The following is a 55,281-nucleotide window of genomic DNA, read 5'->3' on the forward strand; positions in this document are numbered from 1 at the left end:
CACCGGCATGGCGTTTTCGAAGTTGCGCACGCCGCCATGCGAATTGGTGGTGGCACCGGCCGGATAGAGCTTGACGGCCTTGATCAGGCCGCTGGCATGACCGGCCTCGACGTCATCCGGGTGGGTACCCTCGGTGAGATAAAGGGTCATCAGCGGCTCGAAACGATCGCCCTTCGGCAATGCGGCCATGATGCGCTCGCGATAGGCGGTCGCATCGGCAGTCGTCACCACCGGCGGCACGAGATTGGGCATGATGATGGCGCGGGCGAAGTGGCGGCTGGTATCGCCGATGACGCCCTTGAGCATACCGCCATCGCGCAGATGCAGATGCCAGTCGTCGGGACGGCGGATCGTCAGTTCGGTGACGGGCTGTGGGCTCATGACGGATTCTCCAGACGCAATCTTTTCGCGGACAGCTTCCGGCAACAGGGGGCTCGGAGCCTGCGCTGACCGAAGGCTCCGATAGCATCATTGTGTGGCGGAAAACAATGATCGATTGCCCGGCATCAGGCCGTTTCGAAAAACTCGATGGCGATATCGGCGGCACGCGAATTGTCGATGATCCGTTTGCCGTTGGGCAGATCGTTTCCATAGAGCTTCCATTCGATGCCGGCGGCATCCAGCCCATAGTGGACCCAGCGCTGCCGCAGCCGATCTTCCAGAACCGCATAAGGTGGGCCGACGAAGATCGACAGATCGAACATGCCGTCGAGCCGCGACCAGGGTACCTCGTCGAGCAACAGGTAGTTGCCCTCCGCCAGAATGATCCGTGTTTCAGGCGATACCGGCCTGGCCGACGCGATGGCGATTTCGCGGGCGCGGTCGAACACCGGGACGAGAACCTCCTCATCCGTCCTGCGCACCGCCGAAACGATATCGATAAAGGCGCGGACGTCGAAAGTCTCCGGCGCGCCCTTGCGTTTCAACAGACCACGCTCTTCGAGAATGCCGTTGTCCATGTGAAAGCCATCCATCGGCAGCACGGCGGACTTTTCGCCGCGACGCGTCAACTCTTCCTGCAGCGCATCGGCAAGCGTGGACTTGCCGGCCCCGGGGGGGCCGGCAATGGCGACGATGAAGCGGGGCGACGTGCCTGCCTTTTCGACAATGCTATCCGCGATGGCGGCAAGCGTCATGGTCATGCGGCGGCGGCCTCAGGCGGCACCTTGGCGCCGGTCATGAAGGCGACGGCATCCGACATCGTATAGTCCTTCGGATTGATAACGCAGAGGCGCTTTCCAAGCCGATGGATATGGATGCGGTCGGCCACCTCGAACACATGCGGCATGTTGTGCGAGATCAGCACGATCGGCAGGCCGCGGGAGCGCACGTCGAGGATGAGTTCGAGAACCTTGCGCGATTCCTTGACCCCGAGGGCTGCCGTCGGCTCGTCAAGAATGATCATCTTGGAGCCGAACGCCGCAGCACGTGCAACCGCAACGCCCTGGCGCTGGCCGCCGGACAGCGTCTCCACCGCCTGGTTGATGTTCTGGATCGTCATCAGCCCGAGCTCGGAAAGCTTGTCACGGGCGATCTTGGCCATCTTCGGCCGGTCGAGCATGCGGAAGATCGACCCCATCGGTCCGGATTTGCGGATCTCGCGGCCGAGAAACATGTTGTCGGCGATCGACAGCGCCGGCGAAAGCGCCAGGTTCTGGTAGACGGTTTCGATGCCGGCTTCGCGTGCCTCCAGCGGAGACCGGAAGTTGACGACCTTGCCATCAAGCCGGATTTCGCCTTCGTCCGGATGGACCGCCCCCGAGATCGCCTTGATCAGCGAGGATTTGCCGGCACCGTTGTCGCCGATGACGGCGAGGATTTCGCCGGGATAGAGGTCGAAATCGGACTGGTCCAGCGCGGTGACGCGGCCATAGCGCTTGACGATACCCCTTGCCGTCAAGAGGGGTGCGGTGAGAAGAGGTTCCATCAGCCTGCTACCTTTCTGATCCACTGGTCGACGCCGACAGCCGTAATGATGAGGACACCGGTCAACAGGACTTTCCACTGCGGATCGGCGCCAAGCATGTTGAGGCCCATCGACACCACGCCGACGATGAGCGCGCCGAAGAGAGTGCCAAGGATCGAGCCGCGTCCGCCGAACAGCGAGATGCCGCCGATCACCGCTGCCGTAATGGCCTGCAGATTGTAATCCGTGACCGCCCAGGACGGCGAGATCGAGCCGTTGCGGCCAATCGAGACCCAGGCAGCAAGAGCTGCAATCGCCCCGGCAAGGCCGTAGACGCCGAGAAGCACGCCCTTGACCCGGATACCCGACAGTTCCGCCGCTTCCGGATCGTCACCGACCGCATAGACGTGGCGTCCCCAGGCGGTGTGGTTGAGCGCATACCAGAGTGCCACCACGGTGATCACCATCATGATCACGCCCAGCGTGAAGACGGCCGAACCGATCTTGAAGCTGGCGCCGAACAGACCCAGCAGCGGTGCAGCGGTTTCGATGTCGGCACGGCGAATGGTCTCGTTGGCCGAGTAGATATAGTTGATCGCCGCGATAATGTTCCAGGTGCCCAGCGTGACGATGAAGGGCGGTAACTTCATTCGTGAGACCAGGAAACCGTTGGTCATGCCGCAGACGGTGCCGGTGACGAAACCCGCCAGAATGGCCAATGGTGCCGGCAGGCCGTAGGTCACGGCGCAATTGCCCATGACCACCGCCGAAAGCACCATGATCACGCCGATCGACAGGTCGATACCCGCCGTCAGGATGATCAGCGTCTGTGCCGCGCCGAGAATACCGACGACGGCGATCTGCTGCAGGATCAACGTCAAGGTGCCGGCCGTAAAGAACCGCTCACCTTTCAGGACGCCGAACACGATAATGGAAAATATCAGCACGATCGCCGGAATGGCGGCCGGTGTCGAATGCAGAAAATGCTGAATGCGCCGTAGCGGCGAACGATCTTCGAATGAAGCGACCGACTTGTCGCTTTGATCGAGTGTTTTTTCGAATTCCTGGACGCTTGTCATGACAACGCCTCCCTCCCAAGAGCCCGGCCTACCAACCGGTTGTTGAAAAGGGCGGCCCTGAAACCGCCCTTCCATATTCATTCTGTGCTCAAAGCCCTAGAGCATCAACCCCAGCACTTGTCCGTGCCGGCCTTGACGTCGATCGACTCGACGCCCTTGGCAGGCTTGTCGGTGACGAGAGCAACGCCGGTGTCGAAGAAGTCCTTGCCAGCAGTCGGCTTCGGCTTGGTGCCGTCCTTGGCGTACTGGGCAATGGCTTCGATGCCGAGCGAGGCCATCAGCAGCGGATATTGCTGCGATGTCGCGCCGATAACGCCTTCAGCCACCGACTTCACGCCGGGGCAACCGCCGTCAACGGAAACGATCAGGACGTCCTTTTCCTTGCCGACGGCCTTCAGCGCTTCATAGGCGCCAACTGCGGCCGGTTCGTTGATCGTGTGGATGACGTTGATGTCCGGATCCTTCTGGAGAAGGTTTTCCATGGCGGTGCGGCCGCCTTCTTCATTGCCGTTGGTCACGTCATGGCCGACGATGCGCGCATCGTCTTCGTCGCCGATCTTCGCCGGATCCTTCGGATCGATGCCGAAGCCGATCATGAAGCCCTGGTCGCGCAGAACGTCGACAGTCGGCTGCGACGGAACGAGATCGAGGAAGCCGATCTTGGCATCCTTGGCCTTGTCACCGAGGGTCGCGGCGGCCCAGGCGCCGATCAGCTTGCCGGCCTGCAGGTTGTCCGTCGCAAAGGTCGCGTCGGCAGCGGTGGCCGGATCGAGCGGGGTGTCGAGCGCGATGACCAGAAGACCGGCGTCCTGCGCCTTCTTGACCTGATCGACGATGGCCTTGGTGTCGGAAGCAGCAATCAGGATACCCTTGGCGCCATCGGCGATGCAGGACTCGATGGCTGCAACCTGGCTGTCATGGTCGCCGTCGACCTTGCCGGCGTAGGACTTCAGGTCAACGCCGAGCTCCTTGGCCTTGGCTTCGGCGCCTTCCTTCATCTTGACGAAGAAGGGGTTGGTATCGGTCTTGGTGATCAGGCAGGCCGAAACATCGGCGGCCTGGGCAGGGGCTGAAAATACGACGCCGAGCGCCAGGGCGCCAAGAGCGGCGGAAACAATAGTCTTCTTCATGAAATCCTCCCAAGGATTGAAAAATGGCACCGGCGAACCGGCCCGTCGGGCTTCGCCCACCGCATCATCTCCTCTGAGCGGGTGGCGCTTCCGGACACAAAACAAACATCAAAACAAAATCCTGTCAATAAATAAATCAAATTGAATTATTAAAAATCTGTGCCATTCTCTGCGCAGAAAATGTGCATGCGCCTCTCGTGGTTGCAATGCACCCAAGAAACAAAGTGAAAGGCGTGACCAGGAGGCCAGTCCGGAACAACCCAGTCCGGATAGGAGATCGCGCTTTAGGAGGAAACGGGCATGACATCACAAGCCGGTTCCGGCGGTGCATCGACCGTTCCGGACGTCTTCGACCCGGGGGGCGGCGCCAATCTCACCCGCGTGCGCGCCTATAATGAGCGGCTGGTCATGTCGCTGGTGCGCCGCCACGGCAGCCTCTCGAAAGCCGATATCGCCCGGCGTTCCGGCCTGTCGGCGCAAACTGTTACCGTCATCATGCGGGCGCTTGAGAAAGACGACCTGCTCATTCGCGGCGAGCCGGTGCGCGGCCGCGTCGGCCAGCCTTCCATCCCGATGCGGCTCAACCCGGATGCGGTCTATTCCTACGGCGTCAAGATCGGCCGGCGCAGTTGCGATCTCGTGCTGATGGATTTCGTCGGCAATATCCGCCTGCAGTTGCATCAGACGCACGCCTACCCGATGCCGGACGATATTCTATCTTTCATCGTCGAGGGCATACCGAAACTTGAAAAAATGCTGACCGGGGAGCAGCGCGCGCGCATCGCCGGCGTCGGCATCGCCACTCCCTTCCAGCTGTGGAGCTGGGCCGAGGAGACCGGCGCTCCGCGTGAAGCGATGAACAGCTGGCGCGGTTTTGACCTGCGCGACGAGGTGGCGGCACGCACCCATCACCCGGTGCTGATGCAGAACGACGCCACCAGCGCCTGCGGCGCCGAGCTTATCTTCGGGGTCGGTTCTTCCTATCCGGATTTCATCTATTTTTATATCGGCTCGTTCATCGGCGGTGGCATCGTGCTCAACTCGGCGCTGTTTTCCGGCCGCTCCGGAACGGCCGGCGCCGTCGGCCCGCTGCAGGTGTCCGACAAGAACGGCAAGCCGCAGCAGCTGTTGAAGATCGCCTCGATCTTCGTACTCGAAAATCTGCTGCGGGAGAAAGGTATCGATCCCAAACCGCTCTGGTATTCGGCCGATGAATGGATCGATTTCGGCGAGCCGCTGGAAACCTGGATCCAGCTGACCGCAGCGGCGCTGGCGCAGGCCATCGTCTCCTCCGCCTCGATCATCGATTTCGGCGCCGCCGTCATCGACGGCGGTTTTCCCGGCTGGGTGCGCGAGCGCATCGTCGCGGCAATCCGCAACGCGGCCGGCGACCTTGATCTCGAGGGCGTCATCCTGCCAGATATCATCGAGGGGGCGGTCGGCGCCCAGGCCCGCGCCATCGGCGGCGCCAGCCTGCCGCTGTTCTCGCGTTACCTCATCGATACCAACGTTCTTTTCAAGGAAACTGCCTGATGCTGAAAGGTCTAAACCCGCTCCTGAGCCCCGAGCTTCTGGCGACACTGCGCGCCATGGGCCACGGCGATGAAATTGCTTTGGTCGATGGCAACTATCCCGGGCAGGAACACGGCCGCCGCCTGATCCGGCTCGACGGGCATCATCTGATCCCGGTTCTCGATGCGATCCTCAGCCTGCTGCCGATCGACGATTTCGTGCCGTCGGCCATTTTCCGCGCCACCGTGAAGCAGGACCGCGATGCGCTCGACCCGGTGCATCGGGACATTATCGCCTGCTGCGCCAAATACGAACCGGACAGGGCGGTCGCGCCGCTGCTGGGGCCGGAATTCTATCCGCGGGTCCGCGCCGCCCATACCGTCGTCCAGACCAGCGAACCGCGGCTTTATGGCAATGTCATCCTGCGCAAGGGCGTCATCTACTCCTGACTGCCTTGAACGACAGACACGAAAAAGCCCGCCGATTTCGTCGATCGGCGGGCTTTTTATCGACTAATCAGCAATCAGGCGCGCTTGGCATCGACCGAGAGAGCACCGGCACCGAACGTGGCGACGAACAGGAAGCCGCCTGCCATGGCAAGGTTCTTCATGAAGTGGATGTCGTTGCCGGCAACCGAGAAATCACCATGACCGATAAACGCCGTGGCAACGCAAAAGAGCGCCAGGATGTAGGCGGCCGGACGGGTGAAAAGGCCAAGGAGGATGGCGAGGCCGCCGAGCAATTCGACAGCGGTGACGATGATGGCCGTGACCATCGGGAGCGGCAGGCCCATGCTGCCGAAATAGCCGGCGGTGCCGCCGAGCGCGGTGAGCTTGCCGTAACCGGCGACGATGAAGAGGATGGACAGAAGGATACGTGCGACGAGGAGGACTGCATTCTGCGGCATTGGAAGAGACTCCGGTTTGGGTTCATTGTTGCCGACAGATTTATCAGCAATTCCAAATTCATCCAGCCCATGGGCCGGAGACAGATCGTTCACAATAAGTAGACGACCCACATAGATCGTCAACCGAGTAAACGGTCACGCAGGTAGAGCAGCATTGCGACGGCGAATCCACTCGACTATCGCCAGCATATCCCCGGACATTGCGGTTTCGATCGTATTTTTTGTTGCAACGCCTTGAAGACTGCGAGAAGAATTTCGGCGGGGAAGCAATGCATTGGCGGACGGGGAAGCAAATGAGCGAGATCAACAAGAGTCCGGCCTTCTGGCGTTCCTTTCCGATTTTCGAGGAATTCGACAAGGAGACGATTTCTGCGATCGCAGCACTTGCGATCTATCGTAAATGGACACCGGGAACGGTGATTTTTCAACGCGGCGATGAAGGCAATTACATGATTGCCGTTTTGTCCGGACGCATCAAGCTGTCGCTCATCACGCCCCAGGGCCGCGAATTGCTGCTGCGCCATATCGAGGCGGGCGCGCTCTTCGGCGAAATGGCTATTCTCGACAACCAGCCCCGCTCCGCCGATGCGACCGCGATCACCGCAACCGAAGGCTATGTCATCAGCAAGAAATCCTTCCTCGACTTCATCACCCATACACCGAACGCCGCCGCGTCGATCATCCGCTATCTCTGCCTGCAGCTGCGCGAAACGACGGACCGGCTGGAAACCATCGCGCTCTACGATCTGCACGCCCGCGTGGCACGGTTCTTCCTGGCGACGCTGAAGCAGATTCACGGCAACGAGCTACCCGAAAGCGCCAATCTGCGCATCACGCTCAGCCAATCCGATATTGCCGGCATACTTGGCGCCAGCCGTCCCAAGGTGAACCGGGCCATTCTGGCGCTGGAGGAAAGTGCTGCGATCAAGCGGCTCGATGGTGTCATCAGTTGCCATATCGGCCGCCTGCAGAAGATCGCAGAACCGGAAGAGGAATAACCCGTTGAAAAGTTTCCGCCTGTCCCGGATCAGGCCGCTTTTTGCGGGTGCAGCCGCAAGCCTTCTCGGCGCATTGCTGCTGTTCTTCTACGGTGGACCGGCGTTGGAAACGCAGCGGGAACAGTTTTTCGATTCCCTCACCCAATGGGTCCCCGCACCACAATCCGGAGAGATCGTCGTCATCGACGTCGACCGTAAATCGATGCAGCAGTCGACGGACAAGACCTGGGGCCGGGCCGAGACGGCCGATCTGCTGTCGAGACTGTCCAAGGCCGGAGCCAGGGCCGTTGCCATCGACTTCATCTTCAGCACGGCCTGCGATCCGGCGGAACCATCCAATATCGCGCTGGCACAGGCGATTTCCGGCGTGCCGGTCATTCTCGGTTTCCTGATCGCCGATGGCGGACCTGAACACCCCGCGCCGGTGCCGCCGGTTGCCGTCCGCAAACCGGTCACTATTCCCGATCTCTGGTTCATCAACGCCGCGGAAGCCTCCTGCAGCTTCCTGCAGACGGCGTCGCACTCGGCAGCGGCCGCGTTTCTGGTCGGCGACGAGGATGCCCGCATCCGCCGTGTCCAGGCCTTCTCGATCATCGGCAACGACGCCTATCCGGCGTTGGGACTTGAAGCCGCGCGCCTGGCTGAGGGTGGACACACGCCGATCCTCGGCGGACAACCCGCGTGGCTGAAGCTTGAGAGCCGGCTGATCGAACTGGATGAGGACGGTAGCCTGCGTTTTGCCGCGAGCCCCATTGCAGCCATCGAGGCACGCACGGTGTCGGCAGGCGATGTTTTGAGCGGCGGCGTTGCGGACGCGCGCTTCAAGGACAAGACGGTGTTGATCGGCAGCAGCCTGCCCAATCTCGGCGGGTTGCGCTCCACCGCCTCCATGCCGCTGGAACCATCGGTGCAGATCCATGCCGACATCGCCAATGCGGTGCTGACCGGTTTCATCCCGGAAAGGCAGGCAAAGCTTGCTTTGTTCGAAGCGGCACTGGCCCTGATCGGCGGGCTGTTGGTGGCCTTCGTCGCCACGCGTCTGCGGCCGGTCACCTCCGTTGCCCTCGGCATTCTGGCAATCTCGGCCACGATCGCTGCTGCTGCGGCGATCTATGCAGGGTCCGCGCTGCTGGTCGATGCCGTCGGCATCAGCCTTGCTCTGATCTTCGTACTTGTCGTGACCAGCACGCTGCAATTCGCCCGCGTCCGGCGGGCGGAATCGACAGCGCGCAGCAAATTCTCGCAGTACCTGCCGCAATCCGTCGTCGCCCGCTATATCGACAATCCGGATGACGACCGGGTGGCAGGAGAAGAACGCCCGGTGACTGCGCTGTTTACCGATATCGAAGGCTTTTCGACGCTATCCCAGAAATTGGCGCCGCGCGATCTCGTCACCCTGCTCGATATCTACTATGCCGAGGTCAACGGCCTGGTGGCGCGCTATGGGGGCATGGTCGACAAGGTGGTGGGCGATGCCGTGCATGCCTTCTTCAATGCGCCGGAGGATCTGAACGATCACGTCAACAAGGCGATCGACTGCGCCGAGGCGATCCGGGCTCTGACGGAGGAAATGCGGCAGCGTCCGGGTTTTGCCGAGCACCAGTTCGGCCGCACCCGGATTGGCATCGAAACGGGGATTGCCGTGCTTGGCGAGGTCGGCGCCGGCGGCAAGCTGGATTACACGGCTCATGGCGACTGCATCAATCTTGCAGCCCGGCTTCAGGAGGCCAACAAGTTCCTCGGCACCGCCATCTGCATCGGCCCGCAGGCCGCCGTCGAGAGCGGCCGCACCCTGCGCTCGGTCGGCATGCACGAAATCCGCGGTTTTGGCGAGATGGAACTGTTCACCAGCCAGGCCTGACTGCTGTCAGCGCTTCAGGCCGACACTGGCATAGGCCTCGACGATCCGGGCTTCCTTCCACTTCACGGTCTTGTTCGGCGCATCGCCGGGCTTGGCGATCTCGATGCCTTCACCGGCACCGACCAGCCGCCGGACGCCGCCGGCATCGACCGCCACCTGGCCATGTTCGACGAAAACGGCAAAGACGCCGCGATTGGGGCCTGCGAAAAACTTCGTACCCCGCACGCCGATCATGCCGAACGTGGTGCGCAGCGCCAGATCGATTTTCGGCAGGCCTTCCGGCCGGTCGAACACCATCTGGCCCATGCCGAGTTCCATTGTGCCGCCCTGACCGGCGATAAAGCTGTCGAGCAGAAGCTCCGTCTCGCTGCCGAGCAGAATGCGCGTGTCGCCGACCAGCGCCAGGTCGGCGAAACTGTCGCTGCCGGTGGCGACAAAATCATTGTCCATGATCTGCCCGCCTGTCGCCAACCCTTCCTGTTTTTCCGCTCGCTTGAGATTGACCTTGCCACGCACGTCCGATGCCTTGCCGATCACCGTGCTTGCCTGGGTCGGTATGGCAGCAAGACCGCCTGCGACCAGCGCGCAACCGGCAATGAATGCCCGCCGCCCGATCAGGCTTTGCCGCAGCACTTGAATGTCTGGCGTCATGTCCTTGCTCCTTGACCAAAACAATCCGGTTTTCCGGCGAAAACCCCGCTTCCTCGATTGAGACGTCTGACGTCCCCTCGGATTTCGCTCTTGCCCGGCGTCATCCCCATCCTCCTGCCCGGCGGCTCCAGGCGCTGTTTCCCGGGGAACAGCGCCGGCCCGGCCCGCGCCATAGGGTGACACAAACGCCAAGGAGAACGCCATGAAAAACGGACCCAGCAAGCGCATTTCGGCCGTCAATGCCATCCTGCTCACCGTCGTGAGCCTGGTTTCGATCGCAGCGATCGCCATTCCCCCCGCCCGCGCCGCCCCGGCATTGCTGCCGGCAGACCAATGCGACGCGGAAGCCGGCAGCGAACATGACCTGCAACGCAACCTGGCCTTTCGTCCCGTGGCGACCGAGGATATCCGCATCGGCATCGCCCTTTCGGCTTGCCGCGAAGCCTACAACCAGGGCAGCGGGCCGCGCCAGACCTTTGAGCTTGCCCGCGTGCTCCATGCCGCCGGCCAGCGCGGGCAGGCCGTGGCGATGCTGGAAAAGGCGGCCGAAGGCAACCATGCGGTTGCGATGGTGAACTATGCCGTGATGCTCGGCGAACGCGGCGACCACGCAACCGAGTTCGCGCTCTACCAGAAGGCGGCTGCCACCGGAAACATCCTCGCCGCCTATAATCTCGGCGTAGCCTACCGCGACGGCATCGGCACCTCGGCCAGCGGTGCGCTCGCCGCGCAATGGTTCGAGCGGGCGTCTATCGCCAAGGACAATCTGGGCGCCTTCAACCTCGCCGTCATGCTGGACGAAGGCACGCAAATCCCGGAGGACAACGGCAAGGCCGCGCAGTTCTACAAGCTGGCCGCAGATCGCGGCAATGTCGATGCGATGGTCAATCTCGGCCTGATGCTGGAGAGCGGCGAAGGCATGCCAGCGAATGCCTCTGCTGCGACCGCGATGTTCGGCCGGGCTGCGGAAAAGGGCGATGCGTTCGCACAGGGCAAGATCGCCCAGCCGGCGATTGATACCGCCATCACGAGCAGCGTCGAACTGAGCGAACAGGCAAGTCTGGCCATGCCGAAGACTGACCGTGTGAAGTGAGGCCGCCCTACCCCAGAAAGAGGCCCCGGCCTGCTCACGCCGGAGAACCCAGCGCCGTCCGTTGGGGCGGATTGAATTACCCGTCCCAACGGACAGTCAAACAGCAAACCGTAAGCGCAAACTAACCTTTTCGCTTAGCGAATTTCGCCCGCCTGCGGCCCCCAGGTGTCGGTGAGTGCAAAGCCATCGGCCATCGGATCGAACGGGTCGAGTGCGACCTGATGCAGGCCGAAGGTCCAGCCGCGTCCCGAAATGGTCGGGATGATCGCCGGACGCCCGGCCACTTCCGTGACGCTTTCGAGACCAACCTCGAATTCGGACCCGATGATCGAGCGCGACTTGAAGACATCGCCGACCTTTGCCAGCCCACGGGCGTGCAACGTTGCCAGATTGGCCGAGCTGCCGGTGCCGCAGGGGGAACGATCGACGCGGCCCGGCCACATCGTCGTGCAGGTGCGCACCGTACCATCAGCCTCGGTATCGCGAAACATCACATAGGCGACGCCCTTGATCTCGGGGATTTCCGGATGGACGACGGGAATGGTGCGGTTGACCAGATCCTTCAGGATCATGCCGGCCTCGACAATCTTGCGGGCATTGGCCTTTTCGATCGTGGTGCCGATCTGCGCCACATCGACCAGCGCATAGAAGATGCCGCCATAACAAATGTCCATCTTGATGCGGCCCCAATCCGGGGTGTCGATCTCGACATCCAGCTCATGCACGAAGGACGGCACCATGGTGAGCTTGACGCGCTCGCATCGGCCGTCCCGGCAGGTGGCCGTCGCCTTGACGAGACCGGCCGCAGTATCGAGCATGACGACCGTTTCCGGCTCCTTCATTTCGACAATGCCGGATTCCAGAAGCGCCGTGGTGACGCAGATCGAGTTGGAGCCGGACATCGCATGCGCCTGATCGGCCTGCAGGATGATAAAGCCGGCATCCGCCTCCGGCCGCTTCGGCGGCACCAGCAGATTGACAGACCCGATCGACGCAGCGCGAGGTTCCAGGCAAAGGAACCGGCGCAGGCTGTCATCGACGGTGTTGATGTGATGCAACTGTTCGGCAATGGTGTTGCCCGGTATTTTCGGCACGCCGCCGATTGCGACCTTGCCGATTTCACCTTCGCAATGAACATCCAGCAACTGGATCGTGCGCTTCCATCTCATCCCATCGCTCCTTGCATCCTCGACCCGGGAGAACCAACGCCCGTCACATCGAAAAACCGACCTGAATCTGTGATATATCAGCCAGCCCACTTTGCCTAGACGCTATCGGACTGGCCCCGGAAAAACCCTGCAATCTCGGATCGAAGCCGGGACCGTCAACGACGTTGCGACATTATGGCGTCCATCGGGACAACGGTATCGGATATGGGAATGCGCCATTTGAAGCCCGCGCTGATTTGAATCCTCCCAAATATGTTGCTTGACGCACGCGCCATCCACCGACAGCGTGTCGACATTAATTAGAGTTTTCTTTTTTAATCGGATTTCTGCAAAATGACGAAGCTGATCATCTTTACCGACCTCCACATGGTACCGGAAGGGCAGTCGATCATCGGTCTTGATCCTTTCAAACGGCTTGCCGCCGGCGTCGAGCATGTCAACCGCCACCATGCCGATGCGGAGCGGGTGATCATCATGGGCGACCTGACCCACCGCGCCGACCGGCCCTCCTACGAGCGGCTGAAGACCTTGCTGGACCAGTTCATCCCGCCGCTCGCCATCACCGTCGGCAACCATGACCACCGGGAAACGTTCACTGATGTGTTTCCGGACGTTGCCACGGACGAGGATGGCTTCGTCCAGCGCGTCATCGACTTTCCGGATTGCCGCGCCGTGATCCTCGATACGCTGTTTGCGCCGCCCTACGATTATCCGCGCAGCCATGCCGGTTTCCTCTGCACCAAACGCCTCGCCTGGCTAGACCGTCAGCTGGAAACCGCCGGCGACTTGCCGGTGCTGCTGTTCATGCACCACCCGCCGCACGCCACCGGGTTTACCGGCATCGACCTGATGCGGTTGATCAACGAGGTGGATTTCTACGACGTGGTGAAGCGCCGGGGCAATGTCCTGCATATCTTCGCCGGCCATGTTCACCGGACCATCTCCGGTTCCAGCCGGGGCATTCTGTTCTCGGTGTTCAAGAGCCCGGTCCACCAGCAGCCGATGCCTTTCGACGCCCCCGACGCCTCGCTCTCCGTCGACGAACCCGCCGCCTACGGCATCGCCGTCATGACGGACACGGGCATTCTGGTGCATACGGAGGATTACGAGATCGCCGTCCGGGAAGCGACCGTGGCTTAGTTTTTCTCTTCTCCCCTCGGGGAGAAGTGCCGAACGCAGTGAGGCGATGAGGGGGCGGTTCGACGCACTTTGAGTATGCCGTTCCCCCTCATCCGCCCTTCGGGCACCTTCTCCCCGCCGGGGAGAAGAGGAAGCCACAGCCTTCCACCCCTCCTCAATTTCATGCTACCCTGCCCGCATGACCCTTGCCGTTCCCGCTGATGATTTCGACTGCCAGAGCTGTGGCGCCTGCTGCAGCTATTCCGAAGACTGGCCGCGTTTTTCGCTGGAAACAGACGAGGAGCTGGACCTTATCCCCGCTGAATATGTTTCTGCCGATCTCGGCGGCATGCGCTGCGAGGACAATCGCTGTTCGGCGCTCGATGGCAAGCTCGGCATCCATGTCGGTTGCAAGATTTATGCGGTGCGCCCGATCGTCTGCCGCACCTGCATGCCGGGTGACGACGAATGCCTGATGGCGCGCCATAAATTATCCCAGAAAGTCTTGCTCTGACGCGGGATCGTCCGGTTCGATTTCGATATGACCGCATAGTGTACGGTTTTTTGGATTTAATTCGGGGAAATGTCCGGCATTAGGCTTGTTTTACCGGATAGCCATCCTGAGACCCCTGCCCTATTTTGCGCCCATGAATTCCGGGCCACGCCGCGTGTGCCTGACAGCTTCGAAAAGGGACGATTTCGATGAGCCAGCCGCAGCCACAAAACACCACCGATACCCCAACCGCTCCCTTTTCTAATTTTGCCCCGCCGATTGCCGAGCAGACGGCTCTGCGCCAGGCGATCACCGCCGCCTACCGCCGCCCTGAAAGCGAATGCCTGCCGCCGCTGGTGACGGCTGCCACCCTGCCCGACGATGTCCGCGCCCACGCCAAAAACACCGCCCGCAAGCTGATCACGGCGCTGCGCGCCAAGCACAAGGGCTCCGGCGTCGAAGGTCTGGTGCATGAATATTCGCTGTCGAGCCAGGAAGGCGTGGCGCTGATGTGCCTCGCCGAAGCCCTGCTGCGCATTCCCGATACCGCCACCCGCGACGCGCTGATCCGCGACAAGATCGCCGATGGCGACTGGCGCTCACATATCGGCGGAGGCCGTTCCCTGTTCGTCAATGCCGCCACCTGGGGCCTCGTCGTTACCGGCAAGCTGACCTCCACCGTCAACGACCGCAGCCTGTCGGCTGCGCTCACCCGCCTGATCGCGCGGGCCGGCGAGCCGGTGATCCGCCGTGGCGTCGATATGGCGATGCGGATGATGGGCGAGCAGTTCGTCACCGGCGAGACAATCGACGAGGCACTGAAACGCTCGCGCGCGCTGGAAGCCAGGGGGTTCCGCTATTCCTACGACATGCTGGGCGAAGCTGCGACCACGGCCGCCGACGCCAAGCGCTATTATGCCGATTACGAAAACGCCATCCACGCGATCGGCAAGGCCTCTGCGGGCCGCGGTATCTATGAAGGCCCCGGCATTTCGATCAAGCTTTCGGCGCTGCACCCGCGCTACGTCCGCGCCCAGTCGGCCCGCGTCATGGCCGAGCTGTTGCCGAAGGTGAAGGCGTTGGCGCTGATCGCCAAAAGCTATGACATCGGCCTCAACATCGATGCCGAAGAAGCCGACCGGCTGGAACTGTCGCTCGACCTGCTCGAAGCGCTGCGCCTCGATCCGGCCCTCTCCGGCTGGAACGGCATGGGCTTCGTCGTCCAGGCCTACGGCAAGCGTTGCCCGTTCGTGCTCGATTTCATCATCGATCTCGCCCGCCGCTCCGGCCACCGGATGATGGTGCGTCTGGTCAAGGGCGCCTACTGGGATGCCGAGATCAAGCGCGCCCAGATCGACGGCCTCGACGGTTTCCCGGTCTATAGCCGCAAGATCTATACCGACATTTCCTATATCGCCTGCGCCCGCAAGCTGCTGGATGCGACCGACGTGATCTTCCCGCAGTTCGCCACCCACAACGCCCAGTCTCTGGCGACGATCTACGAAATGGCCGGTCCCGATTTCAAGGTCGGCAAATACGAGTTCCAGTGCCTGCATGGCATGGGCGAGCCGCTCTATGACGAAGTGGTCGGCAAGGCCAATCTCGACCGTCCCTGCCGCATCTATGCGCCTGTCGGGACGCATGAGACGCTGCTTGCCTATCTCGTCCGCCGGCTGTTGGAAAACGGCGCCAACTCCTCCTTCGTCAACCGCATCGCAGATCCGGCCGTCTCGATCGACGAGCTGATCGCCGATCCCGTCGATACCGTCCGCGCCATGCCGGTGATGGGCGCCCAGCACGAGCAGATCAAGGCACCCGCCGATCTCTATGCCGGACGCAGCAATTCCGCCGGTCTCGATCTCTCCAATGAAGCCTCGCTGTCGTTGCTGTCGGAGGCATTGAAGGCCAGCGCTGCGATCGACTGGACCGCTGCCCCGCATCTCTGCGCCGAGACACTGCGTGGTGAAAGCCGTCCGGTGCTCAATCCCGGCGATCACCGCGATATCGTTGGCTCCGTCGTCGAGACCGCCGAAGACGATGCCCGCCGGGCCGTCGAGATCGCGCTTGCCGAAGGTGCCAAGTGGAGCGCCGTCTCCCCCACCGAGCGCGCCCAATGCCTGGTGCGCGCCGCCGATCTGATGCAGGCCCGCATGCCGACACTGCTCGGCCTAATCGTCCGCGAGGCCGGAAAATCGCTGCCGAATGCCATCGCCGAAGTGCGCGAAGCCATCGATTTCCTGCGCTATTATGCCGAACAGGCGACCCGCACGCTCGGCCCGGCGCATCAGGCGCTCGGCCCGATCGTCTGCATCAGCCCGTGGAATTTTCCGCTTGCCATCTTCTCCGGGCAGATCGCCGCAGCGCTGGTCGCCGGTAATCCGGTGCTGGCCAAGCCCGCCGAAGAAACCCCGCTGATCGCCGCGGAAGGCGTTCGTATCCTGCATGAGGCGGGCATCCCGGCCGAAGCTTTGCAGCTGCTGCCCGGCGACGGCCGCGTTGGTGCTGCCCTTGTCGGCGCGCCCGACATTGCCGGCGTGATGTTCACCGGCTCGACGGAAGTCGCCCGGTTGATCCAGGCCCAGCTTGCCGACCGGCTGTCCGCCTCCGGCAAACCGATCCCGCTGATTGCCGAAACCGGCGGCCAGAATGCCATGATCGTTGATTCATCCGCCCTTGCCGAACAGGTGGTCGGCGACGTCATCGCCTCTGCCTTCGACAGCGCCGGTCAGCGCTGCTCGGCGCTGCGCGTACTCTGCCTGCAGGACGATGTTGCCGACCGCGTGCTGACCATGCTGAAGGGCGCCCTGCATGAACTCGATATCGGCCGCACCGACCGTCTCGCCGTCGATGTTGGCCCGGTCATATCAGCGGAAGCCAAGGGCATTATCGAAAAGCATGTCGAAGCCATGCGCGGCATCGGCGCCAAGGTCGAGCAGATCGCGCTGCCGCCGGCAACGGCTGAAGGCACGTTCGTGCCGCCAACAATCATCGAGCTGAAACAGCTCTCCGACCTCAAGCGCGAAGTGTTTGGCCCCGTCCTGCACGTGCTGCGCTACGAGCGCGACGATCTCGACAGGCTGATCGACGATATCAACGCCACCGGCTATGGCCTGACCTTTGGCCTGCACACGCGTCTTGACGAAACCATTGCCCATGTCACCAGCCGCGTGAAAGCCGGCAATCTCTACGTCAACCGCAACATCATCGGCGCCGTCGTCGGCGTCCAGCCGTTTGGCGGACGTGGCCTGTCGGGCACCGGCCCGAAAGCCGGCGGCCCGCTTTATCTCGGCCGCCTCGTCACGACGCCGCCGGTGCCGCCGCAGCACAGCTCGGTCCATACCGATCCGGTCCTGCTCGATTTTGCCAAGTGGCTGGACAGCAAGGGCCTGAGAACCCAGGCGCAGGACGCTCGCGAAACCGGCAGCCAGTCGGCGCTCGGCCTCACCACCGAGCTTGCCGGCCCGGTCGGCGAACTCAACCTCTACGCCCTGCATGCGCGCGGAAAAATCCTGCTGGTGCCGCAGACTGCCGATGGCCTCTACCGCCAGCTTGCCGCCGTCTTTGCAACCGGCAATACCGCCGTGGTCGATACGGCATCCGGCCTCAAGGAAGCGCTGGCATCGCTGCCCACCACGGTCGCCGCCCGCGTGTCCTTCACCGCCGATTGGCGCATGGACGTACCCTTTGCCGGCGCCCTGATCGAAGGTGAGGCAGAGCGTATCCGCGCCGTCAACAAGCAGATCGCCACCCTTCCCGGCCCACTGGTCCTGGTCCAGGCAGCGTCGACGGCAGAGCTTTCGAAAAACCCCGATGCCTATTGCCTCAACTGGCTGCTCGAAGAAGTCTCCACCAGCGTCAATACGGCGGCTGCCGGCGGCAATGCAAGCCTGATGTCGATCGGGTGAGGATACTTGCCGCCCGGATGAAAGCTCGCAAAGCTTCCCCTCCCCGATAGCCCGGTTTGGTTTGGCGAGCCGCCCTCACTCCCCGTCATTCTCGCCCTTGTGACGGGAATCCAGTGGCGCCGCGTCTGCGGCGCCAAAAGACTCTTGTTCTCTCTATAAGGCATTTCTCCCACCGCGCCGACGCGCGGTGACTGGATGCCCGCCACAAGGGCGAGCATGACGGAGAGTGGGGTCGCCACCCCACTGCACCCCCCGAAAAATGGCATCCCTTGGCACCACACCACCCGATGCGCTATCACCGCGCAAACGGGCCGGCCAATGTTCACGCTTCAACGCATCGAAACCTACACTCAGGACATCAAGAAGAGCCGGTTTCTCGCGGTCTGCGGCCCCGTGCCCAGCGAGCAGGCAGCAAAAGACTTCATTGCCGAACATTCCGACCTGACGGCGAACCACAATTGCTGGGCCTTCCGCATCGGCCAGACCTACCGGTTCAACGATGACGGCGAGCCGAGCGGCACGGCGGGAAAGCCGATCCTGCAGGCCATTGATGGCCAGTCGCTCGACCATATCGCCATTGTCGTCATCCGCTGGTTCGGCGGCACGCTGCTGGGCAGCGGCGGCCTGATCCGCGCCTATGGCGGCACGGCGGCGATCTGCCTGCGTGCTGCGGAGAAGATAGAGGTCATCGAGACGATCGAGGCCACCGTCGATTGCGACTTTTCCGATCTGGCCCTGATCAAGGCGCGGCTCGCCGGGCTGGGCGCGGTGATCAGCGCGGAAGCTTTTACCGGTACAGGCGCCAGCCTTACCCTGCAAATCCCAAAGGGCGCGGCTCAGGCAGCCGCTGCGATGATCCTTGATCTCAGCCGTGGCCGCGCAGTCCTCACCCTGGAAGATTGACCGAACCAATGCGCAGCACTTTCGATAACGCGTTGAAAACAAGAATTATTTTTCCTCCCATCCCATCTTGCCGAAAGATTGGCTGCTGGCCAGCCTGTCATATTCGGAATAGAAACAGCGGGTAAACAGAGTTTTCCCGCCCGGATGGGGCGGGATTGACGGGGCGGCGTGCTCCGTCCGGCGAGGATGAAATCATGAAAAACAGAATTTTGGGGCGCACCGGCGCGACCATTTCCGAAATCGGCTTCGGCGCCTGGCAGATCGGCGGCGCCTGGGGCGATGTTTCCGAGGAAGACGGCAAGCGCGCGCTGAATGCGGCTCTCGATGCCGGCGTCACCTTTGTCGATACCGCCGATGTCTATGGCGACGGCCGTTCGGAAAAGATCATTGCGGCAGTCCTCAAGGAACGTGGCGGCGAAAAGCCGTTCGTTGCCACCAAGGCCGGCCGCCGGCTGAACCCGCATGTGGCCGAGGGGTACACTGCTGCCAATATCGAAGCCTTTATCGACCGAAGCCTTGCCAATCTCGGCGTCGAGACCCTCGACCTCGTGCAGCTTCATTGCCCGCCGACCGAAGTGTTCTACCGGCCGGACATGTTCGGCGCGCTGGACGATCTCACCGTCAAGGGCAAGATCCGCAACTACGGCGTCTCGGTATCGAATGTCGAGGAAGCCCTGAAGGCGATCGAATATCCGGGCGTCGCGACCATCCAGATCATCTACAACATTTTCCGCCAGCGCCCGCATGACCTGTTCTTCGAGCAGGCGCAAAAGAAGAATGTCGGTATCATCGTCCGCGTGCCGCTGGCGTCCGGCCTCCTGTCCGGCAAGATCACCGCCGATACCAAGTTTGCCGATGACGACCATCGCAAGTTCAACCGCAACGGCGAATTCTTCGATGTCGGCGAGACCTTTGCCGGCGTGCCGCTGGATGTAGCGCTCGAGGCCGTCGAGCAGGTGCGCCCTCTCGTGCCACAGGGCGCGTCGATGGCGCAGTTCGCGCTGACCTGGATCCTTCAGAGCCCGGCCGTCTCCGTCGTCATCCCAGGCGCCCGCAACGAGGCGCAGGCCAAGGCCAATGCCGCCGCCAGCGAACTGCCCGCGATCCCTGCCGAAACGCTGGCAGCCCTTGCCGATGTCTACGAGCGGCTGATCAAGGTTCACGTTCACCAGAAATGGTAAAAGACATAGGCCGCGCCGGTTCTCCCGGCGCGGCTATACCGGGTTCGTCGCGCGATCGCTGCATTGCACATGAACGACCGCATGCGAGACGAAACAGTTTTTTCCAGCTATAGCGACGAGGCCGGGGCGTTTCGTCGCCGGTCGAACAATGACCCAATTGCCGGAGAAGACCATGGCTTTCGATCCCATCAAAGCGCTCACCAACTATTCGGACGCGGAGTGCACGGTGCAGTTCATGATTGCCGGAAGTACGGCTTCGGTCTTCCCGTCACTGGAAGCAGCCACGATCTTTGCCCGCGAAAACGGCGCTGGCTGGAAGGACGTCGAGATCACCGTGCATCTCGATCGCGAAGACATCGTCTACGCCACCGGAAAAACCCGCACCCTCATCGAAGCCTTGCGAAAGAAGAAATAGTCCGGATTGAGAGGGCGCGCTGGCGTGGCCACACGCTACTGCGGCGTTTCGCCCGTGGGCGAAAGCCATCTTATCTTACCGCTAAGTCATTGAAAGAAATGGTGCACCCGGAACGATTCGAACGTCCGACCCTCAGATTCGTAGTCTGATGCTCTATCCAGCTGAGCTACGGGTGCTTCCTGCTGCGGCGTTAACCGCTTGCGTGGCGATCCTCTAAAACGTCCAACAGGGGAATGCAAGCGAATTTCGGCAGAAAAATTCTTTTTTGATGAAACTGCCCGCTTATATCCTTGAAACTGTGGATGGATTTCAGCCACAAAGCCTTTTCACAGCACCGTTTCACGCGTTTTGGCGCGTGATTTAAAAATCTGCAGTCAGCGCCTGGCCTTCGAGCGGAAAGCATCGAGGGGGACGGGACGGTCGGGCAATTCGATTCTGAACAGCGTGCCCGGCGTCGGCTTTTCCACCAGCGCGATGGTGCCGCCATGGGCGAGCACCAGTTCGCGGGCGATGGCAAGCCCGAGACCCGTGCCGCCGGAACGGGCGGAGCCCCTGAAGGCCGCAAACAGGTTCTCGCGCGCCTTGGGCGGCATGCCGGGGCCGGTATCATCAACGGAGATACTGACGACGCTGCCGGTGCGCATCGCCGAAACGCTGATCAGGCGCGCAGCCCCGTTGTCGGCATGATCGTTCATCAGTGCCTGGACCGCGTTGCGGCAGATATTGTGGACGACGCGGAACAGTTGTTCACTATCGGCATCGACCTGCAGCCCGTCGGGGATCTGGATCTGGAACTCGATCCCGGCATTCGGGTCGATCGCCAGCATTTCGCCGACGTCGCTGACCAGCGGCCGAAGCTCGACGAACCGCCGATGCGGCTCCGGCTCGGTGGTGCGGCCATAGGATAGAACCTCGGTGGTATAACCGACGGCGCGGTCGATGGTGCGCAGCAGCGTCGGGGCGAAGCGCTTGACGATTGGATCGTCGACATCGGCCAGGCGGTCGGAGATCAGCTGCGCCGATGCCAGGATGTTGCGCATGTCGTGATTGATCTTGGACACGGCAAGCCCGAGATCGGCCAGGTTCTTCTGCTGCTTCAGCGTCTTCTGCAGCTGTTGCTGCATGGCCGACAGATGCTGTCCGGCGATGGAGAGTTCGTCCCGGCCGGGTGCCGGTTCCAGCACGCGGGCGGGATCGGACGGCTCGGCCGCGAATTCCTGCATATTGGTGGTCATCCGGCGGATCGGCGCGATCATCAGCCGGTTGATGGCAAGGAAGATCAGCGCGGCCGTAAACAGCGAAATGGCCAGCGACAGGAAGAAGACATTGCGTGAATAGACCAGCATCGCCTTGCGCAGGCTCGCGTCCGCCATCACCACTTCGATGATCGCATCGCTTTCACCGATCGGGCCATAGATACGAATGATCTTGTCACCACCGAACAGCAGCGTGTCGAAGGCATCGCAGATGGCGGAGATGGGGGTCATCGCGGCAACGTCATACTGCGCGTCGATTTCAGGCGGCATGTCCACCGCCGCGATCAGCCGCGATTCGTCCTTGCGCCGGAGAACGATGGCCTTGGTGCCGGTCGCCATCAGGGTTTCCTCCTGCAGCGGCCGCGACAGCTGCACGTCCTGCAGGCCATCGACCACCACGCCGGCGGCGGCCGCCGTATTCAGCCTGTCTTCCATCCAGCGGATACGCATATTGGCAACCGACGGCACAAAGATCAGCACTTCGGCCAGCATGACGAAGATGACGGTCAAAAACAGAAGCTTGCCGGACAGGCCGCGAAAAAACCCAGCGCGGGCCGGCTGCCTTTGAAAGGCCGTGGTTTCTGTCGTTTCTGCCGTCATGTCAAAAAATTCCATCGTCTCAGCCGAAACGTCTGAGCAAACGGATGATGGCCCGGACGAACGGCGTGCGTGTCAGGGGCGTATAATAGGCGATGACGGCGCGTTTTCCAATCTCGGTCATGGTCGGATAGGGCACGATGGCGTTGCGCACATGCGACAGGCCCTGGCCGTTGGAAATGATGACGGACCACATGGTGATCATCTCGGCCGCTCCGGACCCGGCGATGCCGACCCCGAGAATTTTTCCACGCCTGCCGGTGATGATCTTGATCAGGCCTGCCGTGCTATTTTCCGCTTGCGCACGATCGTTGTCCGCATAGGGCCAGCGAAGGACCTCGGCCTTGCCATAGCGGGCACGCGCCTCCTCTTCCCCAAGGCCGACAGAGGCGATTTCCGGATCGGTAAAGGTGGCACGCGGAACGATATCTTGGTTTTCACGCGCTGGCAGCCGGAACAGGATTTCGCGCAGCACCAGCGAAGCATGATAATTGGCCGCATGGGTGAATTTCAACCCGCCCGCCGCATCGCCAATCGCGTAGACCCGGCGGTTTTGCGTGCGCAGGCTGCCATCGACAGCGATGCCGGTTTCCGTCACGGCAATGCCTGCGGCCTCAAGTCCCAGCCCGGACGTATTGCCTTTTTTGCCGGTCGCAACCAGCAGGGCGCTGCCATCGATGCTGACCGGTCCAGCCTGCGTTTCGCAGTGCAGGCGTTGGCCTGTCGCCGTCTTCTCGACAGACAGAACCCGGCTGTGTTCGAACACAGCGATACCTTCGCCACGCAGCTGGTCGAGGACGATGCCCGACAACTCGGGATCCTCCTTGGCCAGCGCCCTGCCCGCGTCAACGACCGTTACCTTCGCCCCCAGCCGCCGGTGCGCCTGTGCCATCTCCAATCCGACCGGTCCCGCGCCCATGATCAGCAAATGCTGTGGAAGGCTCTTGAGGTCGAACAGGGTTTCGTTGGTGAGATAATCGATATCGGCAAGCCCGGGGATCGGCGGAATGACCGTCGAGGATCCCGTGGCGATGACGAAACGGCGGGCGCGGATGGTCAAGCCGCCGGCGGTCACCGTGTCAGGATCGGTAAACCGGGCATCGGCGCGGATGACCGTCACCCCCATGGCGGTGAAGCGCTCGGCCGAATCGTTCGGCGCAATCGCATCGATCACCGAGCGGACATGCGCCTGCACCTTTTCGAAATCGATCACCGGTTCACCGGCGTTCACCCCGAATTCGGCCGCCTTGCGCACCGCATGGGCGTGCTTTGCTGCGGCGATCAGCGCCTTGGAAGGCACGCAGCCGATGTTCAGGCACTCGCCGCCCATCCGCCCACGCTCGATCAGCACGACCGGCACGCCGAAGGCGGCAGCACCTGCCGCGACCGAAAGGCCGGCGGAGCCTGCGCCAATGACGCAGATATCGGGGGAAAGAACCGTTGCCACGCCCTCAGTCTTGTCCACGATCACCCGCCGCCTGCCGTTTTTCGCGAGCAAATTGCACGAGAAGCGGCAACGCGGCAATGACGGCGAGCGCCATGAAGGCAAAGGTCAGCTTTGGCGTCAGGAAATCGGACAGCTGCAGCGACCTGCCGTGTTCGGCCGCATCGCCGATGGCCTCCTCGAAGCCGCAGCCAAGCCATGTATAAACGAATGTGCCCGGAATGATGCCGACCACGGTGGCCAACGCAAAGGTCCGCAGGCTGACGGCGAAGAAGGCGGGCGCGATGTTGACGATGAAAAAGGGAAACATCGGCGCAAGCCGCAGCACCAGCAAGTAACTGAAGGCATTGCGGCTGAAGCCGGCCGAAAACCGCTTGAGAAACGGCCCGGCCCGCCGCCGGAGAATATCGCCGAACACCGTGCGTGCCCCGGCAAACAACAGACAGGAACCGATAGTGGCGGCAATGACGACGATGACGCCGCCGGTCAGCCAGCCGAACAGGAAGCCGGCAAAGATCGTCAGCACCGAAGCCGCCGGAACCGATAGCGCCACGACGGCCGCATAGACGACAAAAAACAGCGACGCAGCCCGCAGCGGATGCTGCGCGACCATATCCAGCAGCATCTCGCGCTGATCCGCCAGCCAGCCGAGCGTCACGTAGCGGTGCCACCCCAGCCCATAGGCAACGGCAAGGCCTGCTGCCAGCACGAGAAGCGGCGCCACGCGTAGCACCAGCGGCTGCCCTGCCGGTTCAGCCTCGCCTGCTGTGGTTTCCCGGCGGCCTTCCACTGTCAGCTGCTGCCTCTCGCGCTCGTTGTGTTCCATTGCCCAGCATTAGAAGGAAAGCACTGCTCGAACCAATAACGAATGATCGCGATCAAAAACGTCGCCGTGATCGAAACGCAAAAATCCCGCGGCGATACTGGATCGCCGCGGGATTGCCGTTCAAGTCCGTTCCTCGTCAAAGGATCAGAATTCTTCCCAATTGTCCTTCGACACTGCAGCACTGGCCGAACCACCGCCAAAGGCGCGGGCGACAGTGCCCATCATCTTGCGGGCAGGCGAAGCGACCGGCCGGGTATTGTCACGCACCGGGGCAGCAACCACGCGTAACGGCGCGCTGTCATCCAGCTTGAAGTGCGAGATCAGCCGCGCCAGGCTGTCGGCCTCGGCCGAAAGCTTGTGGGTGGCGGCATTGGCTTCTTCCACCATCGCAGCGTTCTGCTGGGTCACCTGGTCCATCTGGTTGACGGCGGTGCTGACTTCGCCAAGACCGGTCGACTGTTCGCGGGCAGCTGTGGCGATCGAATGGATGTGATCGTTGATGCTCAAAACCCGGGTCTCGATCTGGCCGAGAACCTGACCGGTCTCCTGCACCAGCTTGACGCCGGTTGCGACTTCCGCACCGGATTTGGCGATAAGACCCTTGATGTCCTTGGCGGCACTGGCGGCACGCTGGGCAAGTTCACGGACTTCCTGGGCAACAACGGCAAAGCCCTTGCCTGCGTCCCCTGCACGTGCTGCTTCAACACCGGCGTTCAGCGCCAGAAGGTTGGTCTGGAAGGCGATCTCGTCGATCACGTTGGTGATCTGGCCGATCTCGCTGGAGGCCTGCTCGATGCGGCCCATGGCATCGACGGCCTTGCGCACGACTTCGCCGGACTGGGCTGCACTCTGCTTGGCCTCGGTGACCATGACGGTCGCTTCCTGGGCGCGGTCGGTGGAGTTGCGCACGGCGGCGGTGATCTGTTCCAGCGCAGCAGACGTTTCTTCCAGCGCTGCGGCCTGCTGTTCGGTGCGCTTCGACAGGTCGTCGGCGGCCGAGCGTAGTTCCGTCGAGTTGCCGTTGATCGAGTCCGTCGTGGTGCGCACTTCGCGCAGGGTGTTCTGCAGGGTCGACAGCGAGTCGTTGACGTTCTGCTGCAGTTCGGCAAAGGCGCCCTGAAAATTGCCGCGCATATTCTGCGTCAGATCGCCGCCCGAGAGGCTGGCGATAACCCGGCGGGTCTCGTTGACGCCGCTGTTCACACCATCGACAAGCTCATTGAGGCTGGCAGCGAAGCGATTGAGGTCGGCATTGCCGTAGTCCTTGCTGATCCGCTGGGTAAAGTCGCCCGCAGCTGCTGCCGTTACGACGACGGCAATGCTGGACTGCAGATCGGCACTCTTTTCACGCAGCGCGCTTTCCTGGGCGTTCAGTTCGCGCACGGCCAGACCGTTGCGCTTGAACACCTCGACGGCACCGGCCATCTCGCCGATTTCGTCCTTGCGTCCGGCAAAAGGCACGTTGGCATTCAAGTCGCCATCGGCAAGCTGCTTCATCGCGCCCGTCAGTTGCAGGATCGGCTGGCTGAGCTGCTTGGTGCCGATATAGAAAGCCGTCCCCGCACCCATGACCAGACCGAAGCCTGCCGTCAAAAGTACCATGAGGATCATCCGGCTTTCGATCGCATTGACCTCGTTCTGGATCGTATCCAGCGCCGCGCGGTCGGTCTCGACGATCGCATCGATCTCGGCCTGGAAGGCCTTGCGGTTGGCGCGGTTGAGATCGTTGTTGCCTTGCTCGTTGGCAGCCTGCGGCGAGACTTCCTGGCTAAGGCGGGCTGTTTCCGAGCGGAACGTACGGAATTCGGCTGCGCGTTTGACAACAGCTTCGAAGGCAGGGATTTCCTCGGCAGGAACGAGCGGCTTCCACTCCGTGAACAGGGCATCGATCTTGTTGAGGTTCTTCACCAAGCCTTCAGCGAAGGGCTTTGATTTTTCCACTGTCGGCGCTGCGTAAATCCCACGCGCTTCCATGACGACGGCCGTGACAAGCCGGTTCAGATGCTCGCCGTTGAAGGCGCGATCCGAGGCGTTGTCGAACTGGACCAGCCTTGTATTGTATTGTGTAATGACGGTCAGTGCCATGCCCGTCACAGCCAGTGCGATCAGGCTCATCACGCCGACGATGAGATAGATCTTGCCTCGAATTTTCATGTACGTCTCTCCCTGGGACCGGCAGCAGGCGGTAAAAAGCACAGCTTGCAGGCACTTGCATCCAGATCGACACTAGGATGGGATGGTTAACGAAGCCTCATATAAGACTTAACAATTCTACTGGTCTCCTCTTAGGGCTTTGTTTAGTCAAATACATTATTATGTGCTAAATTTCAATCTTAAGTTGAAAACTACAATCCGCGCATAGCGGTGCGGCCGACGCTTTAAAAGCGGGAAAATTGCCTCAACCCCAGCTTTTCAGCCCCGGCAATTGACTTTCGCGGCCCTTTGCTCTTATAAGCCGCCCACGTCCGGACAAGTCCCCTTGCCCTGTGCAACGCCGTGTCCGGAACGTAACGCTCCCTTGCTAAGAAGCAAACCCAAGAAGGGCCGCACACCGCGGTATTAAAATAAATGACGAAGCGTACCTATCAACCGTCTAAGCTTGTTCGCAAGCGCCGTCACGGCTTCCGTGCACGTATCGCCACAAAGGGTGGCCGCAAGGTTATCGTTGCCCGCCGGGCACGTGGCCGTAAGCGTCTGTCGGCTTAAGGCCGTCTGGCGCGTGCCGCGTCTTCGCGCACTAATCTTCGCGAAACCTGCAAGCGCGGCTTCATGGCGCCGGAGCATCCTGCAAACGTCCGTCTGGACGATGGATGCTCCTGCTCCCGGAAGGAGCGCGGGCGAATGACATCACCCAAGCCTAAATCAACTGCCGGGCGGCTGAAAAGCCGGCCGCAGTTTCTTGCCGTGCGCAAGGGAGAGCAACGGAAGGGTACGTTGTTTCTTCTGGAAGTTCTTGATCGCAACGAGCCTGACACCGCGCCCCGCGTCGGTTTCACCGTCACCAAGAAGCATGGCAATGCCGTCGAACGCAACCGGATGCGCCGGCGCCTGAAGGAAGCGGTGCGACTTTCCGCCGGATTTGCAATGAAGCCCGGACTTGACTATGTGATTGTCGCCAGACGCGACCTTTTGAACGCGCCCTTCGAGCGGATCGGCAAGACCCTCTGCGAGCGGATCGAAAGCAAGCAAAAATATTCACGGCCACCGGCCGGCTCCAGGAAAGAATGATGGAAAAAAACCGCAACTACTTCGTGGCGATCGGGCTATCGGTGCTCATCCTGATTGCCTGGCAATTTCTCTATGTGAATCCGAAGATAGAGAAAGAACGGATTGCGGCGGAAGCCCATCAGAAGATCACTCAGCAGAACCAGCCGGCTGTCACGCCGGCCGTTCCCGGCCAGGCCCAGCCGGCCCAGGGTGCTGTCCCCGGCGCAGTTGAAACCCGTGACCAGGCGATCGCCAAATCGGCCCGTGTTTCCATCGACACGGCTGCGGTCAGCGGCTCGATCAATCTGACCGGCGCACGCTTCGACGACCTGAAGCTCAAGGAATACCACGAGACCGTCGACGACAAGAGCCCGCTGATCACCCTGTTCAGCCCCTCCGACACGCCGGACGGCTACTTTACCGAACTCGGCTTTATCGGCAACGAGGCATCCGGCACCGTTCCAGGCCCGGCGACCGTCTGGACGGTCAAAAGCGGCGACAAGCTGACGACGGCGACACCTGTTGTTTTGACCTTCACCAACGAGAAGGGCGTGGTTTTCACCCGCACCATCTCGATCGACGAGCATTTCATGTTCCAGATCGTAGACTCGATCACCAACGGCAGCGGCGCGCCGGTATCGCTCTCCACCTATGGCCGCGTCACCCGCTTCAACAAGCCGACCACCCCGAGCGTCTACGTTCTGCATGAAGGCTTTATCGGCGTCATCGGCGAGCATGGTCTCAACGAAGTTGCCTATAGCAAGGTGGAAAACGACGTTCCGGCCAAGCATGAGAAGGCAACGACCGGCTGGCTCGGCATCACCGACAAGTACTGGGCCGCAACCATCGTGCCGCCGCAGAACCTGGCCTACGAATCCAAGTACGAACACTTCACCGATGGCCGTCCGCGCTTCCAGGCTGATTACAAGCAGGATGCCGTGACGATCGCGCCCGGCCAGTCCACCGACCTCAAGACCCTGGTCTTTGCCGGTGCCAAGCAGGTTCCGCTGGTTGACGGTTACGAGAAGTCCTACTCGATCCCGCAGTTCGACCTTTTGATCGACTGGGGCTGGTTCTACTTCATCACCAAGCCGATGTTCAAACTGATGGACTTCTTCTTCCGTTATTTCGGAAACTTCGGCGTTGCGATCCTTCTGACCACCATCGTCGTCAAGCTGCTGTTCTTCCCGCTCGCCAGCAAGCAATACGCTTCCATGGCGAACATGAAGAAGGTTCAGCCGAAGATGGAGGAACTGAAGAAGAAACACGGCGACGACCGTATGGCGCTGCAGCAGGGCATGATGGCCCTCTACAAGGAAGAAAAGATCAACCCGATCGCCGGCTGCTGGCCGATCCTGTTGCAGATTCCGGTGTTCTTCGCGCTCTACAAGGTGATCTACGTCACCATCGAAATGCGCCATGCGCCGTTCTTCGGCTGGATCCAGGACCTTTCCGCACCGGACCCGACCTCACTGTTCAACCTGTTCGGCCTGCTGCCCTACGCCGTGCCGCACGCGCTGATGATCGGCGTCTGGCCGTTGATCATGGGCATCACCATGTTCCTGCAGATGCGCATGAACCCGACGCCGCCGGATCCGACACAGGCGATGCTGTTCACCTGGATGCCGCTGGTCTTCACCTTCATGCTGGCCAGCTTCCCGGCCGGTCTGGTCATCTACTGGGCCTGGAACAACACGCTGTCGATCACCCAGCAGGCGTTCATCATGAAACGCCACGGCGCCAAGGTCGAACTGATCGACAATCTCAAGGGATTGTTCACACGAAAACCGAAACCCGCCGAATAGGCCGGGACAAGGCGAAAACGACCAACCCCGGATCGGCTGATCCGGGGTTTTTTTCTGGCCGGAACACACCCTTGGCGCTTCGGCTGGTTCTGCGGCGGCTAGACCATCCGCTGCATTTCCTCCCCGAGCCATTTGCGGAATTTCCGGGTCATGCGGTTTTCATGGCGCTGGAAGACCACCCGGTAGTGGCCGAGATCCACCGGCCCGAAGCCCGGCAAAACCACCAGCCCGCCGGACCGGATTTCGCGCTCCGTCAAGAATGCCGGCGCAAGCACCATGCCCAGCCCCGCAGTCGCCGCGTGCAGGGCGGCATCGTCGGTGTCGAACACATGCTGGATCTGTATGGCGCTGCGCTCGAGGCCAAGCGTGCGGGTCCACAGCGCCCAGTCCCAATTGTCCACCGCACATTGCAGGGCTGGAACCTTGCCGAGATCACCGGTCTCCCCATAGCCGACCGCAGCCAGAAGCGCCGGCGATGCGACCGGGCGGCTCATATCGGCGGCAAGCCATTCCCCCTCCACAGGGTTCGTGCCGGCGCGATGATAGGAAATCGCCAGGTCGCCCGAACCGAGAGAGATGCTGGAACCGGTTTTCGTCTCGACACGGACACGGGCGGCGGGATTGAGCGTCTTGAACCGCTCCAGCGCCGGGATCAGCCAGCGAACGGCCAGCGAGATCGACACGCGGACGACAATTTCGTTCTGGTCGCGGCTGAGCGCTTCGGCCGATCGGTCGATTGCCGCGATCGCGGCGGCGGCATCGTCGTGAAAGCGGCGTCCGGCATCCGTCAACTCAAGGAAATTGTGGCTCCGCTTGAACAGCGCCACGCCCAGTTCGCCCTCCAGCTTCTTGAGCTGATGACTGACGGCGCTCGGCGTGACGCCGATTTCTCCGGCGGCTTGCACGATACTGAGATGACGCGCGGTCAGGACGAAAACCCGAACCGCGTTCAGCGAGACACTGCGCTTGTTCTGCATCGAGAATACTCATTCAGGGCTCAAAAATCGAATTTGCAATACGGTGCGCCGATTTGGCAAGAGTTTCGATTGAAACCATTGAAAGCTATGGCCTTGCGGAAAAGTCTGTTGAACTCGAATGCCGAAGCCATGATCTGGGTCGTGCTCGGCACGGCGTTATTTTCCTTGATCTTTGCATCCGGCAAGTTTGGCGGAGACAGCATGTCCGTGCTGCAGATCCAGTTCCTCCGGTACATCAGCGGCTTCGCGACACTGCTTTGCGTGGTTGCCTGCAAACGGGACAGCTTGCGCGTCTATCGTAGCTCCCGGCCGGTTTCACATGCCATGCGCGCCGCGTTCGGTGTCTCCGGCGGTTTTGCGCTGATCTATTCCTCGGCGGCGATGCCGATTGTCGATGCGACGGCGCTTGGCCTTCTCTATGTGGTTTTCATCATTCCGCTCGCCGTTCTCGTGCTGAAGGAAACCGTGACGAAGCAGCATATGCTCGGCATTACCCTCAGTTTCGCCGGCGCCGGTTTCATCATGATCTCGCGCGGCGCCTTCACCCAGTTCGAGCCCGCCTATCTCGTGCCTGCGGGCATTGCCGTTCTCGGTGCCGCCCTGCTGGCCATCGAGGGCCTGATGATCCGGGTCCTGTCGCACGCCGACCGGCCGCTGACGGTGCTGCTCTATGTCAACGGCTTCGGCATCCTGTTTCTGGCTCTGCCCGCCATCCTGACGTGGAAGGAAGCGTCCCTCTCCGCCATGGCCCCGTTTCTGCTGCTCGGTCCCATCGCGGTGGCGGCGCAATATTGCGTCGTGCGCGGCTACCGGCTGGCCTCGCTGGCGATCGTCGGACCGGTCGATTATGCGTGGCTGGTCTTTGCCGCAGTCATCGGCTTCCTGTTTTTCAACGAAATACCAACCACCGGCGTGCTGGCAGGCGCGGCCATCATCGCCATCGGCGGCGTGGTGCTTGCCGTGATCAAACCCGAGCCGGAAACCGCCCGCACCGAGGATAGATAGCAGCGCACACATGCGCAGAATATTTGCGACAGCGCCCCGTCGCGGATATGCGCGCATGTCGGTTCGCCTGCTCCTACACTTGACCACCGCAACCGGATTCCCGCCATGTCGCAGCCCCTGCAGCAATCCGCAAGCACCGGCCAACCCACTGCCACCCATGGCGCGGCGCTGGTGCTCGGGTCCGCCATCGTCTGGAGTTTTGGCGGCACGCTGGCGCGCTTTCTGTCGATCGAAGATGGCTGGACGATCGTGTTCTGGCGTTCGCTGTTCGCCGCCGTCTTCCTCATCTTCTTCATGCTATTGCGCGACGGGCCGCGCGGCACCGTCACGCTGTTTCGCCACATGGGTCTGCCGGGCATTGCGGTCGGCCTGTGTTTTGCCATCGCCTCGACCTCGTTCATCCTGGCGCTCGCCTATACCACCGTCGCCAACATCGTGCTGATCCAGGCCGGCGTGCCGCTGATTGCCGCGCTGATCGGCTGGATTGTCTTTCGCGAACGCGTCTCGCTTCTCACCTGGCTTGCCATCGCCGCCGTGATCGGCGGCGTTGCCATCATGGTGTCGGATTCCGTCGGCGGGACGGTCTCGCCGGTTGGCGATGCGCTGGCCGTCCTGATCGCCTTCGTCTTCGCACTCGCCACCGTCATCACCCGCCGCTACGCGCATGTGCGCATGACGCCCGCCGCCTGCTTCGGCACCCTCGTTGCCGGCACGGTCGCAGCCATCATGACATCGGGCCTCAGCGTCACTTTGCCGGAACTCGGCATTCTCGCGACGTTCGGCGCTCTCAACTTCGGCCTCGGCCTGGCATTCTTCGTCACCGGCGCCCGGCTTATCCCGTCAGCACTCGCAGCCCTTCTCGGCACCGCCGAGACGATCCTTGCGCCACTTTGGGTCGCCCTGATCCATGGCGAAATCCCCAGCCTCAACACAATCCTCGGCGGAACGGTGGTGCTGGTTGCCTTGCTCACCTACCTCAGCGTCGAGATGTGGCGCCAAAGACGGGCGATTGGTTGAGCCAAAACCTCGAAAATCGCAAGTTTTCTTGACATGACGGAGCAAAACATCGAAGTCCTCTCCTGAAGCCAAGGACAGGACCGCCATGACAGACGTTAAGCCGCAGGACGACAAGCCCCTTTTCGGGCGGCCATGGGTATTCATCCGCGGCGTGCCGTCGATGAAGTTCCTGCCGCCGGAAGGTCCGCTGGAGATCGCCTTTGCCGGCCGCTCCAATGTCGGCAAGTCGTCGCTGATCAACGGGCTGGTCGGCCAGAAGGGTTTGGCACGGACGTCGAACACGCCGGGCCGTACCCAGGAGCTCAACTATTTCGTGCCCGACGGCTATTCCGGCCAGCCCGGCGACCTGCCGCCGATGGCGCTGGTCGATATGCCGGGCTACGGCTATGCACAGGCGCCGAAGGAACATGTCGACGCCTGGACCAAGCTGGTCTTCGACTATCTGCGCGGCCGCTCGACGCTGAAGCGCGTTTACGTGCTGATCGACAGCCGTCACGGCATCAAGAAGAACGACGATGATGTGCTCGACCTGCTCGACAAGGCAGCCGTATCCTATCAGGTCATCCTCACCAAGACCGACAAGATCAAGGATCCGGCGGTTCCCCGGCTGATTTCCGAGACGCTGGAAAAGATCAAGAAACGGCCTGCGGCCTTTCCGGAAGTCCTTGCGACATCGTCCGAAAAGGGCCTTGGCATCGAAGAACTGCGCGCCGCCATCCGGGTCGCCATCTCGACCTGACGCGCGTCTCTGCAGATCCTCCTTGCAAGCACGCCGCCGAACAATCGGCCACACCTTTTTGCGCGGCGTGCTTTAATTGCGGCTGTCACACTACCTAGATATGACATGTGCTCTATGTTCACGCACGGGGCGGCCTTGCGGGCACCTCCAATGCGTTGAGCGTTCAAGGAGAAAACGACATGTCCGATCTGATTGTTGTGGGTTTTGACAGCACCGAAGAAGCCGACAAGGTGCTTCTGAAGCTGAACACGCTGAAGAAGGAATACCTGATCGACCTCGAGGATGCCGTCGTCGTCGTGCGCGACGAAACTGGCAAGGTCCACTTGAAGCAAAGCCTGAACCTGACGGCCATCGGTGCAACGTCGGGACTTCTCAGCGGCTCGCTTTGGGGTGGCCTGGTCGGCCTGTTGTTCCTCAATCCGCTTGCGGGCTTTGCCATTGGCGGCGCAATCGGTGCCGGCACCGGCGCGCTGTCGGGCTCGCTTGCCGATTACGGCATCGATGACGATTTCATCAAGTCGCTCGGTGAAACCATTCCCAACAATTCTTCGGCCCTCTTCGTGCTGGTGCGCAAGGTACAGCCGGAAAAGGTTCTGGCCGAGTTTTCCGGCCTGCGCGGCAAGGTGCTGAAGACCTCACTGTCGCCCGATCAGGAAGCAAAACTGCAGGCAGCGCTTTCCGGTGCACAGCCGGCATCGCCGACGGCGGGCACCTTCTAAGAACGATCAGGCTAAGAACGATCAGGCAGCCGATGCGGGCAAAAACGTCATTGCCATCCCGTTGATGCAATGGCGCATGCCGGTCGGCTGCGGACCATCGTCGAAGATATGGCCGAGATGGCCGCCGCACCGGCTGCAATGACATTCGGTGCGGGTCATGAACAGTGACGTATCCTCGCGCTTGCCCACCGCATTCGGCAACGAGTCCCAGAAGCTTGGCCAGCCCGTGCCGCTGTCATATTTGGTTTCCGAGGAATAGACCGGCAGATCGCAGCCGGCGCAATGGAATGTGCCCTTGCGCTTCTCGGTGTTCAGCGCGCTGGTGAATGGCCGCTCCGTGTCCTCATGGCGCAGGATCTGGTACTGCTCGGCAGTAAGGATGGCCTTCCATTCCGCATCGGTTTTCGTCACTTCGAACGTTTCGGCCGCGATGGCTTCAGGTGTGGTCCCGCGAAACGCCGCAGCCGCGGCAAGGGCAACTCCGGAAAGAAGAAAGAAGCGCCGGCTTGTCATGATACTCTCCCGTCTGCCGAATGGCGTCGGCAACGCCTGAAAGCTAGTGCGGCGGCCGCCCAACCGCAAAACAAATGCCGATCAATCCCGCGTGAGCAACAGCTTGTATACGAACCAAAAAGGCCACCGGTGAGTGAAAAACCGGTGGCCTTGCGGCCGGAGAGGATTTGATCCCCGGCCCGGAGCCGAAAATGCGCTTAGGATGCATCCGGCCCCCAAACCACAAAGGCGTGGATCAGGACTTCGGCAGCAGAACCTTGTCGATCACATGGATGACACCGTTGGACTGCTTGACGTCGGCAATGGTTACGGTGGCAACGCCGCCGGTTTCATCGGTCAGGGTGATCTTGCCGCCGTCGGATTTTGCCTTGAGCACACAACCGCCAACCGTCTTCACATCATGGGTGCCGCCATCGTCCGCTACCATCTTGGAGATGGCGTCAGACAGTGCATTGGCAGCCACGACATGGCATGTCAGCACCTTGGTCAGCATGTCCTTGCTTTCAGGCTTCAGCAGCGTATCGACCGTGCCGGCCGGCAGGGCTGCGAACGATTCGTTGGTCGGTGCGAAAACCGTGAACGGGCCTTTTCCCTGAAGCGTTTCGACGAGCCCGGCAGCCTTGACGGCGGCGACCAGCGTCGTGTGATCCTTGGAATTGACGGCATTTTCGACGATGTTCTTGTTTTCATACATCGGCGCGCCGCCGACCATCGGATTTTCCGCATGAGCGGCAAATGCGCCGGCGGCCAGTATCGAAGCGACGGTAACCGTGCGCAGCATGGACTTGAACATTTCTATTCCTTCCTGTTGATCTCTCGGACCCGCGAGCGGGCCTCTCCCGATTTTTTTGAAACTCGTGTTCTCTGCGCAGAGGACAACACAAGGAACGGAAAGGGGTTCGAAAGAGTTTCAGGAAAATTCGCGTTTCTCTAAATATTTGATTTTCTATGGTTTTATGACAAGCCCGGTCGATACAGGCAAAAAAATGCTGCGCTTTTTCGAGCCCAGCAACTGGCCTGCTGACAAAGTCATTTTCTGACCAATTTGCAGGTCACTTGGAAAATTATGCGATCATCAAATCTTCCGTCATTCCTGTGCTCGTCACAGGAATCCAGCCAGCTCAAGTCCTTGAGCTGAAAGAGTCTTTTGACCCGACAGACGTCGGGTCGCTGGATCCCCGCCACAAGGGCGAGGATGACGGAGAGTGGCGTTGCCAATCTCCCCAGACAATCTCATTCAGGGTTTGTCGGTATTAGGTAAGACAAAACTTACAATGAACAGTGAAGGTTATGGCAGCCGTGTCTTGCCAACGGCAACCACCGGCCCGGTTGCCGTACCGGTCGGCGAACCGCCGAAGGGTTCGACGCTGACGGCGAGCGTGACGCCTTCGCCGAACTTCGAGCGGAGTTCCGGCGGGATGATGATCTCGCCCTCGCCCGTCTGCGGCAGGATGCCCAGCGACTTGGCCGGATTGTCACCCTCGATTAGCCACAGTTCCAGCGACTTGGCTTCCGCCTGCTTTGCCGCCACCGGGGTGATTTTCAGCGCGCCGTTGGCGGCATCGTATTGCGCCAGGAGATTGATCGTCGTGCTGGCGTCGCCGGTCAGTTCGGCCACCAGCGGCCTCGTCTGGCTCGCGGGCGTCAGGATACCGGTTGCGAAGGTCGCAACGGTGACAAGACCCGCCACCGATGCCAGCGTCAGCACACGCCACAGCGCCAGCGAATTCCACACCCCGCCTGCGGCAACGACCGGCTTGGCCTGCTCGGCAAACAACCGGCGCTCGACGGCAACCAGCACCTGTGGTGGCGGCGCGATCGGCTCGTAGGCATCGTCGAAGGAGGTGAGATTGCTCTGCCAGTGATTGACCATGGCCGCGAAGGCGCCATCGAGAACGATGCGTGCCTCGACCTTGCGGCGATCGTCGGCAGACAGAACACCCAGCACATACTCGCCCGCAATCACCTGGTCGCGGCGGGAATCTCCGCTTTCGGGGTTCTGTGTGGTCATCGCTCCATGCACTCTCTGAGTTTCAACAGGCTGCGGCGCAGCCATGTTCGCATCGTGTTCAGCGGCGTGCCGAAAAGTTCGGCCAGTTCCTGGTAGCTCAGCCCCTCGACATAGGCCTTGCGCACGGCATCGGCGCGGTCTGCCTCGAGTTCACTCATGCAATTGTCGATCCGGCGGCCCTCCGCCGTATTGATGGCGGTTTTTTCCGGGTCCGGCGCAGAATCCGCCAGATCATAGGCGTCGTCAATCGTGTTTGCTACCGGCTTTCTCGCCCGAAGATGATCGATCGCATGATTGCGCGCGATCGCCGAAAGCCAGGACATCGGATTGGTGTCGCCGCTGGCATAACGGTCGGCCCGCTGCCATATCTTGATGTAGATTTCCTGCAACGCTTCTTCCGCTTCCGTCCGGTCTCGCAAGATACGCACGCAAATGGCAAAAAGTTTCGGGCTGGTCTGGCGGTAGAGAGCGGAAAACGCCGCGCGGTCCCTGAGCGAAACCCGGCCGATCAGCGTTGAGATGTCGTCTGTGGTCATCGATAATCCGGTCCTCGTCCGTCAGCGGCGAAACATAGAGCACAAGCCTGGGGATAAAAAGGGGAGCTGCACGAGATTAACCGGTTGCTGTGACCGATGTCACACCGGCTTTATCTTTGCCAAGGATCATTCCCTCCGCCGGAAACTTGCGCTAAACAGCACCCGGCTAATTTCGAGGTATTTCCATGTCCGCATCCGAAAGCGAAATCCAGGCAAATCTTCTCGCCAAGGCACTGCCCTATATGCAGCGCTACGAGAACAAGACGATCGTCGTCAAATATGGCGGCCACGCCATGGGCAATGCCGAGCTTGGCAAGGCTTTTGCGGCCGATATCGCGCTTTTGAAACAGTCCGGCGTCAATCCGATCGTCGTGCACGGCGGCGGCCCGCAGATCGGCGCGATGCTGACCAAGATGGGCATCGAATCGAAATTCGAAGGCGGCCTGCGCGTCACCGACCAGAAGACCGTCGAGATCGTCGAAATGGTGCTGGCCGGTTCGATCAACAAGGAAATCGTCGCACTGATCAACCAGACCGGCGAATGGGCGATCGGCCTTTGCGGCAAGGACGGCAACATGGTCTTCGCCCAGAAGGCTCGCAAGACCGTCATCGATCCCGACAGCAATATCGAACGCGTGCTCGATCTCGGCTTCGTCGGCGAGGTGACGGAAGTCGACCGCACCTTGCTCGATCTTCTCGCCAAATCGGAAATGATCCCGGTCATCGCCCCGGTCGCCCCCGGCCGCGACGGCGCCACCTACAACATCAATGCCGACACTTTTGCCGGCGCCATCGCCGGGGCGCTCAATGCCACCCGCCTGCTGTTCCTGACCGATGTTCCCGGCGTCCTCGACAAGAAGGGCGAACTGATCAAGGAACTCTCGGTCGCCGAAGCCCATGCGCTGATCAAGGACGGCACGATTTCCGGCGGCATGATCCCCAAGGTCGAAACCTGCATCGAAGCCCTTTCCCGCGGCGTCGAAGGCGTCGTCATTCTGAACGGCAAGACGGCGCACTCGGTGCTCTTGGAGATCTTCACGGAACACGGTGCGGGAACGCTGATCGTTCCGTAAAGGTTCAAGCCTGGGTTTTGATGGTCGCTTCTGCAGCGCTTTTCTTTGGTGAGGCGCGTCTTGCAGGCAGCGACATCGACTCTTCCTCGGCGTCCTGTGGAGCTCCCCAGAAGGTCTCCAATGTGGGGCCGTTGGATGTATGCCGTCTGCGAAATAGGAACTCTGCGATCTCGTGGAACCAAACGCGCCGCCCCATCTGTGCGTACCAGCGCATGGAATGACGTTGCTCAGGGTCACGATGCTGAAGCGTGCGCCATAGCGCTTTCGGGCGTGCTTGAATCGCGACCTCGATCAGCTTGACGCAAGCGATCAACACCAGAGGATGCAGATATCGCATTTTGAGAACTTGGTGTTTGTAGTCCCACTTGCGGATATCCGTTTCGATGACTTTGCGCTCGCGCGCGACCCGAAAAAACGGGGTCCAGCGATGAGGCGTTACGTATAGCGCCTGTATCTGATCGGGATCGTAGGACAGCAACTGGCGAAAGCCGCGCCACAGATCCTTCAGCTTTTCCTCCTCAAAACCCACAACCCATGTAGCCATCGACAAAATTCCGTGCTGCCGCAAGAGACGTATCGCCTCACGATCGGTCGCTGTGCCGCCGCCTTTCTTGATCAATGTCAGTGTTGCCTCATCGGTGTTCTCCATTCCAATCAGCCAACGAACGACACCTGCTTTGCGATAAAGATGCAAAATATCGGCATCGCGAACGATGTCGTCCGCCCGCGTCGATCCGACGAACAGGACCGGCACATTTTCCGCGATCATCGCATCGAGAAAATCCTTCCACGCGCGCCGCGAGGATGTCGGGTTTTCATCTGCGAGGTTGATGAGTTCGACACCCTCTTCTCGATAGAGCCGCGCGATTTCACGGGCAAACAAGACAGGGTCGCGATGCCGCCAGCGTGTCCAAAAACCCCGTTGGCCGCAATAGCTGCACAGATGCGGGCAACCCCGAGAAAATTGCATGACGACGGCGCGCTTGCCGCCCCAATAACTGTAGCGCCGGTGATCGATGAGTTCCCAACCTGTGCGATACCCATCCAGATTTGCAATAGCCTGTGCGGGCGGCGTATCGATGGAATCCCCATGTACGTTCCGGAACGCGATACCCTTGACGCCTTCAAGGCTTTCACCTTTCTCAAGCGCTTGCACCAGCCTGACAATTGTATCCTCACCCTCGCCGCGTACGATCACGTCGAAGGCGCTCGTACCACCAAGAATGTCGCGCCAGTGATAGGTCGGAAAGACGCCGCCGTAGACAATAAAAATACGGGCATCTCTCAGCTTGATCCGCTCTGCGAGCGCGAGCGCAGTCGGATGCGCGGAGGTAGAGCCAGAATGACCGATCATCACCATGTCTGGCGCGGCATCGAAAACCGCGCCAGCAATGCTCTCAAGAGACATCGGGCCGAATTCGGCATCTATCAGAGTGACGTCATGGCCAGCGTCGATCAGCGGTCCACCGACAGACAGCAGGCCCAATGGAGGAAGATGATCGTCAGGTATGCGGCTGCCGATAGCGGTGTGCGGTGGGTTAACGAGGACAATTTTCATTCTGTGCACGTTACACATCTGGTGACTGACGCAGCAAGCACAGATTGCAAGCTCGTCAATAGACTTTCCCGGCCTCACCTTTCAGCCACGCGATCATCGCCCGGTAAGGCCCCGGTCCATAGCTGATCCGCGCGACGCCAAGTCCGGCCAGCGTCTTCTTATCCATGCCCGGCTGCATCATGATGTTGACGGGCAGCGACACCGCCTCGCAAACCCGTCCGATCAGGTCCGGGTTCGACAATCCCGGCACGAAGAAACCGCTGGCGCCGGCCTGCGCATACGCTGCCGCCCGCTCGATCGCCTCGTCCACCAGCGGCGCATGCCGGACGGGGTCGGAGAGTTTGAGGAAAAGGTCGGTACGGGCATTGATGAAGAAGGGAATGCCCTTTTCGTCCGCCTTGGTCCGGATCGCCTTGATCCGCGCGGCCTGGGCCTCGATCGTATGCAGCCCGCTTGCGCCGACCACCTGATCCTCGAAATTGATGCCGACGGCGCCGGTATCGATGACATGACCGACATTCTGCGCAGTCGCTTCAGGGTCTTCGGCATAGCCGCCCTCGAAATCGATCGACACCGGCAGAACGGTCGCCGCCACAATCGAGCGGGCGATATCGACGAGGTGCAGCATCGGGATTTGCTGGCCGTCGCCATAGCCGTTGGCATCGGCCACCGACCAGCTGCCGGTTGCCAGCGCCTTGGCGCCGGACGCAGCCACAGCTTTGGCGGTACCTGCATCCCAGATATTGTAGAGCACCACCGGATCGCCCTTGCGATGCAGTTCCCTGAACGCCTTTGCCTTGTCCGTCTGGGTCATCGTCTTTCCTCCAAAAACAATTGACCCCTGTCATCGCACAACTGCGACGACCTGCGCCAGAGCCAAGGGACGGCTCACGTCCACATCAAAAGCAGCAGGATACCCGCGACGATCAGCAGGCATCCTGCGGTTTCCATCCGGTTGATGCGCTCCCGGAACAGGAAGATCGAGGCCATGAAGGTAAACACCAGCTCGATCTGCCCGAGCGCCCGCACATAGGCCACCTGCTGCAAAGTCATCGCCGTGAACCAGCAGGCCGATCCCATGACGCCCGCCAGCCCGACAAGCGACGAGGACCGCCAGGACCGCGCCACGCGGCCGATTTCGCTTTTGTCCTTGATCACCATCCAGACCAGCATGAACACCGTCTGGAACGTCGTGACGCAGGCCAGCGTCACGGCGGCCTGCATCACCGCGTTCGGCCCGTTGAGCGACAACGATGCCGAGCGATAGGCGACGGCGGAAATGCCGAACACCGCCCCGGAGGCAATGCCGATCAATGCCGTCCGCCCGGTCAGCGCCACCAGAAGATTGCGCCAGGACAGCGGCATCCGCGCCACGGAAATCATCATCACGCCGGCGACACCGACGATGATCGCCGCGATCGCGCCCGGCGTCAGCCGCTCGCCCAGAAGGATCAGCCCGAAGATCGCCGCCTGCACCGGCTCCGTCTTCGAATAGGCGGTGCCGACTGCAAAGTTGCGCAGCGAGAACAGATAGACCAGCAGGATCGTCGCAAAGATCTGCGCGAGCCCGCCAAGCACCGCCCAGAAGACGAAGCTGCCGTTCAGCTGCGGAAAGGCATAGTCCGCAAGATAATGCAGACCGAGGACATAGGCGATCGCCAGCGGAAAGCCGAAGCCGAACCGCACGAAGCTGGCACCCGTCGTTCCGAGTGACCCCTGCAGGTGTTTTTGCAGCGCCGAACGCAGGTTCTGCAAAAACGCGGCGGCGATTGTGATGACGATCCAAGCTTCCATCCCTGCCCGCTAGCACGCCGTTATCGCAGAATCCATATCCACGCGCAGCAGAGCGCGGTTGCCGCCTTTCGGTCGCAGCAAGGCGCGCCCGGTTTCATCCAGCGAGCTCCTGCCTCACGCACGGATATCGGGAAACGATTGACTGTATCGGGACCGCGGGCCGGACAGGTTTTTGGAACTGGCAAGCCCAACCGGCCGACGCGGCCGTGCAGGAGGAAATGGTCTTCATCGTTCGGGCCGACTGATCGGACAGGCGGTTCAGGCCGACTTTTCCCGGGCCTCCGGCGGTACCGCAGTCTGGCGGAATGTCAGCGGCGGCGCCTCTTCCTCGGTCTTCTTCACGCGCTGGTCGTAATCCGGCGAAACGGTGCCCAGCACCCGGTCCCAGAAGGAGAAATAGTTGCCGTAATTGTAGCGGAAGCCCGAATGGTGCTGGTCATGGAATGTGGTGCACAGCATCGGCGAGGGATAGCGCGCCGTCGAGGAGGCGAAATACTCGAACCCGCAATGGCCGAACATGCCGTTGAAATGCTCGAACACCCTTTGCCCGATCAGGATCGCCGGCGGAAACGGCACGACGAAGACGATGACGGCGGTAAAACCCTGCAGCAGGAAATTATCGAGCACATCTTCCGAATAGGTGCTCCAGACCGTCGGTGCGAGGCTTTTGTGGTGCAGCGCATGCAGCGGATAAAGCCACTTGGTGTGCAGCAGCCGGTGCATGAAATAAAACCAGGTATCGTAGAGGAACATGATCAGCAGAAACAGCGGCAGGGCCGTCCACCAGCTGAAATCCCAGGGCGTCAGCGCCCAGCCCTTCTCCTGTACGTAGAGGCCTATGGTCAGCGGCAGGCAGGCGCTGAACATCGAGGCCAGGCTCTGGCGGATTTCCGCGTTGCGCCGCTTGCCGGAGCCGCGGCCCTTTTGAATTTTCCGCTCCGGGTTGCGATCGTTGACGAAGGTCACGGCAAAACCGAAGGCAAAATATGTAACGACGGATGCCGCATAGAAGCCAAGCAGAAACAGACTGTAGAAGAGTTCGTCCGACATCGCCATTACAGCTCCTGGGTTCAAACCACCCGGGAGGAAACGTGCCATACCGTCCTGGCAATTCAAAGGAGAAATGCGAACGACGCTCAGAAAGCCCATTTCCTCGCCAGATTTGCCATGGCATAACGCGCCCATGACACAGCTTGACCGCCTGCCGACCAAAGCCGATTTCGCCCACGTCACCGACTGGGTGTTCGATCTCGACAACACGCTCTATCCGCATCACGTCAATCTGTTTTCGCAGATCGACCGCAACATGACGGCCTATGTGGCAGCGCTTTTGACGCTGGACCCGGTGGCTGCCAAAACCTTGCAGAAGGAATATTACCGCGATCACGGCACCACCCTGCAGGGCCTGATGATCCATCATGGCATCGATCCCAACGAGTTTCTGCAGAAGGCGCATGCGATCGACTATTCGGTCGTCCCGGCCGATCCGGCGCTTGGCGATGCCATCAAGGCGCTGCCGGGCCGCAAGTTCATCTTCACCAATGGCAGCGTCAAGCATGCGGAGATGACGGCGCGGGCGCTGGGGATTCTCGATCATTTCGACGACATTTTCGATATTGTCGCCGCCGAGTATGTGCCGAAGCCCGCCGGCGATACCTATCATAAGTTCATGAGCCTGCACCGGGTCGATACCAAACATGCCGCCATGTTCGAGGACCTGCCGCGCAATCTGGTGGTGCCGAAGACGCTCGGGATGAAGACGGTTCTGCTGGTGCCGCGCAATTTCGAATACGAGTTTGCCGAAGCCTGGGAAAAAACGGAGGATGGCGATGCGCAGGTCGATTATGTTACCGAAGACCTGACGGGTTTCCTCAACCGGCTTCTGTCCGAAGGCTGACACCAGTCTTGCAACACAGTTTCGACACGGAAAAACCCTTTTCTTGTCAAAGACTTAAATTACCAAAGTTTAACTGGCCATCCTGTTCAGGCTGTCTATCTTCCACTCAGGGACATTGATCACTGAAAGGATTTCGACATGCGCAGGAACACTTTGATTCTCGGAGCCGTCGCCGCCAGCCTCGCACTCACCGGCTTTGTTGCCCCCACATTCGCCGCCCGGCAAAAGCCGACGCCGGAGCAGCGGGCCGAATGGACGATCAAACGCTTCGATACCAACGGCGACAACAAGGTCGCGCTCGACGAAGTTCATGTCCGCACGGCAGAAACCTTCAAGGCCTTCGATACCGACGGCAACGGCCAGGTCACCCGCGAGGAAATCAAGGCGGTGCGCAAGGCCCACGGCCAGGAATGGCGGGCTGCAAAGGAAAAGACCGGCGCTGACAAGACTGCCGCGATGGAAAAGCTCCGCGAGACACGCCCGGCCATGCTGCCCGGCATGCGCCATAAGGGCTTCAAGCGCGCCGATACCGACAAGAACGGTTCGCTCAGCCTGGCCGAAGTGACGGCCCGGGCTGACCAAATGTTCAAACGCCGCGACACCAATGGCGACGGCGCCATCGATGCCTCGGACTTCACCAAGACCAGGAAGATCTGATTCTTGTCGTCCCGGCCAGCTGATGGCCGGGACGTTCAGACTGCTAACAAACCCTGAAGCCGATATTTGACGAAAGCGGTACCCCCACTCTCCGTCATCCTCACCCTTGTGGTGGGGATCCAGCGACCCGACGTCTGTCGGGTCAAAAGACTCCTTCAGCCCAAGGACTTGGCTGGCTGGATGCCCGCCACGAGGGCGAGCATGACGGAGGAAATTAAGTGCCCGAATGTTCAATACAGAACTCAGCCCCTCCCCCTTGTGGGGAGGGGTTGGGGAGGGGTCTTTCCTTCCTAAACTACCGCCCTGCCCTTCAAGCAAACCGGATCGCGCGGCGGAAGTGCGGATAGCTCCAGTCGAGCGCAAGCATCACCACCAGCGAGAGGCCGACCAGCGGGAAGATGATGCCGCCGATCGCCAGCATTGCGATCAGGCCGCCAAACACCCGCTTGTCCGCAGGCATCGGCGGCACGCCGAGCGAACCCTTCGGCCGGCGCTTCCACCACATGATCGCAGCCGAAACCGCCAAGAGCACGATGGCAATGCACGCAGCGAGCAGCACCAGCTGGTTGGCCAGGCCGAATTGCTGGCCCATATGGACGTTGATCCCCCATTCCAGCGCCTTGCCGAGCGGGCCGTAATCCGCATAGCTCATGTCGATCAGCGGCTTGCCGCTATATTGATCGAGATGCACCACCCGTTGCTGAGAGACATCGTCTGGATAGACGGAGCCGGTATAAACCCCTCGCGGCTTCGTCGGGATATTCACCGCATAACCGTGATGCAGTCCTAGCCCGTCGAAGATGGCGACAGCCTGATCGAGGCCGATTGCCGCTCCCTCGCCTGTCGACTGCGGCACCTTTGCCTGCTCCAGCGACCACGTGGTCTTGGCAACATGGTCGAGATGCTCGCCCGACATCGGCACGGCAGTCCGCACCCCGGCCGGATAGCCGAAATTGCTGCCGTTTGCCCATTCATTGACCTTTGCGCCCCAGACGCCGGACCAAGGCATGCCGGTGATCGCGAGGAAGACGATGAAGAAGCCGACGAAAATGCCGCTGACCGCATGGGTATCGCGCCAGAACACCCGCCGCTTCGGCGTGCCGCGCACGCTTAAGACCCCGCCCGTCTGGGTGCGCGGCCACCAGAGATAGATGCCGGTGGCGACCAGAAGCAACGACCAGCCCGCAGCGATCTCGATCAGCGACCGCGCAAACGAGCCGAAATATTTTAGGCTGTGCAGGGTGCGGATGGTCCACATGATGGTGCCACGATCGGGCAGCGCACCCAGCACCTTGCCGTTATAGGGGTTGACGTAAACCGCCAGTTTGCCCTCCGCCGGTGAATTGACGGTGATCTCGACCGAATCCCCCGGCGAAGACGGGTCGGTATATTTGACCGCCTTGCCGGGATAGGCGGCAAGGGCCGCAGCGACCATCGCCGACGGTGCGGCGGTGACGGTATTCTCCTGAACCTCGACATGTTTCAGGTCGGCGTAGACAAGGCCGTCGATCTCGTCGCGAAACAGGTAGAGAGCGCCGGTGACGGCCAGTGTGATCAGGAAGGGCAGGACGAGCAGGCCTGCGTAGAAATGCCAGCGCCAGACGGCGCGGTAAAGGTCGGACGGCGAACGCACCGCAACAGCAGCGTCCGCGCGGCCGATGGTGAAATCGGACATGGATATCTCCAGATGAGCAAAATTGACGGCCGTCGCCTTGCGAACGGCTCTGCTTTTATGGCGTCATGCGGAGATCAACGGAGGTGCCCTGGCTTCAGCAAAGAAACTGCGCAGGACAGCCCGGGGCACAGGCTTTGCAGCGAAATGGATTTCAACCACAACGCTGAGCGCAGGAGAAACAATATCGACCGAGCGGCCGGGCAAAGCCGGCGTATAGCCAGCGGCAAGCTGACAGAGCGTCGCGCACAGGTCGTGCGCCGCCTTTGCCGGCCCGCCGTCCGGCAAGGTCTGCTGCGGGCCGTCCTGATGTGCGATGCAGAGAATGTTGAACGGATCGACGGCAGCGCTTGCCATCGTGCCCTGCGCAATACCGGAGAGAAGCCCCTGCATCAAAAGCATGGCAGCGAACAGCGCGGCAATGGCGCCGGCCGACACTCTATCTCTCAAGATTGGCCGCAGGATTTTCATCCCGGCTCATTGCCACAGCCGCGACCCGCTGTCACTGCGACACAACGCCGGTTTTCGGACCGATGCAGTCGGCTTGAACCGGCGAATGCCTTAATGACGCCGCTTGGCACCGTCCAGCTTGATCTCGCCCTCGTCCTCGCCGTCCCAGTAATGCGCCCTGACGGCACTGACCTTGATCAGGACCAGACCCTTGGTATCGACGCCGTCCTTGAACCAGTCGTCGAGATCCTTCGTCCAGTGCTCTTTGAACGCCGCCTTGTCCTTGATGACATCAGCCTCGCCTTCGACGGCGACCATGAAGGTCTTCTTGCCCTGAAAGGAGAGTGCTACTTTCGGGTTGCGCTTGATGTCGTCGACCATGCGCGATTTTTCCCAGGTGAAATAATAGGAATCGCCGTCGTAATCGACCTCGCCATTGTTGCTCATCGGACGGCCGGCGATGGCGCCGCCGTCGGTGTGGGTCGATAGCATGGCGATATCGATATCGCGCATTTTCTTGGCTATTTCGGAAAGGCTCTTCGAAGGCATGATCGTCTCCCGTGTCGATGAATGACGGGAAAACGCAGCCCGCGCCGTTTGGTTCAGACGCGGGCTGGAGAAGATGGGATCGTTTTATCGTTCGCCGGATGCCACCGGCACCGTTGACGGATCGACCGTCTCGTAGAATTTCGCAATGATCTCCCAGGCCTCGTCGGCGGTTTCGACGAACTGGATGAGATCGAGATCGTTGGGTGCGATGGTGCCGAAATCGGCCAGCGCCTCGAAATTGATGACGCTGCGCCAGAATTTCTCGCCGAACAGGATCAACGGCACCAGCGCCATGCGGCCGGTCTGCATCAGCGTGATCGTCTCGAACAGTTCGTCAAACGTGCCAAAACCGCCCGGAAAAACCACAACGGCCTTGGCGCGCAACAGGAAGTGCATCTTGCGGATGGCAAAGTAATGGAAGTTGAACGACAGCTCTGGCGTCACATAACGATTGGGCGCCTGCTCGTGCGGAAGCACGATGTTCAGCCCGATCGATGGCGCGCCGATGTCGTCGGCACCGCGATTGCCGGCTTCCATCACGCCCGGCCCGCCGCCGGTGGTCACGACATATTCCTTGTATCCGGACTGCGCCGAATGCAGCGAGCAGAGCCGGGCAAATTTGCGCGCTTCCTCGTAATAGACCGAGGCGGCCGTCAGGTTCTGGCGCTGAGTGTCGTTCTTGGCCGCCCAGGCATCGCCGCCCGGCTCGGGAATGCGCGCCCCGCCGAACATCACCACCGTCGAATTGATGCCGCGCTCGGCCATGATCATTTCGGGCTTCAGCAGTTCCAGCTGCAGCCGCATGGGGCGCAGCTCTTCGCGGGCCATGAAATCATCGTCCGTATAGGCGAGCCTGTAGGAGGGTGACATCGATTGTGGCGTCTGCGGAACGCCTGCCGCGCGCTGACGGGTCTGCTGGCTGTCGACCAACGGGTCCCAGACCCCATCCTTGCGCCGCAGATTCCGCTTCTTCATTCTTGCCATGTCAAACTTTCCTGCCGCAAACCGACAGCAAATCATCGCTGCCGGATGCTCCTTTCAACATCCCGGTCGCTACGGATCAAATCACCCGCGCCCATTCCGGGACATACACCTTCATCCAGCCCCGACCGCAACCGAAAACCACTTCAATTTTTCGGGATCATGCTCTAGAGCAGGTTACGATAGCCGCCGAAGTTTAAGGAATTCCGATGACGACCCATGATCTCGCCTCCCTGTCGCAAACCATCGACACCGCTTTCGACAACCGCGACACCGTCACCATCAACACCAAGGGCGAGATCCGCGATGCGGTGGATACGGCACTTGATCTGCTTGACGGCGGCAAGGTGCGTGTCGCCGAGCGCAGCGCCGACGGCAACTGGACCGTCAATCAGTGGCTGAAAAAGGCCGTTCTCCTGTCCTTCCGGCTGAACGACATGGAAGTCGTCAAGGGCGGCTCGGGCCAGTCCACCTGGTGGGACAAGGTTCCCTCGAAATTCGAAGGCTGGGGCGAAAACCAGTTTCGCGAAGCCGGCTTCCGTGCCGTGCCGAACGCGATCGTTCGCCGCTCCGCCTATATCGCCCCGAACGCCATCCTGATGCCGTCCTTCGTCAATCTCGGCGCCTATGTCGGCGAGGGCACGATGGTCGACACCTGGGCGACCGTCGGCTCCTGCGCCCAGATCGGCAAGCATGTGCACCTGTCCGGCGGCGTCGGCATCGGCGGCGTGCTGGAACCGATGCAGGCCGGTCCGACGATCATCGAGGACAATTGCTTCATCGGCGCCCGCTCGGAAGTGGTCGAAGGCTGCATCGTGCGCGAAGGCTCGGTGCTCGGCATGGGCGTGTTCATCGGCAAGTCGACCAAGATCGTCGATCGCGCCACCGGCGAAGTCACCTATGGCGAAGTACCACCCTATTCCGTCGTCGTTGCCGGCTCGATGGGCTCCGGCGCCGTCATGCCGAACGGCGTGGTCGCCCCGAACCTCTATTGCGCCGTCATCGTCAAGCGCGTCGATGAAAAGACCCGCTCGAAGACCGGCATCAACGAACTTCTGCGAGACTAATCCCTATGCGCACGGAGGGGCAGCAGAGCATGTCCTGGCTGTTCTTCAGCCCCTCCGGCCGCGTCAGCCGCCTGCCTTATCTGCTCGGCTGGCTATTCTGGGCCGCAGCCAGCGGCTTCGTGCTGTCCCGCGTGCTGGTCCATCAAGGTAACGACATTCCGCTGGCGCTCTGGACCCTGATCCTCGTCGTCACCGCCCTTGTCTCCACCGCGTCGATCGCGCTGATGACCATCAAGAGACTGCACGATATCGGCTATCCCGGCCATCTGGCCATCTGCCTGTTCATTCCGGTGCTCAGCCCCGTCCTCATCCTCGCGCTCTGCCTGTGGCCGGGCAAGGAGGGGCCAAACGACTACGGCCGCTGATTGGCGGAGACATGCCGGGCTGCAGGAAAGGTACCGCCTACTGCTGCGGCATCTGGAAGGTGAAGCAGGTCTCTTCCGTCGTTGACGTGACCAAAAGCCTACCCTTGTGGGCCTTGGCGATTTCCGAGGCGATGTAGAGCCCGAGGCCGAGCCCCTGCAGGTTTGCCCTGGCCGAAGCGCGCACGAACGGCTTGAACAGGTCCTTGACCACCGCTTCGGGGATCGGCTCGCCGGCGTTGGTCACCGCAATCTCGAAAAGGCCACCCGATGTGGTGGAGCGCACCCGGATCGGCGCCTCGGGATCGCCATGGGTCAGCGCATTGGCCAAAAGGTTCGACAGCAACTGGCCGATCCGGCCCTCGTCGCAGCGGACCATCGCCTCCGTAAGGTCAGCCTCGATCCGCCGGCCCGGATTGGCCAAGCTCAGCTCCGCGACAACCTGTTCCAGAACGGGCCGGAGCGGCACGCGGTCCGCCTGTTCGATGGCAATACCGCCGCCCAGCCTGCCGCGGGCGAAATCGAGCACGTTGTCGATCAGGCCCGACATCCGCGAAATGCTGTTCTGCATCAACCCGAGTACCGTCTTGCTCTTGTCGTCGGTCACCGAGCGCTGCAGCATCCGGGTGCCGGCATCGAGCGATGCCAGCGGATTGCGCAGATCGTGGCCGAGCACGGCGATGAACTGCTCGCGCAGCTCGCTGCCCTGCCGCTCCTGGTCGATCCGGTCGTGCGCGTCGAGATGGAAGGCGATCAGATTGGCAAACAGCTGGAACATGCCGGCGATTTCCGGCGTGTTTAACTTGCGCGGCACCGTATCGATGGCGCAGAGCGTGCCGAAGAACGACCCGTCGGCAAGCGTGATCGGCACGGAAATATAGCTCTGCAAGCCATAGATCGCCGGGGTATGGTGACTGGAATAGGCCGGGTCCTCGGCGACGTTGTCGATGATCACCGGCTGGCGGTGATCGCGGATTTCGTTGCAGATCGTCGTTTCGATCTTCAGCTCGCCGCCCGGCTCCAATCCGAAAGCCAGATTGTCCTGAACGCCGCAGGCAATCCACCGGTCGGCGGTGACCCGCGCCACCGCCGCAAAGAGCATGCCCGTCGTTCTGCAGACCACATCGAGAATGGTCGGCACGGCGGTGATCTGTGCGATAGCCTCAACCGCAGCGGCGGGATTGTCGTTCAATGCATGACTTTCGATAGGAGGCATTCAAAGCAGTTCCCTCTTTCTCTGCGGAATGCACCTGAGATGCAAGCGTGATGATGGCAAGGGCGGCGACAACCGCCGCCCCTGCGGCATCATGCCTTGGCTTCGAACGGCTGCGGCCGGCGCGCTGCCCCCTGACGCTCCAGCATCCAGCCCGGATATTCCGGCGGCAGGGCGCTGACGGCGTCGAGCTTGGCCAGATCGTCGGCATCGAGCCGCAGCTTCACCGCCTTCAGGTTTTCATCCAGCTGTTCCACCCTCTTGGCACCGATGATGACGCTGGTGACGAAGGGTTTGGCCAGGATGAAGGCGAGCGCCACTTCGGCGACGCTGGCACCATGCTTTTCCGCAACCTCGCGCATCGCCGCAACGCAGGCCCAGGCCCGGTCCTTGTCAACAGGCGGAAAATCGAAGCTTGCCCGGCGGCCTTCGCCATTGCCCGGTGCGCCCGGTCCATACTTGCCCGACAGCAGCCCGCCGGCGAGCGGCGACCAGACCATCAGCCCCATCTTTTCCTCATTCAGCAACGGCACGATATCCCGCTCCAGATCGCGCCCGGCGATCGAATAATAGGCCTGCAACGTCTCGAACCGGGCAAAACCCTTGCGCTCGGAAACGCCCAGCGCCTTGGCGATCCGCCAGGCCTGCCAGTTGGACATGCCGACATAACGAACCAGTCCGCCCGAGACCAGATCGTCCAGTGCCCGCAGCGTCTCGTCGATCGGCGTCACCGTATCGGTTCCGTGGATCTGGTATAGATCGATATGGTCCATCTGCAGCCGGTCCAGGCTCTCCTCAACCGAGTCCATGATATGGCCGCGTGAGGCGCCGCGGTCGTTCGGGCCGTTGCCCATCTGGCCAAAGACCTTGGTGGCGATCACCACGTCCTTGCGCTCGACACCGAGATTGATCAGCGACTGCCCGAGCAGCCGTTCGGATTCGCCGGCCGAATAGACGTCGGCGGTATCGATGAAATTGACGCCGGCGGCCAGAGACCGCTCGACGATCCGGTCGGCCGCATCCTGATCGACACCGGCGATGCCGCCCCAAAAGGCGCCTTCGGCCGATCCGAAGGTCATCGTGCCCAGGCAGATTTCCGAAACGAACAGGCCGGTATTGCCAAGCTGATTGTAACGCATGGGGTGCTCCATAGTTCTTGAAATTAAGGGTACGGAAGGGCCCGGCAGCGCGGGCAGTGCTTTTGAGAGACGTAGGGCGCAACGGCTGTGTTGCCACCCCGGGGCTTTTCGAACGCCGCTCTGCGCGTCCAAAACGGTTTTTGCTATTCGGCCGCGACCTGCGTGCGCAGCATCGAGACGTCGCGCAGCGGCGATTGGCCGTAGAAGCGGGTATATTCCAGTCCGAACTGCGACGGGCTCTGATAACCGACGGTATGCCCGGCCATGCCGGCGTCCATATTGTCGACCAGCATCAGCCGGCGCGCCTCGTTGAGCCGCAATTGCTTTTGATACTGCATCGGCGTCATCGCCGCGACCGCCTTGAAATGATGATGCAGCGACGAAACGCTCATGCCGCAATGATCGGCCAGATCCTCGATCCGCAGGGGCCGGACATAGTGTTCCCGCAGCCAGGCGATCGCCTTGGCGACCCGGTTTCCCGGGCTGTCGGCCGTGGCGATCTGGATCAAGCGCGGCCCGTACGGTCCCGTCAAAAGACGATAGAGAATTTCCTGTTCGACGAGGGGCGCCACGCCGGCAATGTCGTTCGGAGTATCAAGGAGCTTCAAGTATCTGAGTGTCGCGTCCACCAGGGCTGGCGATGCCTTGTGGACGACAAGACCCCGCATGCCATCGGCCGTTGCCGCGACGGATGGAACGGCGATCCGCTGCAGCACCTCGCGTAGCCGGTCGGGATTGATCACCATGCCAAGCCCCAGATGCGGCGCCTGCGGACTGGCGACGCTGACCCGCGAGATAACCGGCAGGTCGAACGACACCACGACACAATCGCCAACCCCGTAATGATAGACATCCTGCCCGAGCGTCACACTTTTCTGGCCCTGGGCAATGAGCGCGAAAGCCGGACGGTGTGCCAGATGAACAGGGTTGGTGGGTGCGGTCTGGCGTCCCAGCAGCAGGTTGTCGATCGCGGTCTCGAACATGCCTGTTCCAGGCGTGTGCCGCGCAATGATCTCAGCGATTTCACCGAAGCGTTCTGTCTGGTTCTGCATGGCGCGGAAACGATACCCTGATGTTCGACTGATCCGACGCTACTCCGGAATATCGGACCGGGAAATGCCCACTCCTGCACATTTGCAGGATCGCATAGAAATCTCGGAGTATCGTTGTAACGCTATAGCCCTTGCCTGCCGCATGCTTGGCTCATCGGATCAGCACGTCCGAAGAATCAAGGAAATCGCCATGACCAGATTGACCGGAAAAACCGCCGTCGTCACCGGCGCTGCCAATGGACCGGCGGCCCGGATCGCAGCCCGGCTTGCCGCTGAAGGCGCTGCCGTCATCATCAACGATGTCGCCGATAGCGAAGGTGCATCCCGCCTTGCCGCCGGGATCGTCCGGCGCGGTGGCCGGGCTGTCGCCGTCGAGGGCGATGTCTCGCAGGCGCAGGATGTGAAACGCATTTTTCGGGCGACGATCGAGATATTCGGCCGGCCTGACATCGTCGTCAACAATGCCGGCATCGTCCGGGTCGATCCGCAACAGGCGGAAGCAGACGCCAACCGGACCTTTGCCGTCAATGTCTTCGGCACGTTCCTGATGTGCCAGGAAGCGGCCCGCCAGTTTGCCGGCAAGGGCGGCATCATCATCAATATGAGCGCCATGGCCAATGCCGCCCCGCAGGCCGGAGCGCCGGATGCGGAAACGCAGTCCACCATCAGGAGCGCCATCGACATGCTGACACTTGGCCTTGCCCGCGAATTCGCCCAGCGCGGCATCCGCGTCGTCTCGATCGATCCGGCCGGTTTCGATGCGGAAAACCTGTGCAGCCCCAATCTTCTCGAAAAGACCGCACGCCGCATTCCCGCACTAAGGTCGCTGCGCCGGGGCCGTCTGCCCGGAGCCGGCACGCAAGCCGCCTCCGACGATATCGCCTTCATCCGCAACGAGCTGGTGGCCTCCGCCGGCTGGCGCGGCTGGTGAAGAACGGCCCTTAACCGCCATCCATGCCGGACGTGCGCCGAATGCCCGCGCTCCGGCAAATTGGGGGCCTGCGCAAGACCGGTGTCAGCCGCGGCGAGCCGCTTCGATCGCCCCGACGTCGATCTTCTTCATGGTCATCATCGCATCGAAGGCGCGCTTTGCTTCACCGCCGCCGGCCGCCATCGCTTCCATCAGGACGCGGGGGGTAATCTGCCAGGACACGCCCCATTTGTCCTTGCACCAGCCGCATTCACTTTCCTGGCCGCCATTGCCGACAATGGCGTTCCAATAGCGGTCGGTTTCCTCCTGATCGTCCGTTGATATCTGGAATGAGAAGGCTTCGTCCTGTTTGAATGCGGGGCCGCCGTTCAGGCCAATACAGGCAACACCGGCAACCGTGAATTCAACAACCAGCACGTCTCCCTGCTTGCCGTCCGGATAGTCTCCAGGGGCACGCATGACGGCACCCACTGCGCTATCGGGAAATGTCTCGGCGTAAAAGCGGGCGGCGGCTTCAGCGTCTTTGTCATACCAGAGGCAGATGGTATTCTTTGCCATTGCAGTGTCCTTTCGTGCTTCATTCTCCAATTCCATCGGAACCGAAAACTAAACCGAATTGTCCAGGCCGTCCAAACCAATTCACGAGCACTATAAGCAGGGGTCGTTCTGGCCCAATTGCGGCATAAGCTGAGTCCGAAGTTTCGGAGACCCCGCAGCCGTTGAAATGCCTGCAGAACCATAGCCGTCACATGCTGGCGGGTATTCTAGGCAATCGCGATGATCTCGAGTTCCTGATCACCGGCGCCCACGACATCGCCGACGGCCTTGCCCGTCAAAAGCCGCGCCACCGGCGAGACATAGGAAATCGATCCAGCCTTGGGATCGGCTTCATCCTCGCCGACAATCCGGTAGGTCTGCACACGCCCGTCGTTGCGGCTGAACGTCACCGTGCTGCCAAACGAGACTTTGTCGATCGATGCCGGCGCGGGCATAACTTCGGCCGTATGAACCCGTGCCGCAAAATAGCGCGTATCGCGCAGCGGGGTGGCCGCCTGCCTGCGCCGTTCGTTGACGTCCTCGATCGTACTCGTGGCCTCGTAGGCCGCACGGGCCTGGCTGAGTTCCAACTCCAGCGCCTTCAATCCAGCCTCCGTCACCCGGTTCGGGTGCGGCGAAATCGGCCGGTCCGGCAAATGGGTTTCCGCAGCCGTTTCAGCACTATCATCCTTGGCAAAGGCAACACTCAATCTCAAAACTCCATTTCGGCACGATGCGCTGTTGCAGGCGCCCAGGGCAAGGGGCAAGGGGCAAGGGGCAAGGGGCCATTGCCCGCATGTTTGTCAGAACCGTCTATCGCAAGACAAGGGGTTATCCGCCGATAGTTTACTATCGGTCGCCCACGCCGCTCACGTTTCGGGTTATTTCCCAATAAGCAGCATACCATACACCGAGCCATTATCCTCACATGCCGCAGGAATTCAGACACGGCATTTGCCCAATAACACATCATCCTCGGGTCAAGCCCCTTGGATGAGGGAGGAAATATGCACCTCCTCAGTGCAGAGCACTCGTCCCGCGTTAGTGGGAGAAAACGGCCTGCCTTCATTTAACTTCAAGCACTTATCGCCCCGTCCTCCTCGCGACCACTGCCCACCCTACTTAAAAAATTATCCCCGCAAATCCCCGCCCTCAAAACCCGTGCCATCATCAGTGCGTCCTGTCATCGGCGAGACTGCTAGGCGTAGCGGTGAGACAGGGCCGGTGCCGGGTGAAGGACAGACGTAAGCCTTTGCCCGGTGGATGGTCAGAAAGTGGTTTCCCTCTCGTCTGCAAAATGGCGGGGCGTGCCTGTGAGGCACACATGAGGACCGGCGACTGGTGTGTCGAAAGACAGGCCTTTCGCGGCGAGACG

54 protein-coding genes and 1 tRNA gene (1 of these 55 cut by a window edge) are annotated in these 55,281 nt (G+C 61.2%); 24 read left to right on the forward strand and 31 right to left on the reverse strand.

Annotation, left to right across the window (positions count from 1 at the left end):
• From pyrC to ACP7E6_RS09050, 5 genes are all read right to left on the reverse strand, one after another.
• On the reverse strand, nucleotides 1–381 hold the 5' end (the start) of the coding sequence (gene pyrC, locus ACP7E6_RS09030; protein WP_426229364.1) for a dihydroorotase. Its footprint begins 672 nt before the window's first position; only the first 381 of its 1,053 coding nucleotides appear in the window; it begins with the start codon at nucleotides 379–381; the stop codon falls past the left edge of the window.
• 125 nt (nucleotides 382–506) lie between these two features.
• Nucleotides 507–1,136 carry a nucleoside triphosphate hydrolase gene (locus tag ACP7E6_RS09035; RefSeq protein WP_426229459.1) on the reverse strand — a complete coding sequence of 210 codons (630 nt, stop codon included), beginning with the start codon at nucleotides 1,134–1,136 and terminating at the stop codon, nucleotides 507–509.
• Nucleotides 1,137–1,138: 2 nt separating this feature from the next.
• Nucleotides 1,139–1,927: an ATP-binding cassette domain-containing protein gene (locus ACP7E6_RS09040; RefSeq protein ID WP_426124048.1), complete on the reverse strand. Its 789-nt coding sequence runs from the start codon at nucleotides 1,925–1,927 to the stop codon at nucleotides 1,139–1,141.
• Entirely contained in the window at nucleotides 1,927–2,985 is a 1,059-nt protein-coding gene (locus ACP7E6_RS09045) for an ABC transporter permease (protein WP_426229365.1), read from the reverse strand. Before ACP7E6_RS09045 ends, ACP7E6_RS09040 begins: the two co-directional genes overlap by 1 nt.
• Before the next feature lie 104 nt (nucleotides 2,986–3,089).
• Nucleotides 3,090–4,115 carry a sugar ABC transporter substrate-binding protein gene (locus ACP7E6_RS09050; protein ID WP_426229366.1) on the reverse strand — a complete coding sequence of 342 codons (1,026 nt, stop codon included), beginning with the start codon at nucleotides 4,113–4,115 and terminating at the stop codon, nucleotides 3,090–3,092.
• Between the two features lie 300 nt (nucleotides 4,116–4,415).
• Here ACP7E6_RS09050 and ACP7E6_RS09055 point away from each other — a divergent pair, with 300 nt between their 5' ends.
• Both ACP7E6_RS09055 and ACP7E6_RS09060 read left to right on the forward strand, forming a co-directional pair.
• On the forward strand, nucleotides 4,416–5,648 hold the full coding sequence (locus ACP7E6_RS09055; protein ID WP_426229367.1) for an ROK family transcriptional regulator: 1,233 nt from the start codon (nucleotides 4,416–4,418) through the stop codon (nucleotides 5,646–5,648).
• The gene (locus ACP7E6_RS09060; protein WP_426229368.1) at nucleotides 5,648–6,076 is read left to right on the forward strand and encodes an RbsD/FucU family protein; all 429 of its coding nucleotides are present in this window, start codon (nucleotides 5,648–5,650) and stop codon (nucleotides 6,074–6,076) included. Before ACP7E6_RS09055 ends, ACP7E6_RS09060 begins: the two co-directional genes overlap by 1 nt.
• A gap of 74 nt (nucleotides 6,077–6,150) precedes the next feature.
• On the opposite strand, the gene ACP7E6_RS09065 is transcribed toward ACP7E6_RS09060, so the two are convergent.
• Nucleotides 6,151–6,534: a DoxX family protein gene (locus ACP7E6_RS09065; protein ID WP_426229369.1), complete on the reverse strand. Its 384-nt coding sequence runs from the start codon at nucleotides 6,532–6,534 to the stop codon at nucleotides 6,151–6,153.
• A gap of 293 nt (nucleotides 6,535–6,827) precedes the next feature.
• Here ACP7E6_RS09065 and ACP7E6_RS09070 point away from each other — a divergent pair, with 293 nt between their 5' ends.
• Both ACP7E6_RS09070 and ACP7E6_RS09075 read left to right on the forward strand, forming a co-directional pair.
• The gene (locus tag ACP7E6_RS09070) at nucleotides 6,828–7,532 is read left to right on the forward strand and encodes a Crp/Fnr family transcriptional regulator (RefSeq protein ID WP_426229370.1); all 705 of its coding nucleotides are present in this window, start codon (nucleotides 6,828–6,830) and stop codon (nucleotides 7,530–7,532) included.
• Nucleotides 7,533–7,536: 4 nt separating this feature from the next.
• Nucleotides 7,537–9,393, forward strand: coding sequence for a CHASE2 domain-containing protein (locus ACP7E6_RS09075; protein ID WP_426229371.1), 1,857 nt, complete (start codon nucleotides 7,537–7,539; stop codon nucleotides 9,391–9,393).
• 6 nt (nucleotides 9,394–9,399) lie between these two features.
• On the opposite strand, the gene ACP7E6_RS09080 is transcribed toward ACP7E6_RS09075, so the two are convergent.
• The gene (locus ACP7E6_RS09080) at nucleotides 9,400–10,023 is read right to left on the reverse strand and encodes a FecR family protein (RefSeq protein WP_426229460.1); all 624 of its coding nucleotides are present in this window, start codon (nucleotides 10,021–10,023) and stop codon (nucleotides 9,400–9,402) included.
• A gap of 223 nt (nucleotides 10,024–10,246) precedes the next feature.
• Between ACP7E6_RS09080 and ACP7E6_RS09085 the strand changes: the two genes are divergently transcribed.
• Nucleotides 10,247–11,137 carry a tetratricopeptide repeat protein gene (locus ACP7E6_RS09085; RefSeq protein WP_426229372.1) on the forward strand — a complete coding sequence of 297 codons (891 nt, stop codon included), beginning with the start codon at nucleotides 10,247–10,249 and terminating at the stop codon, nucleotides 11,135–11,137.
• Between the two features lie 134 nt (nucleotides 11,138–11,271).
• Here ACP7E6_RS09085 and ACP7E6_RS09090 read toward each other — a convergent pair whose 3' ends face one another.
• Nucleotides 11,272–12,306, reverse strand: a complete 1,035-nt coding sequence (locus ACP7E6_RS09090) for a proline racemase family protein (protein WP_426229373.1) — start codon at nucleotides 12,304–12,306, stop codon at nucleotides 11,272–11,274.
• 333 nt (nucleotides 12,307–12,639) lie between these two features.
• Between ACP7E6_RS09090 and ACP7E6_RS09095 the strand changes: the two genes are divergently transcribed.
• The 6 genes from ACP7E6_RS09095 to ACP7E6_RS09120 all read left to right on the forward strand — a co-directional run bounded on the left by ACP7E6_RS09095 (nucleotide 12,640) and on the right by ACP7E6_RS09120 (nucleotide 20,322).
• Nucleotides 12,640–13,446 (forward strand): phosphodiesterase, encoded by an 807-nt coding sequence (locus tag ACP7E6_RS09095; RefSeq protein ID WP_426229374.1) that lies wholly within the window; start codon nucleotides 12,640–12,642, stop codon nucleotides 13,444–13,446.
• Between the two features lie 178 nt (nucleotides 13,447–13,624).
• Nucleotides 13,625–13,939: a YkgJ family cysteine cluster protein gene (locus tag ACP7E6_RS09100; protein ID WP_426229375.1), complete on the forward strand. Its 315-nt coding sequence runs from the start codon at nucleotides 13,625–13,627 to the stop codon at nucleotides 13,937–13,939.
• 188 nt (nucleotides 13,940–14,127) lie between these two features.
• A complete protein-coding gene (putA, locus tag ACP7E6_RS09105; RefSeq protein WP_426229376.1) occupies nucleotides 14,128–17,823 on the forward strand; it encodes a trifunctional transcriptional regulator/proline dehydrogenase/L-glutamate gamma-semialdehyde dehydrogenase in 3,696 nt (1,231 codons plus the stop codon).
• A 318-nt stretch (nucleotides 17,824–18,141) separates the two neighbouring features.
• The gene (locus ACP7E6_RS09110; protein ID WP_426229377.1) at nucleotides 18,142–18,726 is read left to right on the forward strand and encodes an IMPACT family protein; all 585 of its coding nucleotides are present in this window, start codon (nucleotides 18,142–18,144) and stop codon (nucleotides 18,724–18,726) included.
• 194 nt (nucleotides 18,727–18,920) lie between these two features.
• Nucleotides 18,921–19,907 carry an aldo/keto reductase gene (locus ACP7E6_RS09115; protein ID WP_426229378.1) on the forward strand — a complete coding sequence of 329 codons (987 nt, stop codon included), beginning with the start codon at nucleotides 18,921–18,923 and terminating at the stop codon, nucleotides 19,905–19,907.
• A 172-nt stretch (nucleotides 19,908–20,079) separates the two neighbouring features.
• On the forward strand, nucleotides 20,080–20,322 hold the full coding sequence (locus ACP7E6_RS09120; RefSeq protein WP_426229379.1) for a hypothetical protein: 243 nt from the start codon (nucleotides 20,080–20,082) through the stop codon (nucleotides 20,320–20,322).
• A 99-nt stretch (nucleotides 20,323–20,421) separates the two neighbouring features.
• Here the strand turns inward: ACP7E6_RS09120 and ACP7E6_RS09125 are convergent.
• The 5 genes from ACP7E6_RS09125 to ACP7E6_RS09145 form a co-directional block, all read right to left on the reverse strand.
• A tRNA-Arg gene (locus ACP7E6_RS09125) sits at nucleotides 20,422–20,498 on the reverse strand.
• A gap of 198 nt (nucleotides 20,499–20,696) precedes the next feature.
• On the reverse strand, nucleotides 20,697–22,178 hold the full coding sequence (locus ACP7E6_RS09130; RefSeq protein WP_426229461.1) for a sensor histidine kinase: 1,482 nt from the start codon (nucleotides 22,176–22,178) through the stop codon (nucleotides 20,697–20,699).
• A 19-nt stretch (nucleotides 22,179–22,197) separates the two neighbouring features.
• Nucleotides 22,198–23,622 (reverse strand): dihydrolipoyl dehydrogenase family protein, encoded by a 1,425-nt coding sequence (locus ACP7E6_RS09135; RefSeq protein WP_426229462.1) that lies wholly within the window; start codon nucleotides 23,620–23,622, stop codon nucleotides 22,198–22,200.
• 4 nt (nucleotides 23,623–23,626) lie between these two features.
• Nucleotides 23,627–24,445: a TVP38/TMEM64 family protein gene (locus ACP7E6_RS09140; RefSeq protein WP_426229380.1), complete on the reverse strand. Its 819-nt coding sequence runs from the start codon at nucleotides 24,443–24,445 to the stop codon at nucleotides 23,627–23,629.
• A gap of 144 nt (nucleotides 24,446–24,589) precedes the next feature.
• A complete protein-coding gene (locus ACP7E6_RS09145) occupies nucleotides 24,590–26,599 on the reverse strand; it encodes a methyl-accepting chemotaxis protein (RefSeq protein WP_426229381.1) in 2,010 nt (669 codons plus the stop codon).
• Between the two features lie 414 nt (nucleotides 26,600–27,013).
• On the opposite strand from ACP7E6_RS09145, the gene rpmH reads away from it, so the two are divergent.
• From rpmH to yidC, 3 genes are all read left to right on the forward strand, one after another.
• Complete coding sequence (gene rpmH, locus ACP7E6_RS09150; RefSeq protein WP_037104763.1) at nucleotides 27,014–27,151, forward strand: 50S ribosomal protein L34; 138 nt, start codon at nucleotides 27,014–27,016, stop codon at nucleotides 27,149–27,151.
• Nucleotides 27,152–27,286: 135 nt separating this feature from the next.
• The gene (gene rnpA, locus ACP7E6_RS09155; RefSeq protein WP_426229382.1) at nucleotides 27,287–27,673 is read left to right on the forward strand and encodes a ribonuclease P protein component; all 387 of its coding nucleotides are present in this window, start codon (nucleotides 27,287–27,289) and stop codon (nucleotides 27,671–27,673) included.
• Nucleotides 27,673–29,457, forward strand: a complete 1,785-nt coding sequence (yidC, locus tag ACP7E6_RS09160) for a membrane protein insertase YidC (protein ID WP_426229383.1) — start codon at nucleotides 27,673–27,675, stop codon at nucleotides 29,455–29,457. Before rnpA ends, yidC begins: the two co-directional genes overlap by 1 nt.
• Nucleotides 29,458–29,555: 98 nt before the next feature.
• Here yidC and ACP7E6_RS09165 read toward each other — a convergent pair whose 3' ends face one another.
• The gene (locus ACP7E6_RS09165; RefSeq protein ID WP_426229384.1) at nucleotides 29,556–30,434 is read right to left on the reverse strand and encodes a LysR substrate-binding domain-containing protein; all 879 of its coding nucleotides are present in this window, start codon (nucleotides 30,432–30,434) and stop codon (nucleotides 29,556–29,558) included.
• Nucleotides 30,435–30,542: 108 nt separating this feature from the next.
• On the opposite strand from ACP7E6_RS09165, the gene ACP7E6_RS09170 reads away from it, so the two are divergent.
• The 4 genes from ACP7E6_RS09170 (at nucleotide 30,543) to ACP7E6_RS09185 (ending at nucleotide 33,914) form a co-directional block, all read left to right on the forward strand.
• Complete coding sequence (locus ACP7E6_RS09170) at nucleotides 30,543–31,439, forward strand: DMT family transporter (RefSeq protein ID WP_426229385.1); 897 nt, start codon at nucleotides 30,543–30,545, stop codon at nucleotides 31,437–31,439.
• 105 nt (nucleotides 31,440–31,544) lie between these two features.
• Nucleotides 31,545–32,456 (forward strand): DMT family transporter, encoded by a 912-nt coding sequence (locus ACP7E6_RS09175; RefSeq protein ID WP_426229386.1) that lies wholly within the window; start codon nucleotides 31,545–31,547, stop codon nucleotides 32,454–32,456.
• Nucleotides 32,457–32,541: 85 nt separating this feature from the next.
• The gene (gene yihA, locus ACP7E6_RS09180) at nucleotides 32,542–33,195 is read left to right on the forward strand and encodes a ribosome biogenesis GTP-binding protein YihA/YsxC (protein WP_426229387.1); all 654 of its coding nucleotides are present in this window, start codon (nucleotides 32,542–32,544) and stop codon (nucleotides 33,193–33,195) included.
• Between the two features lie 179 nt (nucleotides 33,196–33,374).
• Complete coding sequence (locus ACP7E6_RS09185) at nucleotides 33,375–33,914, forward strand: DUF1269 domain-containing protein (RefSeq protein WP_426124077.1); 540 nt, start codon at nucleotides 33,375–33,377, stop codon at nucleotides 33,912–33,914.
• Between the two features lie 21 nt (nucleotides 33,915–33,935).
• Here ACP7E6_RS09185 and msrB read toward each other — a convergent pair whose 3' ends face one another.
• From msrB to ACP7E6_RS09205, 4 genes are all read right to left on the reverse strand, one after another.
• On the reverse strand, nucleotides 33,936–34,427 hold the full coding sequence (msrB, locus tag ACP7E6_RS09190) for a peptide-methionine (R)-S-oxide reductase MsrB (RefSeq protein ID WP_426229388.1): 492 nt from the start codon (nucleotides 34,425–34,427) through the stop codon (nucleotides 33,936–33,938).
• Between the two features lie 235 nt (nucleotides 34,428–34,662).
• A complete protein-coding gene (locus ACP7E6_RS09195; RefSeq protein WP_426229389.1) occupies nucleotides 34,663–35,220 on the reverse strand; it encodes a fasciclin domain-containing protein in 558 nt (185 codons plus the stop codon).
• A gap of 495 nt (nucleotides 35,221–35,715) precedes the next feature.
• Nucleotides 35,716–36,438 carry an anti-sigma factor gene (locus tag ACP7E6_RS09200; protein WP_426229390.1) on the reverse strand — a complete coding sequence of 241 codons (723 nt, stop codon included), beginning with the start codon at nucleotides 36,436–36,438 and terminating at the stop codon, nucleotides 35,716–35,718.
• Nucleotides 36,435–36,974 carry a sigma-70 family RNA polymerase sigma factor gene (locus ACP7E6_RS09205; RefSeq protein WP_426229392.1) on the reverse strand — a complete coding sequence of 180 codons (540 nt, stop codon included), beginning with the start codon at nucleotides 36,972–36,974 and terminating at the stop codon, nucleotides 36,435–36,437. Before ACP7E6_RS09205 ends, ACP7E6_RS09200 begins: the two co-directional genes overlap by 4 nt.
• Nucleotides 36,975–37,159: 185 nt before the next feature.
• Here ACP7E6_RS09205 and argB point away from each other — a divergent pair, with 185 nt between their 5' ends.
• Nucleotides 37,160–38,047, forward strand: coding sequence for an acetylglutamate kinase (argB, locus tag ACP7E6_RS09210; RefSeq protein ID WP_426124084.1), 888 nt, complete (start codon nucleotides 37,160–37,162; stop codon nucleotides 38,045–38,047).
• 4 nt (nucleotides 38,048–38,051) lie between these two features.
• Here argB and bchE read toward each other — a convergent pair whose 3' ends face one another.
• From bchE to ACP7E6_RS09230, 4 genes are all read right to left on the reverse strand, one after another.
• Nucleotides 38,052–39,605: a magnesium-protoporphyrin IX monomethyl ester anaerobic oxidative cyclase gene (gene bchE / locus ACP7E6_RS09215; protein ID WP_426229393.1), complete on the reverse strand. Its 1,554-nt coding sequence runs from the start codon at nucleotides 39,603–39,605 to the stop codon at nucleotides 38,052–38,054.
• A 55-nt stretch (nucleotides 39,606–39,660) separates the two neighbouring features.
• Nucleotides 39,661–40,419: an isocitrate lyase/PEP mutase family protein gene (locus ACP7E6_RS09220; RefSeq protein ID WP_426229395.1), complete on the reverse strand. Its 759-nt coding sequence runs from the start codon at nucleotides 40,417–40,419 to the stop codon at nucleotides 39,661–39,663.
• A 74-nt stretch (nucleotides 40,420–40,493) separates the two neighbouring features.
• A complete protein-coding gene (locus tag ACP7E6_RS09225) occupies nucleotides 40,494–41,399 on the reverse strand; it encodes an EamA family transporter (RefSeq protein ID WP_426229396.1) in 906 nt (301 codons plus the stop codon).
• Between the two features lie 258 nt (nucleotides 41,400–41,657).
• Nucleotides 41,658–42,449 (reverse strand): sterol desaturase family protein, encoded by a 792-nt coding sequence (locus tag ACP7E6_RS09230; protein ID WP_426229397.1) that lies wholly within the window; start codon nucleotides 42,447–42,449, stop codon nucleotides 41,658–41,660.
• A gap of 133 nt (nucleotides 42,450–42,582) precedes the next feature.
• On the opposite strand from ACP7E6_RS09230, the gene ACP7E6_RS09235 reads away from it, so the two are divergent.
• A complete protein-coding gene (locus tag ACP7E6_RS09235; RefSeq protein ID WP_426229398.1) occupies nucleotides 42,583–43,296 on the forward strand; it encodes a pyrimidine 5'-nucleotidase in 714 nt (237 codons plus the stop codon).
• A 138-nt stretch (nucleotides 43,297–43,434) separates the two neighbouring features.
• Complete coding sequence (locus ACP7E6_RS09240; protein WP_426229400.1) at nucleotides 43,435–43,953, forward strand: EF-hand domain-containing protein; 519 nt, start codon at nucleotides 43,435–43,437, stop codon at nucleotides 43,951–43,953.
• 310 nt (nucleotides 43,954–44,263) lie between these two features.
• Here the strand turns inward: ACP7E6_RS09240 and ACP7E6_RS09245 are convergent, their stop codons facing one another.
• The 4 genes from ACP7E6_RS09245 to ACP7E6_RS09260 all read right to left on the reverse strand — a co-directional run bounded on the left by ACP7E6_RS09245 (nucleotide 44,264) and on the right by ACP7E6_RS09260 (nucleotide 47,608).
• Nucleotides 44,264–45,628, reverse strand: coding sequence for a PepSY-associated TM helix domain-containing protein (locus ACP7E6_RS09245; RefSeq protein WP_426229401.1), 1,365 nt, complete (start codon nucleotides 45,626–45,628; stop codon nucleotides 44,264–44,266).
• Nucleotides 45,629–45,691: 63 nt separating this feature from the next.
• Nucleotides 45,692–46,063 carry a hypothetical protein gene (locus ACP7E6_RS09250; protein ID WP_426229402.1) on the reverse strand — a complete coding sequence of 124 codons (372 nt, stop codon included), beginning with the start codon at nucleotides 46,061–46,063 and terminating at the stop codon, nucleotides 45,692–45,694.
• Nucleotides 46,064–46,186: 123 nt separating this feature from the next.
• Nucleotides 46,187–46,624: a pyridoxamine 5'-phosphate oxidase family protein gene (locus ACP7E6_RS09255; protein WP_426229404.1), complete on the reverse strand. Its 438-nt coding sequence runs from the start codon at nucleotides 46,622–46,624 to the stop codon at nucleotides 46,187–46,189.
• 84 nt (nucleotides 46,625–46,708) lie between these two features.
• Nucleotides 46,709–47,608 (reverse strand): LOG family protein, encoded by a 900-nt coding sequence (locus ACP7E6_RS09260; protein WP_426229405.1) that lies wholly within the window; start codon nucleotides 47,606–47,608, stop codon nucleotides 46,709–46,711.
• 206 nt (nucleotides 47,609–47,814) lie between these two features.
• Between ACP7E6_RS09260 and dapD the strand changes: the two genes are divergently transcribed.
• Both dapD and ACP7E6_RS09270 read left to right on the forward strand, forming a co-directional pair.
• A complete protein-coding gene (gene dapD, locus ACP7E6_RS09265; RefSeq protein ID WP_426229406.1) occupies nucleotides 47,815–48,672 on the forward strand; it encodes a 2,3,4,5-tetrahydropyridine-2,6-dicarboxylate N-succinyltransferase in 858 nt (285 codons plus the stop codon).
• A 5-nt stretch (nucleotides 48,673–48,677) separates the two neighbouring features.
• On the forward strand, nucleotides 48,678–49,037 hold the full coding sequence (locus tag ACP7E6_RS09270) for a DUF805 domain-containing protein (RefSeq protein WP_426229408.1): 360 nt from the start codon (nucleotides 48,678–48,680) through the stop codon (nucleotides 49,035–49,037).
• Between the two features lie 37 nt (nucleotides 49,038–49,074).
• Here ACP7E6_RS09270 and ACP7E6_RS09275 read toward each other — a convergent pair whose 3' ends face one another.
• From ACP7E6_RS09275 to ACP7E6_RS09285, 3 genes are all read right to left on the reverse strand, one after another.
• Entirely contained in the window at nucleotides 49,075–50,250 is a 1,176-nt protein-coding gene (locus ACP7E6_RS09275) for a GAF domain-containing sensor histidine kinase (protein WP_426229409.1), read from the reverse strand.
• 89 nt (nucleotides 50,251–50,339) lie between these two features.
• Nucleotides 50,340–51,386 (reverse strand): aldo/keto reductase, encoded by a 1,047-nt coding sequence (locus tag ACP7E6_RS09280; protein ID WP_426229410.1) that lies wholly within the window; start codon nucleotides 51,384–51,386, stop codon nucleotides 50,340–50,342.
• 143 nt (nucleotides 51,387–51,529) lie between these two features.
• Nucleotides 51,530–52,438 carry an AraC family transcriptional regulator gene (locus tag ACP7E6_RS09285; protein WP_426229411.1) on the reverse strand — a complete coding sequence of 303 codons (909 nt, stop codon included), beginning with the start codon at nucleotides 52,436–52,438 and terminating at the stop codon, nucleotides 51,530–51,532.
• A gap of 190 nt (nucleotides 52,439–52,628) precedes the next feature.
• Between ACP7E6_RS09285 and ACP7E6_RS09290 the strand changes: the two genes are divergently transcribed.
• A complete protein-coding gene (locus ACP7E6_RS09290) occupies nucleotides 52,629–53,369 on the forward strand; it encodes an SDR family NAD(P)-dependent oxidoreductase (RefSeq protein ID WP_426229412.1) in 741 nt (246 codons plus the stop codon).
• Between the two features lie 84 nt (nucleotides 53,370–53,453).
• Here ACP7E6_RS09290 and ACP7E6_RS09295 read toward each other — a convergent pair whose 3' ends face one another.
• Together ACP7E6_RS09295 and greA are read right to left on the reverse strand one after the other, a co-directional pair.
• Entirely contained in the window at nucleotides 53,454–53,927 is a 474-nt protein-coding gene (locus tag ACP7E6_RS09295; protein WP_426229413.1) for a VOC family protein, read from the reverse strand.
• A gap of 206 nt (nucleotides 53,928–54,133) precedes the next feature.
• On the reverse strand, nucleotides 54,134–54,616 hold the full coding sequence (gene greA, locus ACP7E6_RS09300) for a transcription elongation factor GreA (protein WP_426229414.1): 483 nt from the start codon (nucleotides 54,614–54,616) through the stop codon (nucleotides 54,134–54,136).
• Nucleotides 54,617–55,281 lie beyond the last annotated feature (665 nt).

Source organism: Pararhizobium sp. DWP3-4 (assembly GCF_049898205.1).
In the GTDB taxonomy this organism is placed as follows: Bacteria; Pseudomonadota; Alphaproteobacteria; order Rhizobiales; family Rhizobiaceae; genus Pararhizobium.

Excerpts from the sequence above, each read along its gene's own strand:
- ACP7E6_RS09145 (WP_426229381.1), bottom strand. The coding sequence starts at position 26,599 with ATGAAAATTCGAGGCAAGATCTATCTCATCGTCGGCGTGATGAGCCTG.
- msrB (WP_426229388.1), bottom strand. The coding sequence starts at position 34,427 with ATGACAAGCCGGCGCTTCTTTCTTCTTTCCGGAGTTGCCCTTGCCGCG.
- rnpA (WP_426229382.1), top strand. The coding sequence starts at position 27,287 with ATGACATCACCCAAGCCTAAATCAACTGCCGGGCGGCTGAAAAGCCGG.
- yidC (WP_426229383.1), top strand. The coding sequence starts at position 27,673 with ATGGAAAAAAACCGCAACTACTTCGTGGCGATCGGGCTATCGGTGCTC.
- ACP7E6_RS09065 (WP_426229369.1), bottom strand. The coding sequence starts at position 6,534 with ATGCCGCAGAATGCAGTCCTCCTCGTCGCACGTATCCTTCTGTCCATC.
- argB (WP_426124084.1), top strand. The coding sequence starts at position 37,160 with ATGTCCGCATCCGAAAGCGAAATCCAGGCAAATCTTCTCGCCAAGGCA.
- dapD (WP_426229406.1), top strand. The coding sequence starts at position 47,815 with ATGACGACCCATGATCTCGCCTCCCTGTCGCAAACCATCGACACCGCT.
- ACP7E6_RS09060 (WP_426229368.1), top strand. The coding sequence starts at position 5,648 with ATGCTGAAAGGTCTAAACCCGCTCCTGAGCCCCGAGCTTCTGGCGACA.
- ACP7E6_RS09290 (WP_426229412.1), top strand. The coding sequence starts at position 52,629 with ATGACCAGATTGACCGGAAAAACCGCCGTCGTCACCGGCGCTGCCAAT.
- ACP7E6_RS09110 (WP_426229377.1), top strand. The coding sequence starts at position 18,142 with ATGTTCACGCTTCAACGCATCGAAACCTACACTCAGGACATCAAGAAG.
- ACP7E6_RS09295 (WP_426229413.1), bottom strand. The coding sequence starts at position 53,927 with ATGGCAAAGAATACCATCTGCCTCTGGTATGACAAAGACGCTGAAGCC.
- ACP7E6_RS09140 (WP_426229380.1), bottom strand. The coding sequence starts at position 24,445 with ATGGAACACAACGAGCGCGAGAGGCAGCAGCTGACAGTGGAAGGCCGC.
- ACP7E6_RS09230 (WP_426229397.1), bottom strand. The coding sequence starts at position 42,449 with ATGTCGGACGAACTCTTCTACAGTCTGTTTCTGCTTGGCTTCTATGCG.
- ACP7E6_RS09280 (WP_426229410.1), bottom strand. The coding sequence starts at position 51,386 with ATGCGTTACAATCAGCTTGGCAATACCGGCCTGTTCGTTTCGGAAATC.
- yihA (WP_426229387.1), top strand. The coding sequence starts at position 32,542 with ATGACAGACGTTAAGCCGCAGGACGACAAGCCCCTTTTCGGGCGGCCA.
- ACP7E6_RS09100 (WP_426229375.1), top strand. The coding sequence starts at position 13,625 with ATGACCCTTGCCGTTCCCGCTGATGATTTCGACTGCCAGAGCTGTGGC.
- ACP7E6_RS09175 (WP_426229386.1), top strand. The coding sequence starts at position 31,545 with ATGTCGCAGCCCCTGCAGCAATCCGCAAGCACCGGCCAACCCACTGCC.
- ACP7E6_RS09200 (WP_426229390.1), bottom strand. The coding sequence starts at position 36,438 with ATGACCACACAGAACCCCGAAAGCGGAGATTCCCGCCGCGACCAGGTG.
- ACP7E6_RS09130 (WP_426229461.1), bottom strand. The coding sequence starts at position 22,178 with ATGACGGCAGAAACGACAGAAACCACGGCCTTTCAAAGGCAGCCGGCC.
- ACP7E6_RS09205 (WP_426229392.1), bottom strand. The coding sequence starts at position 36,974 with ATGACCACAGACGACATCTCAACGCTGATCGGCCGGGTTTCGCTCAGG.
- bchE (WP_426229393.1), bottom strand. The coding sequence starts at position 39,605 with ATGAAAATTGTCCTCGTTAACCCACCGCACACCGCTATCGGCAGCCGC.
- rpmH (WP_037104763.1), top strand. The coding sequence starts at position 27,014 with ATGACGAAGCGTACCTATCAACCGTCTAAGCTTGTTCGCAAGCGCCGT.
- ACP7E6_RS09255 (WP_426229404.1), bottom strand. The coding sequence starts at position 46,624 with ATGCCTTCGAAGAGCCTTTCCGAAATAGCCAAGAAAATGCGCGATATC.
- ACP7E6_RS09050 (WP_426229366.1), bottom strand. The coding sequence starts at position 4,115 with ATGAAGAAGACTATTGTTTCCGCCGCTCTTGGCGCCCTGGCGCTCGGC.
- ACP7E6_RS09035 (WP_426229459.1), bottom strand. The coding sequence starts at position 1,136 with ATGACGCTTGCCGCCATCGCGGATAGCATTGTCGAAAAGGCAGGCACG.
- ACP7E6_RS09240 (WP_426229400.1), top strand. The coding sequence starts at position 43,435 with ATGCGCAGGAACACTTTGATTCTCGGAGCCGTCGCCGCCAGCCTCGCA.
- ACP7E6_RS09245 (WP_426229401.1), bottom strand. The coding sequence starts at position 45,628 with ATGTCCGATTTCACCATCGGCCGCGCGGACGCTGCTGTTGCGGTGCGT.
- ACP7E6_RS09270 (WP_426229408.1), top strand. The coding sequence starts at position 48,678 with ATGCGCACGGAGGGGCAGCAGAGCATGTCCTGGCTGTTCTTCAGCCCC.
- ACP7E6_RS09235 (WP_426229398.1), top strand. The coding sequence starts at position 42,583 with ATGACACAGCTTGACCGCCTGCCGACCAAAGCCGATTTCGCCCACGTC.
- ACP7E6_RS09185 (WP_426124077.1), top strand. The coding sequence starts at position 33,375 with ATGTCCGATCTGATTGTTGTGGGTTTTGACAGCACCGAAGAAGCCGAC.
- ACP7E6_RS09165 (WP_426229384.1), bottom strand. The coding sequence starts at position 30,434 with ATGCAGAACAAGCGCAGTGTCTCGCTGAACGCGGTTCGGGTTTTCGTC.
- ACP7E6_RS09045 (WP_426229365.1), bottom strand. The coding sequence starts at position 2,985 with ATGACAAGCGTCCAGGAATTCGAAAAAACACTCGATCAAAGCGACAAG.
- ACP7E6_RS09085 (WP_426229372.1), top strand. The coding sequence starts at position 10,247 with ATGAAAAACGGACCCAGCAAGCGCATTTCGGCCGTCAATGCCATCCTG.
- ACP7E6_RS09055 (WP_426229367.1), top strand. The coding sequence starts at position 4,416 with ATGACATCACAAGCCGGTTCCGGCGGTGCATCGACCGTTCCGGACGTC.
- ACP7E6_RS09195 (WP_426229389.1), bottom strand. The coding sequence starts at position 35,220 with ATGTTCAAGTCCATGCTGCGCACGGTTACCGTCGCTTCGATACTGGCC.
- ACP7E6_RS09115 (WP_426229378.1), top strand. The coding sequence starts at position 18,921 with ATGAAAAACAGAATTTTGGGGCGCACCGGCGCGACCATTTCCGAAATC.
- ACP7E6_RS09040 (WP_426124048.1), bottom strand. The coding sequence starts at position 1,927 with ATGGAACCTCTTCTCACCGCACCCCTCTTGACGGCAAGGGGTATCGTC.
- ACP7E6_RS09070 (WP_426229370.1), top strand. The coding sequence starts at position 6,828 with ATGAGCGAGATCAACAAGAGTCCGGCCTTCTGGCGTTCCTTTCCGATT.
- ACP7E6_RS09260 (WP_426229405.1), bottom strand. The coding sequence starts at position 47,608 with ATGGCAAGAATGAAGAAGCGGAATCTGCGGCGCAAGGATGGGGTCTGG.
- ACP7E6_RS09275 (WP_426229409.1), bottom strand. The coding sequence starts at position 50,250 with ATGCCTCCTATCGAAAGTCATGCATTGAACGACAATCCCGCCGCTGCG.
- ACP7E6_RS09225 (WP_426229396.1), bottom strand. The coding sequence starts at position 41,399 with ATGGAAGCTTGGATCGTCATCACAATCGCCGCCGCGTTTTTGCAGAAC.
- ACP7E6_RS09095 (WP_426229374.1), top strand. The coding sequence starts at position 12,640 with ATGACGAAGCTGATCATCTTTACCGACCTCCACATGGTACCGGAAGGG.
- ACP7E6_RS09120 (WP_426229379.1), top strand. The coding sequence starts at position 20,080 with ATGGCTTTCGATCCCATCAAAGCGCTCACCAACTATTCGGACGCGGAG.
- ACP7E6_RS09220 (WP_426229395.1), bottom strand. The coding sequence starts at position 40,419 with ATGACCCAGACGGACAAGGCAAAGGCGTTCAGGGAACTGCATCGCAAG.
- ACP7E6_RS09090 (WP_426229373.1), bottom strand. The coding sequence starts at position 12,306 with ATGAGATGGAAGCGCACGATCCAGTTGCTGGATGTTCATTGCGAAGGT.
- ACP7E6_RS09285 (WP_426229411.1), bottom strand. The coding sequence starts at position 52,438 with ATGCAGAACCAGACAGAACGCTTCGGTGAAATCGCTGAGATCATTGCG.
- putA (WP_426229376.1), top strand. The coding sequence starts at position 14,128 with ATGAGCCAGCCGCAGCCACAAAACACCACCGATACCCCAACCGCTCCC.